The organism is Paenibacillus swuensis, from assembly GCF_001644605.1.
Lineage (GTDB): Bacteria > Bacillota > Bacilli > Paenibacillales > DY6 > Paenibacillus_N > Paenibacillus_N swuensis.
Window position 1 is genome coordinate 4,002,843 of sequence record NZ_CP011388.1, and the last position, 57,671, is coordinate 4,060,513.

A 57,671-nucleotide genomic window follows, 5' to 3' on the forward strand; every position below is an offset into this window, starting at 1 on the left:
TTGTAATATATTTCGGTAGCCTTGTAACGGATCTTTTCCTTTATACGTCCCGAAATGGACAATAATACCTACGGAGCCGCAAGCATCGGCAATCTCTAAATCGTTCAGGAGCGAATTTACATTCGCTTGAAACAGTTCGGCTGTATCCGCCGTGGTGCTAGTTGGGTAGGGTGTGTGGGCAATCGATAATATATCATGTTCCAGGCAGTACGACGCGCAGGCTTCCGCGTCAGGACGGTTGAAGGCTTTAACCTTGAGGCTGCGCGGATTTTTCGGGAAATATTGAAACGCCTTCCCCCCCATTGCCAAAGCCGTTTTCGCTGCTCCTGAATAGCCCTTTCTTGTACTGATATGACTGCCGGCATAGATTCGCGGTTTAGGCAATAGCTTCTCTCCTTAGCGTTGGCAATTGGAACAGTAAAACATTTTGCGCGAATTCAGCATTTCTTTCACGATCGGCTGTCCGCAACGGTAACAAGGCTGATTTTCCCGGTCATATACTTTACAACGGTCATTATAACCTCCGGTCAGCGTATCTCCCACATACAGGGGATTTTCCATATAACCGCCATACTGAATTGCTTCTTCGAATACGGCATGCATAGAACGGTACAACGCAGCGTAATCCGCTTGAGACAACCCCCCAATAGAGCGGTCCGGGCGGATTCCGGCATGATGACACAATTCATCGGAGTAACAGTTCCCGATGCCGGCTATGATTGATTGGTCCAGCAGCTTCGTCTTTAAAGCCCCTCGTTTGGAGGATAACAAAGCCGCAAAGGCCTCTACCGTAAACGAAGGAGCCGTGGGTTCAGGACCAAGCTCGGCAAAAACTTGGTTGGCTTCATCTTGCGTATATAAGTGTAAATGACCTAAGCGAAGGCCCATGAAATAGAGTTGGTTTTCACCAAAAGATAATATAACCTGAGAAGTCCGATCCGGCTTGTCCTCTTCTCTTCCATAAAACATCCAGCCGCCTAACATCAGATGCAACGCCATTAAGCGACCGTCATCCAACAGAAAGAGCAGTTGCTTCGCACGTCGGTCGTATCCGGTAATGGTTCTCCCGGATACTTGTTCTATAAACTGTTGCGCCGTCATATTAACCGATTTTGGCCTCTCCACGGATACCGCAGTAATCGTTCGGCCGGCCGTTTTCTTACTTAGCAGAGCCTTGTAGGTTTCCATCTCAGGTAATTCAGGCATAAGGATTCCTCCGTAAAGGTAAGTTCTTCCTTTACTTATAACCGATTCTTAAGGCTTATATACGCTGAGAGCTCCTCTATGTCCTTACAGACATGATCAGGCTCGAAACCGGCGAGTTGGACTTGCTCGTCATAATTTGCGGAAGTGGTTACACCTGTCAACACCAGAACAGTATGACAACCCGCTGCCCTCCCTGCGCCAATGTCAGTAAACATATTATCTCCGATGACGATGGCTTGCTCCGGTAAACAACCAAGCTTAGCTAAAGCATACTCCATGATGATCGGAGAAGGTTTACCTATAACAACGGGCTTGACACGGCTCCCGGCTTGTATGGATGCGCCAAGTGTACCCGCTCCCGGAATAAGCCCATGATCCGAGGGCAGCAGAAGATCCGGGTTTGTCTGGATAAACGAAGCTCCCTTTAATAAAGCGGTCACAGCTTTTTCCAATTTCAAATAATTGAATTCACGGTCAATCCCTTGTACAACAACATCCACAGAATCGTCCATGCAGTCGGATAATGATAGCCCCTTTTCTTGAAGGGCTACCCTTAAACCGATTTCACCTATACAGAAGATGTCCTTGCCAAGCTGTTGTTCGTTTACGTACTGTGCCGCGGCTTGAGCCGAAGTATACACTTCATCCGGTAAGGCTTCAATGCCCATCCCAATTAAATGCTGTGCTACTGCGACCGGCGTACGTGATGAATTATTCGTGACGAACAAGAACGGAATTCCTTCGCTTCGCACATTTCGAATCCACTGATCCGCATAAGGAATCATTCGCGCCCCGTGATAAACGGTACCGTCTAGATCAATAAACAAACCGATCTTCTTCCCGAAATTTTTGATCATGGATATGTCCTCCGAATGTTCAAGTACAACATATTCAAGTTATTTTTTGGCATGGTCCTTCAACACTTGATCAATCCAATATTCCGCGATAAGGCAATCCTGTACCTGAGGCGCCAAGCCGTTAAATCGTCGATCTCCGCTCAACCGATGAAGGAAGTGGTTCAATCCGCCCAGATGACAATCCAGGCTCATGCCCATTGTTGTTTTGTCATCTGGAACCAATGACAGTTCCTGCGGCTTGACTGCTGCGGGTGAAGAACCGTCCAACATACGAATGTTTGGGAAATATTCTTTCTCGAGATCACAGGTTATGCTGCCCTTCGTTCCGTATATGTTGATTTCGAAAGCTTCCGAACCCCAGGCAATTCGGGACACTTCCGCAGATGCCTCTAAGCCTGAAGCCAACTTAACATTCATCATCGCGTAATCATCCACTTTCATATCTACCCAGTTCGCAAGAGTGGCATCCGTTGGCCGTCGTTTAACGAACGTGTTCAACGAACCTTTGACGGAATCAATCTCACCCAATAAATGGCGAATCACATCCAGCACATGCACGCCAAGATCGGTTATGGCCCCTCCTCCGGACACGTCAGAGGATAATCTCCAGCTTACCGGCCGCTCTGCGTTAAGATACCCTGACCTACGGTAAGATACTTGGCATTGAAGAGCTTCCCCTATCAGTCCTAAACGGAGAGCTTCACGTATGCGTATGACCCCGGGATGAAAGCGATAGACCAGAGCTACTTGATTCGTTATTTTCTCTGAAATACGAGAAGTCAACTGCTGTGATGATTCATAACGCTCCGTCAAAGGCTTCTCGAGATAAATCGCTTTACCTGCGTTAGCCGCTTTCATCGCGTCTTCGAAATGCATTGCATTGGGTGTGCAAATATCAACTACGTCAATATCTCTGCTTTCCAGCGCCTCATCCAACGAAGACACAACATGTTTGAAGCCCATTGCCTCAGCTTGTGCGCGCTTTTCATCAGGATTACGGGTAACCAAGGTATCGAGCACAGGTACGTATGGCAAATTCATAATAACAGGCAGTGCTCTTAAAGCAACAATATGGGTTTTGGCTATCGCGCCTAGCCCTACAAATGCGAATCGTATAGGTTTCATAAAGAATCTCCTCCTCATGGGTTAATCGTTAAACTCAGTAGTTATCAAAAACTATCCTTGACGATCGTAATAATCCTCTTCCGTCACAGCGTCTTTCCATCCCGATGAAACCGCCTGTTTATATTGCTTACGACGGATCCGTTCCGCTCTCTTCTGCAACTCTTTCATGCCGGCGCGTTGTTTCGGGTCTGCCCGGGTCAGCGCCAATCTCCGAGTCATAAGCTCGAGAGCTTCTTCCGCATACAACAAAGCTGAGTTAAAATCTTTGCGCTTATGCTCATAATACATGGACAATTCAATATAAGGCTCCAGCGACTGCAAAGCTCCCTTGGTGTTCAGTTGAATGTAACGTTGCCATAACTGCAGCGCCTTTTCTTCTTGCCCCAGTTTCTTGTAGCTTTCGGCCAGCGGAACATAATAAGGCAAACATTGATTAACGGGCAAACTCATTAATTTGGACACAGCTTCGGCAGCTAACGATTCCAGTCCATACTTCACGTACCACAGCCCAAGTCTGTATAATTCTTCCGCTTCCATCCGTTCCCAGGACACCTCGCCTTTAAGCAATCCGCCGAAGTGTGCAGACAAACAAGCCAGAGTGACAATATCCCGCTCGTTATGCCTGAACACCCCCTCCAATACCGAAGCGTTATTCGTTGCCAGATATTCAAAGTACAGCGCGGGTGCCATGGAACCCGGAACATCATGCCCCCGTTCAATCCCTAACCTTTCTTCTTCGACAATTCCTAAGCGACAAGAAGGAAGTGTGTTTCGCCACAAGCTTCGGGACGGGTACAACAAATCCAGATGTAATAAATGGTCCAGTTGAAAAGTGAGTCTGTTCATCACGAAACGGTTTCGGACAATCGGCCAGTCAAAGGTGCGTCCATTATAAGATACCAGGTGAGTAAAGTTCTGAAGCTTATCTTGCAAATACACAAGCATAGCCGTTTCTTCTCCGGGGTTGCGTATAAATAATTGTTCCACGATAAACGTACTTTCGGTGTAATAACCAATTCCGATCATGAATGGAACATTACCCGCTCCTACACCAAGGCCCGTAGTCTCCGTGTCGAAGAAGAGCATCTGTTCATGATGCAGGGTCTCTTCGCGATCCTGGAGGGTCAGCGCATCCGCCCGCTCTGTCAAATGACCTAAAGTATACATTCCATGTTGATAGTTGAGTTCGTATCGAATTTCACGTACAAGGAAGGTCCCCCATGCGTTCGCTTCCCAACGTTCTTCACCGCCCATCCAGGCGTGCTGCGGTTCCCTTGCCTCCGCAACATGCTCTGAAATCTCTTCCTCAGGCTTCATATTACCCTGCAAAGTGGCGGGAGACATGCTGCTCTTGAGACGATTCAGCCGATCCTTCAGCCCGCTCATCGACCTGCCCTCGCGTCCGCCAGGAGCTTTAATGCTTGTTGCTTGCCCAGCAGTCCGACTTCCTCAATCGGACCCACGCAAGCAGGACACCCGCTGAGACAGGCACAGCCTTGAATTAAACCTTGCGCCTGCTCCAACAGCTGGTCATGCACTTCGTAAAGACGCTCGCTCAGACCGATTCCTCCGGGATAACGGTCATAGAAGAAAACGGTCGGAAGCTTCGTATGGATGGCTTTCACTTGCGGAACCACACATATATCCATAGGATCGCACATTAAATACAACGGAGCGATATGGATCAACACATTCGCAATGCCGAGCAGTGCAAACTGCATCTCATTCGTTGACTTGTTGGCCGCTACTTCTTCGCTGAACGAAAACCAGTAAGAACTTGTATGCAGTTCTTCTTCTGGCAGATGGATTGGACCGGAACCGATATTCTCATGGGTTCTCAGTCGAATCTTCTTGAAGATCGTAGGCTTGGCGTTCACCGTCACTTCCCCGTATTGCCTAACCAACATTCCGCCTTGTTTCTCCTTGTCGACATGCAATACCTTAAGCTGTACGGCAAGCGAAGCGTCTGTATAATAATCTACTCTCACTTCGCGTACATACGCTTTCTTCTCATCGTAATCCAACTTCTCCACTTGATATTGTACGCCTTCGTGAATATATATCGCTTCTTCGTGAATCAGCGTCGGAGCGCTGAAACGGTCTGTCTCCCCGATTACTTTCGGTCCGGCGGTCATATCAATGATGATGAAATTCTCCTGCGCGGCGGAACGTAACGAAATGTTGTGGGCTGGAAAAGACTGTTCCATCCAATACCATCGTTGGTTCACATGGTGAAGAATTTTCTCCTCTGTCAGAAATTCAAGCACATCCTCCAGAGGCTCATCCCCGAAAAATTCGCCTTGCTCGAATGGTAATTCATATGCGGCGCACTTGATATGGTCGATGAGTATAATTAGATTATCCGGATGGATCAATGCCCGCTCCGGCGGCTTTTCAAAGAAATAATCCGGGTTCTGGATAATGTACTGATCCAGCGGATTACTGCTTGCCACCATGAACGTGACCGAGCTGTCCTTCCGGCGACCGGCGCGGCCGGATTGCTGCCAGGTACTCGCGATCGTACCCGGGTATCCGTTCAGCACACAAGCCTGCAGCTGTCCGATGTCGATCCCGAGCTCCAGGGCATTCGTGCTCACAACGCCGCGAATTTCCCCGCTTCGGAGTCCGCGCTCAATCTCACGCCGCAGCTTGGGCAAATATCCGCCGCGGTATCCGCGAATGGACTTCGCGCCCAGCTCATGCTTGACCGTATCTTGCAGATAGGTCAATAAGAGCTCTACCCGCACACGGCTTCGAGCGAATACAATCGTCTGAATGCCTTGTTTCAACAAGGAGCCGGCCAGTCGACGTGTTTCCAGCACACTGCTCTTGCGAATGCCTAGCTGCTGGTTTACTACAGGCGGATTGTAGAACACAAAGTGCTTCTCCCCGGCCGGAGCTCCGTTCGTATTGACCAGAGAAACCTTTTCACCAATTAACTTCTCAGCGTGTTCTTTCGGGTTCTCAATTGTTGCGGAGGCGCAAATAAATTGCGGCGCCGACCCGTAAAATCGGCATATACGCTTCAGTCGGCGTATGACATTCGCAACGTGGCTGCCGAACACCCCGCGATAGGAATGCACTTCGTCAATAACGATGTACTTTATATTCTCAAACAGTTTAACCCATTTGGTATGATGAGGCAAAATCGCAGAGTGTAACATATCCGGATTGGTCACAACGATATGTCCCGCGTTACGAATCGCTTGGCGAACCGTCGGCGGCGTATCGCCGTCATAGGTATGCGTCTTGATATCCGCACCCATCTCGTTGACCAGTTCATGCAGCTCAGCGACCTGATCCTGAGCCAGCGCTTTGGTCGGAAACAAATACAGCGCTCTTGCGCTTTCATCTTCCATAATCCGTTGCACGACGGGAAGATTGTAACACAGGGTCTTGCCGGAAGCCGTGGGTGTAACCGTCACAACATGCCTGCCTCCCCGAACTTCCCTGTAGGATGCTTCCTGATGCGTATATAATTTAACGACACCGCGATCCGTTAATGCCGAAGCTAAATCCGGATGCAGATCCAATGGAAATGATGCGTATTTCGCGTCGCGCGGGGGGATCGTGTGCCAGTGTGTCACGTTAGTCATTATTTTAGGTGTGTTGCGGATAACTTCAATCCATTCTTCCATGGAAGCGACCTTACCTGTTAACCGATTCATAGTCCAACCTCCTGCCGGAATCTCTCCTCTTCATTGTACAGAATGCATGTTCGCCTGACAACCGGGTTTCATCGCTTTCCTTTCTCTGACCGCAGTTTTACTGAAAATAACAAAAACCGGCTCCGAAGGAACCGGCTGTTCGCCTTAATATAACATTATTGTTTATTCTTCTTGATCTGTTCTTTGACATAGCGGCGAATGACATGGGCTCCCAATAGGAAACCGACAAGCAAACCGGAGAAGGTAATAAATAAAGCGATATATTCAAAGACGGAATATCCTCCCATTTTGCCCCAATCGATATCGCCCTTTAAATCTTCGATGACCTGATTCATACCATAGATTCCGCCAACTACAGTGTATAAAGTTAAGATCATTAGCAGGTAATTCTGATTTCGCGAGGCAAACCGCTCCTGATATTTAAATAAATCCATTAATGTCTGTTTAACATCTTGATACAGTTCGTTATTGTTGAAGATTCTGCGCATCATGATAAATATTTCTCGCCCTTGCGATTGTGACACTAATTCCAGGAAAAAATATTTGGACGAGAATTTAGTAATATTCCTGATCAGATCCTCGATTGCGTCGTTGTCTCTTGCCATACGAACATGGGAATAGCAATTGGACAGCTTAAGCAGCACGATTTTGTGAAACATATTTAGGAGCAACCCATAGTAATACTCCCCGAACATCTGATTGGCCAAATGACGCATGCGTCCTTCGGTTTGATTTGTAATGCATGCGAAAGTATGCTCATTTACGATATAATTCGTGTCCGGAGCCCAACGGTTATAACTGTGGATCTCACAATATCTTTGAATGTAATCGGGATTGCTTGAGGAAATGAAAGGCTTGCCGTCCATATCATAGCCATCGAGTCGCGCCACCCTGTACAGATCGTTCTGAATATACTGCTCCCCTTCCTCTAGCCCATAAAAGAAGATGCAATACATACGCTCATCCATAAAATAAGGCAACGTTTCAAAATAAGCGCCCTCCATACCCGATTTGTCCAAAAAAGGAAGGATTCCAGACGCCAATTTCTGGAAAATAAACTTTTCAACTTCTTCGTAGTCGACCCCATCATGTTGAATGGACGTTTGGCAATCCTGATCCGTCACATCCTGCAGTACACGCAAGCGGCTGGCAAATTCCAAGGCGGTGCTAAGCACTATGGATTCACCCGCAAGCTCTGTACGAATCGTTATGAATCCAAGGTCAAACGGACACAACATGACATCTATAGATAAAATGCGAAAAGGAATGGCATGGAACGGCGTATTCAGCTCGCATTCCAAATCAAGTTTTTTGGAGAATCGTTGCATGGCATCCGGATCATCCTCGTGCGGAAACAGAACATTCGAGGTGAACGGCAGGAAATATCGCTCCATTCGCTGGTGGGAGACATTGAATTCCGAACCGTAATATTTCTTTTCCAGCTCCATCTTATTTAAATAAAAGGGTTCATAACCATCTGATACGAGCTGAGAGATCATAGATTCGCGTTTATTCGGCTCGATCGAAAAGGGGAAAATAAATTGACCTAATCCGGTGCGCAGCTTCTTTTCAGTAACTTCTTGTTTCATTTGCATCCCCTTCAGTCTTATCCATTACGAGTCATTACCCATATTCGGCCGCGTCTTAACAAGTCCGTATTAAATGATCTTGAGAAATTCCGTAATCTAACCTTCATGATGTTGAAAAGCCGAATCCCTTAAGGAATCGGCTCAACAATTGTCGTATTCTGCGCTTTCCCGGGAAAGTTTTCTGTTCCCTGATGCTTATGCATTCGCCTTAGATTAAACCGCTGCTGTCATCATAATCATATCGGAATCCGTCTTCTTGAGCGGCGGTCTCCGAATGAGACTGAATCATAGGCATGCTTTGCAGCTTGGTCAACACCTGTCTGTATTGAATCTGGGCATGATAGGAGCCGCTATGATTCATAGCTTCATTCAGAGCTTGTTCAATTAAGGATCTTTCATTCTCTGATAGTTGCATAGTGCCCTCCGTCAATTGATCTCATTCCCTCTTAGCATATCCATTCTTTTGAAAATTATAGTCGCTTGTTAAACATACGGAGCTTCCCAGCTTTTTTTGTTCCACCCCAACGTATCGCTGATGACATTTAAATTCCGGTCCAGTTCCACTTCGGCACCGAACGGCAGTTTATGATTATGCCAGAAGCGCATGTCGCTCCACACTACTTTGTATCCGTCGCGATGTTCCAGACACATCACATGCACCCGCTGGGCAAAATGCAGAAAAGCGCGCACACCGTCTGTGTGTATGGAAGCCTGGATCATCGGATTCTCTTCACCTTTGGTATATGTATCTTTATGAATGATTCGTCCGTAGCGGACATAACCGGTTTTGAACTGTTGTTCAGTCTCCACCATAAATTGAAAGTAGAACCAATGCAGACTCGGGATGACATGACAATTTCCGGTATTTCCAAAATGTTCACGGACTTTATAAACAATCCATCTCTGATGGATAAAACGGAGAAGAATGTAAACGAATGTTACCCCAAACAATGATTTGAACATTTCACCGGCATTTACATCCGACAGGATCCAGACCAGCAGCCCACCCGCATGCATCGTAAACAAGAACGGATCAAAAATAGAGAGAGTGTCGAGATGAAACCATTTTGCCGTAAAAGGTCTGAAGCACTGCACCCCGTAAGCGTTAAATAAATCCAGAAATACGTGAAAGCAGACCGCTGTAAATATCCATCCATACAAATGCGACCATGAAGACAGCACACCGAATATCGCTGCGAGCGGCAAGGAAAGCAAGAGCGGCCATAGAAACAGTGCCGGTACGGAATGTGTAATCCCGCGATGGTGTCTGATGTAGGCTTTGGGACCTTTAAACCTTACAATCGAATCGAAATCCGGGGCATGCGAACCGATTAACGTACCTATAAGTACAGCATGAAACATGGAATCCGACCCGCCAACCGACGGATCCAAACAAGCGAGCCCTGCCAACGAAGCGCCAAATACCAGATGACTACCCGTATCCATTCGTTACGACTCCCCCTGCAATCATAATGGCAACTCGCAAGCCTGCTGAGGCTTATGATCGGAGCATACCATTGAACTGTTCGGGGCGTGTTTGTGCTGTTTTAAATTATTGTTGAGACGTTTGTTTTTTGATTTAAGCTTTCCCAAAGATAGAACGTTACATAACTGCACCAAGGCGACCACGAGGCTCCCATTTCACGGACAAAAGGCTCTCCGGGTTGCACATCCAACCCATAATTTTTGCGGATGGCATTCCGTAAACCGATGTCGGCAGCGGGCAACAGATTAGGTCTCCCCATTCCGAATAAAAGAAAGCACTCTACGGTCCATCTCCCGATGCCTCGAATCTTGACAAGCTGATTGATTATATCCTCATCCTCCTTAAGCCGAAGGGTTTCAAGATCAAGTGTACCTTCCGCTACCGATCTGGCGAAATCAATGACATATTCCGCTTTACGCTGGCTGAACTGTTGTTCACGCAGTTGTTCGTATGTAAGTGCCGCCACTTCCTGAGCGGAAGGAAATACAGGGTACAACGTTCCGTTTATTTCTAATGGTTTGGATGCGGCTTCTACAAGACGTCGATTCAGGGTGGAAGCAAACGTTAGATTAACTTGTTGTCCGATAATCGTTTTAGTCATGCATTCAAATAAATCCGCCTCCAGGATGAAACGTAACCCGTAATGGTCAGCCGTCACTTTAGATAGTACCGGGTCCCCTTCCAAATGTGCATAAAACGACTTTAGATCGACATCTGCCGTAAGCATGGTTCTCAGACGTGCTTCAACTTCTTCGAGATCGCTTGGCTTGATTTCATGTTCCGCGTTTACTTGAATATCCAGACTTGGCTCCTCTGCATTCCCGGTGGAACGCATACCGACAAGGTATACCTTGTCGGCTATTCGTAAAGTGCGGACTAGGGCGCCGTCCTCGTAACGGAACATCTCATGGGAAACCCCCTGCAATCGCTTCGTCATCCGTTCAAAATCAAATGGTGCTGACGGGATCATCTCAAACCTGTGCGCGCTCATCATTTCTCCTCCTTAGCTCTTAACGGAATCGGGTAGGAGCTATGATCGGAAGCCACCTGTGTATTGGGAAAAATACGCCGGGCTTCCTCAAGCAGCAGATCCGTGCCCTCATCGGCGTATCTGCCGCTGATATGCGTCAATACCAGTTGATTTGCACCCGCTGCAGCCGCGGCATGTGCCGCTTCAGACGTTGTGGAATGATAGAATTCCCTAGCGAGGGCAGCCAATTCTTGAGCAAAGGTCGCTTCATGAACAAGCAGATCCGCGCCTTGCGCAAGCCTGAGAACATTGGCGCATGGCCGGGTATCCCCCAGAACAACGATAATACGTCCGGGTTGCGGCGGTCCGACGACATCGGAAGAACGAATAACGGTACCTTCGGGCAACGTTACATCCGTTCCGTTCTTGAGTAACCCGTACTGAGGACCGGGTAACAGTCCATATGATTTAACTTTTGCTATATCCAATGATCCCGGCTTCGGTTTCTCCTGGATTCGGTAACCATAACTGTCGATACGATGGTCCAACAATGCGGTTTCCACAGTACATTGTTCATCCTCATATACGAGACCTTCCGAAATCTCGACTATATTCATGTCGTAATTCAATCTGGATTGACTGATTTGCATGGAGGTTCTTATATACGCTTCAATCCCCTTTGGTCCGAAAATCGTAAGAGGCGAGGTCCCGCCTTGATTCGAGCGGGAAGAAAGCAGACCCGGCAGCCCGAATATATGGTCACCGTGCAAATGCGTAATCCAGATAAACTCAAGCTTGCTCAGCTTAAGTGGTGAACGCAGCACTTGATGCTGTGTGGCTTCTCCGCAATCGAAAAGCCAGAAGCTTCCCCGCTCCTCATATTGCGTCAAGGCGATCGAGGTTACATTGCGTTCTTTGGTCGGCATTCCGGCACCTGTGCCGAGAAAATAGATGTCCATGGGATCGTTCTCCCTTCGGTATAGTGAAAAGAAAGCCCTCATCTCAAGATGAAGGCTGTCCTAATTAATGGTGTTAAATATAAATGAAGTTAATCATGGGGAGACGTTATGCTTTATCCACATTAAAGTATTGCGCTTGCGGATGGGCGAAAACCATCGCGGATACTGACGATTCTGGTTCCATCATAAACCCTTCAGTTAACTCTACACCGATATCCTCAGGGTGCAATAAATCGAACAGAAGCTCCTGATCCTCCAAATTCGGGCAAGCCGGATAACCGAACGAGACCCGGATGCCTTGATATCTGGCGCCCAAACGCTGCTTCATTGTCATATTAACCGGATCCGGGTACCCGCATACATCGCGCATCATCTGGTGCATACGTTCCGCCAAAGCTTCAGCCAGCTCCAGAGCCACCGCTTGAAGCGCGTGCATGCGCAGGTAGTCCCCTTTGGCTTTCATTTCTTCAGCCAGTTCACGGACACCTGAGCCCGCCGTTACGACCAGAAAACCGACATAATCCATAACGCCGCTACTCACGGGTTTCAGGAAGTCAGCCAGACATAGGTAAGGATCTACCTGTTGGCGCGGGAACGTGAAGGTCTTCAGAACCTTTGTATGATCTTCTGGATCGTATACGATGACGTCATTACCTGAGGATTGTGCCGGGAAGAATCGGTACATGCCGCTTGCGCGATATACGCCGTTCGTAGTGGCTTCGTGCAGCAATCCATCCACCACATCTTTAAGTTGTGTCGCTTTAGGATCACGGTCCGCAAGCAGTTGTTCTACAGAACCCTTCAATCCCAGATGATGGCCCAGTAACATCTGCATATTCACATAGGGAAGTATGTGTGAAATGGGATAATCTCTAAGCACATGGCGGTCCAGATCCGGTGGAGTAAACACCGGTGCATCCTGTGAAATTTCAGAACGGACAGCGCGGGTTAAAGGCGGCAAATCTTTTCGACCGGATTCCATGACATCCGATTCTTTAAATTCACGCATCTCCGCCACAAGCTTAGCCCGTTGATCAGGATTGCTTAACTGGTTCGCGATATCCAGACCGTCCATGGCATCCTTGGCATACAAGACTAGACCATCGTATTCCGGCGAAATTCGGTTTTTAGTAAATTTACGTGTTAAGGCCGCGCCGCCGACAAGAATGGGGACATCAATTCCCGCATTCTTCAGATCCTGTGCTGTTATAATCATCTGTTGCGCCGATTTGACCAATAATCCCGACAAACCGATCGCATCGGGCTTCTCTTTGCGATAAGCTTCAATCAATTGCTCGGGCGGCACTTTGATCCCTAAATTAACGATTTGATAGCCGTTGTTGGAGAGTATGATCTCCACGAGGTTTTTGCCGATATCATGTACATCGCCTTTGACGGTAGCCAGCAAAATTTTGCCTTTCACGGCTGTTTCATTCTTCTCCATAAATTGTTCCAGATGCGTTACAGATGATTTCATCACTTCCGCGCTTTGGAGTACCTCGGCGACGATTAGCTCATTGTTGTTAAACAAACGTCCTACTTCACTCATACCGGCCATTAAAGGTCCGTTGATGACTTCTAAGGGCGCGTACTTCTGTAAAGCAAGATCCAGATCGGGAATTAAACCTTCTTTCGTTCCTTCCACGACATAAGACGCCAATCTCTCTTCCAGCGAAAGATTCGAAATTTTCTCTTTCTTCTCTACTTTCTTGTTTCGGAAAGCGGCCACGAATTCGGCTAAAGTCTCGTCATTCGTATCAAATATCAGCCGTTCGGCCAATTGGCGTTCTTCTTCCGGAATGGATGCGTATCGCTCCAGCTTCTCGGTATTAACGATAGCGTAATCCAAGCCGGCCTTGGTGCAATGATACAAATAAACGGAGTTCAGCACTTCCCTGCCCGCATCCGGTAAACCGAACGAAATGTTGCTTAATCCAAGAATGGTGTGCACTTTAGGATACTTTTCCTTGATTAGACGGATCCCTTCAATGGTTTCCACAGCAGAACCAAGGTATTGAGGATCGCCGGAACCAATCGGGAACATATTCGGATCAAAAATAATATCTTCCGGATTCAGACCGTATTTATTTACAAGTAAATCGTAGGAACGGTCGGCAACCTCCAGCTTCGCTTCCCTGGAAACCGCTTGTCCCCGTTCGTCAATCAAGATCACAACAACCGCGGCCCCGTATTTATGGATAAGAGGAACGATACTTTCGAATTTCACTTCGCCGTCTTCTAAATTGATGGAATTGATGATTGCTTTACCCTGGGAATATTTCAGTCCGAGCTCAATGATGTGATCATAAGTGGAATCAATCATTAACGGAACCTTTACCTTCTTCACAACTTGTTGAATAAAGGTTTCCATAGCTGCGTATTCATCGATATCCGTATCCTGAAGATTGATATCTACAATGTAAGCTCCGCCTTTGACTTGCGCGCGGGCAATCTCGGAAGCCTCTTCGAATTTCTGTTCTTTAATTAAGCGTTTAAACTTGCGGGAGCCGGAAACATTCGTTCTTTCGCCTACCATATAGGGACGATTTTCAGCTTCCACATACACGGTTTCGATCCCGGATACAGCGGGCGGATGCTGACCGTTCTGCTCGCGCGGCGGGTATTGGCTTAACGTTTCAGCCATGGCCCGGATATGCTCGGGGGTTGTGCCGCAACATCCGCCGGCAATGTTTAGCCAGCCTTGGGAAGCGAAGCCCCCAATCTTCTTCGCCAAGGATTCCGGGGATTCATGATAGCTCCCGTTTTCATCCGGAAGTCCCGCATTGGGGTAACAGCTCACCGCGCTGCTGGCAATGCCTGAGAGTGTGCGAATATGGTCCCGCATGAATTCGGGGCCGGTAGCACAGTTTAACCCGATCGAAATCGGTTTCAGATGCTCCAGAGAAATATAGAACGACTCTATATTTTGACCGGCCAATGTTGTGCCCATCGGTTCAATCGTTCCGGAAATCATGAGCGGGAGCTCTATACCGGTTAATTCAAAAGCGCGGCGTATGCCGATCGTGCCCGCCTTTACATTTAACGTATCTTGAGAGGTTTCCAGAAGCAACGCATCCACGCCGGATTCAATCAAGGCTTGAGCCTGCTCGAAGTAACTGTCCACCAACTCATCGAACGTTACGCCACCGGTTACCGATAATGTTTTCGTTGTGGGACCCATGGCGCCTGCGACATACCGCGGCCATTCAGGTGTAGAAAACTTCTTAGCGGCATCCACAGCCAACTTCGCGGCAGCCTTGTTCAATTCGACAGCACGATCTTGCAAATCGTATTCAGCCAACACCACGCTGGTGGAACCGAACGTGTTGGTTTCAAGAATATCGGCCCCTGCTTCAAGATAAGCCTCATGTATAGAAGAGATTACATCGGGCCTGGTAAGCACAAGCATTTCATTACAGCCATCCAGGTCGTCCGATCCGAAATCCTCAGCTGTTAAATCCGCTTGCTGAATCATCGTTCCCATGGCGCCGTCGAGTATTAAGATCTTCTTCAGTAATTGCTCCTGCAGTAGTGGTTTGTTCATCTGAGCCCTCTTCCCCTCCGAAAAAATCGTTAAAATATAGTCTATCAGATTACTAGACATTAGAAAAGAATAAACTAACCGGCTGGGCCGCCGGAGACATCGACAGAACTATAAAATTGGTTTATAATCGAATCAATTCATACCATAATGATAGGAATTAGGAGGAATCAAACATGGCTGAAATTCGTTTGCGCAACACCAATGAACGCATTACGGGAGAAGAGAATGTAAAAGCCTTTTTGGAAAGTCAAGAAGTGTTATATGAGCATTGGAACCCCGATGTAATGCCTGCGCATTTAAAGGAACAATTCATCCTTACCGATGAGAATAAACAAGAAATCCTGACTGCTTATGAACATGAGATCAAGGATCTTGCCTCTCGCCGAGGTTACCAGACCTGGGATATTGTCGCTTTGTCTGAAGCAACACCCAATCTGGATGCCATTCTCAAAAAATTTGAGGACGTACATACGCATACGGAAGACGAAGTGCGTGCAATCGTGGCCGGCCGGGGTATATTTATCATCAAGGGGACACCTGAAGTGGGTTACTTTGATGTAGAATTAGAAGCAGGTGATGTAATCTCTGTACCGGAGCATAAGCCGCATTTCTTTACATTGATGGACAATCGTCAAATCGTGGCGGTTCGTTTATTTATTGAAACCGAAGGCTGGATTGCCCACTCATTCGCGGATCCTGAATTTATTAAAACATAATAACCTTACACATGAGAAAGCCCCTAAACTTCCATATGGAAGCTTAGGGGTTTTCGGGTTAAAAACGTTATTCAGCAAATGAATGGATAATGTCGTGTAATTCTTCTAAATGTTTGATTTGAAACGTAGGTCGAATGTCGGAATCATTGGCTAGTCCGCGGCGGTTAATCCATACATTCTTCATACCTACGCGATTAGAGCCCAGAATATCAGTCGTTAATTTATCTCCGACCATCAAACCTTCATCAGCGTTAATGTTCAACAACTCCATAGCATGATGAAATATCGCTTCAGCCGGTTTTCCCTGTCCGAATTGGCCCGAGATCATGATATGGTCGAAGTAAGGAGCCATGAGCGGAACCATAGCCAATTTTTCTTTCTGTAAATCAGGCGATCCGTTGGTTAACAAAAGCAGCTTAACCTTGCCTTTAAGCTCGTCCAAAACACGGTAGGTTTCTTCATATACATAAGGCAGTTTCCGGCGGGTTTGATGGAACAGCTCACCCAATTCGGCCCCCGCTTGTTCATCGTCAACACCCAAAACATGAAGGGCACGTGTCCACGCTTCTTTACGATATCCAGGCGCAAGTTCGTTTAATTTACGAAACTGTTCGTGCTCGCCTTCGGTAAAGTTGCCCCAGAGCGCCTCATACGGATTAATTCCGATCATTTGTGTGAAAGGAAACGTCTCATAAGACTCATACAGAGCGCGTGCTTCCTTCCGAACCGCAGCCTCCAATTCCCGGGCATCCACCCCTAATCGATCTGCCGCAGACTCACAAACCATCTCGAAAGCTTCCAATACACTTCGATCATCCCAAAGCAATGTATCATCCAAATCAAACAAAACCGCCTGAATTGACATTAATCCTTCGCTCCTCCGACTATTTAGCTTTTACTTCAAAAGGCACATCGTTCTGTTGCGCAAATTTTTGTAGTGCCGGTTCGATTGTAACCGTGTCATACCTATTCCAAGTACGTGATAGTACCCAGCTGTTCTTACTGTGTTTAAAAGTAATCACGATCGATCCCGGTTGAGATGTGATCTTATCGACGGAGCCAGCATACATCTTCTTGTCCGCCCCATATTTGCGAGTGGAAACGTAGTCCTTTCCGATGGCCAGATAGGGCTTCCTCAAAAAGAATATCACCGCCAATAGGAGATAACTTAACACGGTGAACCAATACATTGTGCCTCTTTCCTCACCTGCGAACGTGAAACCGAAGAAAACCGCCACGGCCGCGCAGGCTAAGGGCAGTATGAAGCTTCGTCCCGTATAACGATCTGGTCCTGCGACAGAGGTCTGGGAGATGGTCCCTTTACCTTGTTTCACGCGTAACTTGTTGCTGACCTTGGAGTTTTTTTGTACCATGCGCTCCCATTTTCGGGACATACGTTATCCACCTGTCTTTAATGTTTTATTTGATCCTCGCCATCGACCAATGTGATATTTTCCAGCTGGTTCCGGAGTGATCTCTTAAATCCGTTAATATATTGATCGCGAAGTTGTTTCTGTTCCGCGGTTTCTTCCGGTGTAAGTCCTTCTTTTTTCTGTTTACGAGATAATTCATTAATTCTGGCTACAATTTCATCCATTGTTATATGACCTCCTTGTCTGTATCCTTTTTACTTTGCCATGTTGATATTTGAATGTCAAGAACCGAGCAAATATTTATAAGAATCATCATATACACTATGTTTTCTACTACAGAAAACAAAAAGGGCACCGAAAAGCGCCCGGGATGAAGCATATATAGAAGAGACAGTTCATCTCGAATCTAATTCATGAATGAATGGTTATGGAAGAACAAGAATTTGACCTTCTTGCAGTAAGCTGCCTACTAAATGATTCATCTTACGCAAATCGGAAATATATGAACGTATGTTCTTATCCTTGGGCGCATGTGCTTCTGCTATACTCCATAATGTGTCCCCGGAATCCACGAGCACTCTCCGAGGGTTAACATTCGAAGAGACTTGATTAAAACTTAATTCTAAGTTGTTGTTGTTCGCTTTCTTGTTCGTCTCCGTGGTTGATTCACCGTAGGCCTGTATGACGGCTCCGAAAGAGAAACAGATTAGAAACAATGTAAAAAAGAAAGTAAATTTCTTGAGTTTAACATAGCCAAGTGTTCCTTTAGGTGTGGATTTAACTTTATGAGTTCCCGTCGAATTCGTATTAGAATATGTATAATAGGCTTGCATGATGTCACCCTCCCAAACGTTTGTTCTTATTTGTATAAACATAAGATAACACGAACAAATGTTTGAGTCAACATAAATATCGAAACATTTGTTCTCATATAATGGATAAATATTCGAACTTATGTTTGTACGAACTCCGGTTCTGTGTTATACTTTCTCTAACTAATATTGTTAAATTGGAGTGATGATCGTGTCGAAGATTTCCAGTCGTCAGTTGGCGATTTTAGACTTCATCAAGAATGAAGTGCGCGATAAAGGCTATCCACCTTCTGTTCGAGAAATCGGTGAAGCTGTCGGACTTGCCTCTTCTTCCACTGTCCATGGACATTTGGACAGACTTGAGAAGAAAGGCCTGATTCGCCGGGACCCTACGAAACCTAGAGCTATTGAGATTCTCGGTAACGATGAAAGTGCCAACATTTATCCTTTCTCCGTGTCCCGAGTGCCGCTCGTGGGTAAAGTAACGGCCGGTGTTCCCATTACCGCGACGGAGAATATTGAAGATTACTTTCCTCTACCGAATCACATTGTCGGGGATCAGACGGTCTTTATGTTAAGCGTTGAAGGCGACAGCATGATTGACGCAGGCATACATAACGGCGATTATGTCATCGTGCGTCAACAACAAACCGCAAACAATGGAGATATTGTGGTGGCCATGACGGATGAAGACGAAGCCACAGTGAAACGCTTTTACAAGGAACGTGACCATATCCGGTTGCAGCCTGAGAATTCCGCACTTTCTCCTATCTTACTTAATCATGTTACGATTCTTGGTCGTGTCATTGGCTTATTTAGAGACATACACTAATATACTAAACATCCATAACTAAACATTGCCAAACAAGAAGAAGCTCCCCGGCTAAGCCGGGGAGCTTCTTCTTATTTGATCTTTAGTATTAATATGAAGTGATGTATTGATCGCGTTCCCACTGGTGAATCTGCGTTCTGTACATATCCCATTCGATTTCCTTAAGCTCATAGAAATGGGCCAAAGCATGATCGCCCAACGCGTCGCAGATGACATCATCACGCAACAACTCGCCTAATGCTTCTTTAAGGGAATATGGAAGTGTAGGAATGCCTTCATCGATCCGCTCTTCTTCGGTCATTACATAAATGTTGCGGTCCGTTGGCGCAGGCAACGACATCTTGTTCTTAATGCCGTCCAAGCCGGATTTCAGCATAACTGCCAAAGCTAAGTAAGGGTTAGCTGTCGGATCCGGGTTACGAACTTCGATGCGAGTGCTAAGACCGCGAGAAGCTGGAATACGAATCATTGGGCTACGGTTAGAAGCTGACCATGCCACGTAGCAAGGCGCCTCATAGCCTGGAACCAATCGTTTGTATGAGTTTACGGTAGGGTTGGTAATGGCTGCGAAAGCACGTGCATGCTTCAATACTCCTGCCATGTATTGGCGGGCCACCACACTCAGTCCAAGCTTGTCCTTCTCGTCATAGAAGGCGTTCTCGTTTCCACGGAACAGCGATTGGTGACAATGCATACCGGAACCGTTCATACCGAATAGCGGCTTAGGCATGAATGTCGCGTGCAATCCATGTTGTCTTGCAATGGTCTTAACAACCAGTTTAAACGTCTGGATCTGATCGGCTGCGCGAATCGCATCCGCATACTTAAAGTCGATTTCATGTTGACCCGGAGCAACTTCATGGTGAGAAGCTTCAATTTCAAATCCCATTTCTTCCAGTACAAGAACGATTTCTCGGCGGCAGTTCTCTCCAAGGTCCGTCGGCGCCAAGTCGAAGTATCCGCCTTGGTCATTCAGCTCCATCGTAGGATTGCCCTTCTCATCCGTCTTAAATAAGAAAAATTCCGGTTCAGGACCTACGTTCATTGCGGAATAGCCCATGGCTTCGGCTTCTTCAAGGGAACGCTTCAGAATGCCGCGAGGATCGCCGGCAAACGGCGTGCCGTCAGGCATATAAATGTCACAAATTAAACGGGCCACTCTGTTCTGTGTAACCCACGGGAAAATAACCCAAGTGTCCAAATCCGGATAAAGGTACATATCCGATTCTTCGATTCGAACGTATCCTTCGATGGAAGAACCGTCGAACATCATCTTGTTATCAAGCGCTTTCTCTAATTGACTAACCGGGATTTCCACATTCTTAATTGTTCCCAACAGATCCGTGAACTGTAAACGGATGAAACGAACGTTCTGTTCTTTGGCAATCTTCAGAATATCCTCTTTGGTGAAACTCATATGCAGTCATCTCCTCTTCATCGTTTAATGTTATAAAATTCTAGCGCTGAAAGAAACGGGAAAGCTCGCCTTGAATAAGGGAAACCTGACCCGGCCTCTTTCCTTGCATCAGCTGCTGTTTAAGCATACGATGGAGTTGGGAATCGGTCAATTCCTTACGTTTCACTTCGGTATGCTCGTTCAATACCGTGGCATCATCCGATTCTCTGGATACCGGAAGCATTACTTGCTTAATTCCTGCAATGTTAACGCCCTTCTCAATCAAAGCCTTAATTTCCAACAACCGTTCTACGTCATTGAAGGAGAACAGACGTTGATTACCGGACGTACGCGCAGGGACGATTAACTCATGCTGCTCATAATAGCGGATTTGTCTAGCGGTTAAATCCGTTAACTTCATGACAATCCCGATCGGGAAAAGCGCCATATTCCTCCGTATATCGTCGTTCATCATTCATCAACCTTCCAGTGAAAAATAAAATATAACACTATTGTAACTGGCTCACAAGAAGGTGTCAATGGATGTTAGGTTTAAACAACATAAACTTACATGGAAGCTACACTAACCCTTGATCTCGCATATTTTGAATCGCTGTCATGACACCGAGTTTAACATGTGAGTAGGTTAAGCCTCCTTGCATGTAAGCAATATACGGCTCGCGAATCGGCGCATCAGCTGACAATTCCAAAGATCCTCCTTGAATGAAAGTGCCCGCTGCCATAATGACAGGATGTTCATATCCGGGCATATCCCATGGTTCCGGCACTACATGTGCGTCAACGGCCGAAGCCATCTGTATTCCTTGTACAAAGGTAATTAAATGCGATGAGGAAGAGAAACGAATAGCCTGTATGAGGTCCGTACGTTTCTCTGTCCATGCCGGTTTGGTCTCAAAACCGAGCTTTTCGAACATGGCCGCGGCAAATATGCTACCCTTTACAGCTTGTCCGACTATAAGGGGCGCCATAAACAAACCTTGAAATATAGAACGGGTAGTACCTAACATCGCACCCACCTCAGCGCCGATTCCCGGTGCCGTCAGGCGATACGCAGCCAGTTCAACATACTTCTGCTTCCCTGCGATATAACCTCCGGTTGCGGCTAAACCACCTCCAGGATTCTTGATGAGGGAACCTGCCATCAAATCCACGCCTATTTCTGTCGGTTCCATGACTTCCGTAAATTCACCGTAGCAGTTATCCACGAATACAATGACCTCGGGATTCAACTTTTTCACACGCTGCACCATTTCACCAATCTCTTCGACAGTAAATGAGGCACGCCAATCGTATCCGCGGGAGCGTTGAATTCCGATAACTTTCGTATGTCGATTCATATGTCGCTCCACAGATTCCCAATCCACGCCATTATCGTTGGCTAATAACGGGATTTCATTGTACCCGATGCCATAATCCTGTAACGAACCTTTCCCGTCTCCCGGTTGCCCTATCACTTTGTGCAACGTATCATAGGGACGCCCTGTAATATAGAGCAATTCATCCCCTGGACGCAGAATGCCGAACAAGGCCGTGCTAATCGTATGCGTTCCGGAGACAAAATGCGGACGCACTAAGGCGCTTTCTGCGCCAAAAGCCTCCGCGTACACCTCATCGAGCAGTTCCCGGCCCCGATCATTGTAACCGTATCCCGTGGATCCCGCGAAATGAAAATCACTTATCTTATGATGGCGAAAAGCTTGAATGACTTTCCATTGATTTACATCAACGATACGGTCCACTTCTTTAAACCGTCCTTGTATAAGATCTTCCACTTCGTCCATAAGCTCATTTATTTGATTTGTAAACAACATATTATTCGTCTCCTCTTATCCCCTGATCCTATAGCGTTAAATCTCTAATCATATCTTTGCCTAAACAGAGAAAAAACCGAACACCGAAGCCTTAGGCTTCAGTATAAGGTTCCAGAACATAACCTAATTTCTCATAGTCCAAACGGTTAATTCTTACATTATAAAGAATATCGGATTCATCAAATGACTGTTCTAATACCTCTCCAATCCTGTAAACATGAGCCGCTAAATCACCGCGATCCGATGGGATGCGAAACGTAAGCGTATCTCCCGTCATGCGTTCCTGTACCGCTTCTTTGAGCTTGTCCAGATCAGAAGGGGAGTAAGCGTTGATTTTAATATACTCGCCTTCCGTGGTCAACATCTCCCGCTCTTCGGGTGAGCATAAATCAATCTTGTTAAATACCGTCATTTGCTCTTTTCCCGAAGCCCCCAGTTCCTCAAGCACCTTCTGTACCACCTTCATCTGATCCGATCGATTATCACTTGAACTGTCCACGATATGAAGAATTAAATCCGCCTCATTCGCTTCTTCCAGTGTGGCCCGGAAAGCGGCAACGAGGTCATGAGGCAGGTTTTGGATAAAACCGACCGTATCCGTAAGCACAATCTCCTTACCCGCGGGAAGCATCAAATTACGGCTCGTCGGATCCAGGGTTGCGAACAACTGATTCTCCACGAGTACGTCAGCTTGCGTCAACTGTTTCAACAAAGTAGATTTACCTGCGTTGGTATACCCGACTAAAGCCACTTGAAAAATACCGGTCTTTTTCCGGCGTTCCCGGTGTAAAGTCCGGTGTCGAACCATCTCATGCAGATGGCCTTTCAACTCGTTGATCCGGTCCCGAATATGTCTTCGGTCCGTTTCAAGTTTGGTCTCCCCCGGCCCCCGGGTACCGATACCGCCGCCGAGTCTGGATAAGTTCTTGCCCTGTCCGGACAATCTCGGCAGCAAATAACTAAGTTGAGCCAATTCGACCTGCACAATTCCCTCGCGTGTCTTGGCGCGTCCCGCGAATATATCCAAAATCAACTGGGTTCTGTCAATAATTTTCACATCTAGAGCGGCTTCTAAATTTCGAACCTGCGCCCCAGAAAGTTCTTGGTCAAATATGGCGGTTGTGGCACCAAGTTCATCGATCCGCAGCTTAAGTTCTTCCACTTTCCCCTTACCGATAAACCATTTGGGATCCTTCGTGTCTTTATTCTGAGTGATGGTGTCCAGCACCTCCACCCCGGCGGTTTCAGCCAATCCGACTAATTCCGCTAAAGAATATTCCAAATTCACTTCCTTTAACTTTAAATCATTGGTGTATAAGCTGACAAGAACGGCACGGTCCGCCAGCGTCGCGTTTGTATCATGTGTTTGGTTACGCATAGATTGCTCCTTGTTCTCTGATAGTTAGGTACCTTATTCATATGAGTATGCCCTAGTTCATCTATATTTTGTCAAAACGTAAATCCTCGGGTTTAAGCTGCATCAATTCTTGTTTAGTGGGAGACGCGCCTGAATCCAGTAAACGAACGGCCTGATAGCGGATGGCCTTCTCAATGACATTCCTGACGTACCGCGCATTACTGAATGAATGCAATGTCAGCTGCTTCTCCTGTAACAAGTGTTGCCGTAATTTAAAAAGAGAGGTCGGCGAAATCTGATAATCTCGTTCCAAGAGCATCATATCACAAATCTGCAGTAACTGATCCACCGTGTAGTCCGGAAAGTCAATTTGGATGGGGAAACGGGATGGCAAACCTGGATTCAGCATTAGAAAATCATTCATTTCACCCGAATAGCCCGCCAAGATAAGAATAAATTGATTTTTGTGATCCTCCATGGCTTTCACCAATGTATCAATGGCTTCCTTGCCGAAATCCTTTTCCCCGCCCCTTGCAAGACTGTAAGCTTCATCGATAAACAAGATCCCGCCCAGCGCTTTCTTCACCAGATCCCGTGTACGTTGTGCTGTATGACCTATATATTCGCCGACTAAATCCGCGCGCTCCACCTCAATCAAGTGCCCTTTGCTTAGGACTCCCATGGATTGAAACAAGCGAGCTACCATTCGTGCGACCGTTGTCTTACCGGTACCCGGATTTCCCCTGAAAATCATATGGTAAACCTGGGAGCCGCTTTGCAAGCCCGCCTCGGTTCTCATTTGGGTAATTTGTAACAGAGCGTAAATCTCGTAAACCAATTCTTTAACGTTCTCCATCCCCACCATCTGATCCAGTTGTTTCTGAATCGGTGTAAACTGGCTGTCTTGAGCCGTTGATTTTCCGGTTACTAAGGCTTCGGACTCCGCTGTGTTAGCCGACATAACCGGTGACTGCGCATCGGCTGTGTTCCGCAACACAATATTAATTTGACGCGAAGGCCGGGGTTTGGCGGCGGATGTAACTACACGCCCATTCATTATGGCGTCACCTCGTTTGGATGGGTTGGCGGTTCATACCATACCTATTCAACAATAGAGGTTCATATTAGCAGTTTTGGCGAAGCTTGACTGATAGAGAAGGCGTAATCAGATTCTCTTGCCAAAATGTTTCTCGATCATCCGTGTCAATGCATCCAGTTTAACCGGTTTGGAAATATAGTCGTCCATGCCTCCCGCAAGATACTTTTCTTTGTCCCCCATTAAAGCATTAGCCGTAACCGCGATAATTACCGGGCAACGATCACCTAATCGCTCTCGGAGTTGTGATGCCGCTTCCATCCCGTCCATGACCGGCATTTGGATATCCATTAGTATGAGATCGTATTCCTTTGACTGCACCGCTTCAACGGTCTGAAGACCATCTTCGGCCACATCGACTGTATAACCTAATTTGCGTAACATCATAAACAGTACTTTACGGTTAATATCATGATCTTCTGCAATGAGAATCTTGAGCGGAACATTCTCTTCACTTAACTGAGACAAATTGGATTCGCCGGTGTCCTCTGCAGGCAATTCAGTCGGCTCACGCAATGGAATGGTTAGAATAAATTCACTGCCTAATCCGGATTCAGAATGAATTGAAAGTGTTCCTCCCATGAGATGCAGAAGATGATTGCTGATCGTCAGCCCGAGGCCGGTTCCGCTAAACCTGCGACTTGGCGAAGAGTCTACTTGTGTGAATGGCTGCAGAATTTGCTCTATACGATCCTGAGGAATCCCAATTCCCGAATCTTTCACTCGCATTCGCAACACCTTGTCGCCTGATATTAAAGCGCACTCTGCTTCAAAGCAAATGGAACCCGTCTCGGTAAATTTGACCGCGTTATCCATCAGGTTAATCAGCACTTGACGAAATCTGGTTTCGTCACCAACGATCCATTGAGGCAAAGATGAATCACATGACCAATCGAGGCTTAGATTTTTGTCACGAATCGGCTTTTGAAACAAATTAATGACATCCGTGATTACCGATTCAATACGAAAAGGTTCTTCGGTTAATTCAAAATGACCGGATTCCATCTTCGAAAAGTCTAATATCCCGTTGATAATGGACAGCAGGGCATTCCCGCTCCTTTGAATGGAAACGACAGATTCCCGCTGTAATTCATCTAATTTGGATTCTCGAAGTAACTCCGTCAGACCTAAAATACCGTTCAACGGTGTGCGGACTTCATGACTCATCATGGCAAGAAAATCACTTTTGGTTTTCGCCACGGATTCAGCAACTTCTAGCTGCTTTTGGCTTTTTATTTCTTTATCAATGTTACGGGTAACACCTAACACGTACTTCTTGCGGCCATGTTCATCTCTCAACGTATTATAATTGCTTTCCAGCCAGACGTAATGTCCGTCTTTATGCAACAGTCGATATGTAATCACATCTGAATCGGCGAAAACTTCGTTTTTGTAAGCTACCAAATCATCCGGGTGCGTTAAATGTAAAGTATCTTTTCCTATGATTTCCTCAGGATGATAGCCTAACACTTTGTATATAGAGGGTGTGACATATCTGCAGATCCCGTCAGGCGTGCTGTAACCGATAATATCCATGACATTTTCTGAGATTAAATTGTACAGCCATTCTGTTTCTTTTAATTTGTGTTCTGTCGATTTGCGTTCCGTTATATCCGTAATATGTGTTATATAGTAAAGTGGCTTTTCTTTCTTATCACGAACTACATAAGATTTCAAAGAAGCCCATACCATGGTTCCTTGTTTAGTAATATATCTCTTTTCCGTGACGTAAGTATCCAATTCTCCTGCCCAGAGTAATCTGGCTTGTTCTGAATTTTCACTTAAATCATCCGGATGTGTAATTGTTTGATAATCAAGACAGAGAAGCTCCTCCTTGGTGTATCCGAACATTTCACACAAGAAAGGATTCACGGCAATCCATTTCCCTGTTGCGTCTAACAACGCGATACCAATCGGCGCATATTTATACATTTGTTCAAAAAAACGCAGATAATCCCCTTGTGCCGATTTCACCTTACAAACCCTCCTGGTAAACTACAAATATAGTTCAATTATATACCAGTGTGTACTAAAATCCTATGGAAATCCATGACCTTGTGCCTATGCACCCGTTTTCTTTGAACGAGATTTAGCGCCGGCGCGGGGAGATTTGGATGGCTTAGCTGCAGAGGTCTTTTTGGTTTTATTCGTCTTGGCTCGGGTACTGGTTTTTTTGACGGGTTGTTCCGAAGGTTGAGCCTGTGCCAAACTAGCTTTTAACGCATCCATTAAATCAATAACGTTTCGTTGCTTTTCTTCAGGCGCGAATTTCACTTCTTTTCCGTGAATTTTATCTTCAATCGCGTCCATTAAACGTTCCTTGTAATCATCCTCATATTGCGCCGGATTGAATTCAGCAGTTAGTTGTTCGATTAAAGACTTGGCCATTTCTAATTCCTTTTCGTTCGTGTCTTTGAGCTCCGGCAGATTCGGAACCTGCTTTAGCGGGCGTATCTCTTCGGCGTAATGCATGGTTGCCATGGCTAAATAACCGTCAATGACCCGAATTGCGGCTAAACTGCTTTTGCTTCGGATCGTGACATTGGCAATTCCGATTTTTTGAGTCTCCTCCAGGGCTTTAGCTAACAATTGATAAGCATGTACCCCAGATTCGTTCGGTGCCAGATAATAGGTCTTCTGAAAATAAACGGGGTCAATCTCATCCAAATTCGCAAAACTCAATATCTTGATTTCACGTGAGTCTTCGGAAGCAAGCTTGTCCAACTCATCCTTGTCAAACGTTACAAAATGACCCGGTTCGTATTCATAGCCCCGGACGATATCACTCCACTCGACATCTTCCTCACACTTTGGGCATGTTCTAACGTAATTTATCGGTACAGAGAGCTTTTTGTGAAGGAGTTTCATGGGTACATCGTTATTTTGCGTAGAAGAGAACATCTTTACAGGTACGTTCACCAAGCCAAAATTAATCGCGCCTTTCCATACCGTTTGCATCAGGATCGCCTCCATTATTGTGTTACATTATATATAAACGGAATGGATTACCTTATAACGGCGCATGAAATGAGAAAAACTCCCTTGTTATGTGGCGCGCAAGAGAGTTTGTTATTTGTGAGCCTATCCGGTTGTGAATATACGCTTTATCCAAAGTGACCCCTTCTCCATCATCCACTTCGTGTAAGCGAGTGTTTCTCTGCTTTTATGCCACGTCATATTCAGTACACTAGAGTTCGTAGTGGACACTACCGGTTCGGAATATTCCAGAAACGAGGCAATATCTGCGGAGCGCGCACCATGATAATCATGAGTGATAATTACAGCTCTACGAAAACCCTGTTCTTCCATAATTACCTTGCTGAATAATAAATTCTGATAAGTGCTGCGGGCTTTATTCTCTTCCAAAATATGCTGAGATGGAATCCCGGTTCCCACCAAATAATTTTTCATCCCCTGAGCCTCTGTCAATTCCGAATCCAAGCGGTCATACCCGCCCGAAACGATAATTTTGGTAAATACACCGGCTTTGTATAGCTTGTATGCGTGGTCCAGCCTCTCCTGCAACCCCGGACTGGGCACATTCCCCCATAAGGAAGCCCCCAATACGATGCCTACATCCGCGTGCTCGGGGACCCTTTGACGTTCAGCGGAATGGATTAAATATTGAGTCCAAGCGATCCAACCTATTCCAGCCATGAAGATGACAAGTGCGGATAACCATAACTTTGTGTACTTACGATTGTTGAAGTTCATGTATGCAACCTCATTCCGTTGTTGAGAATTCATGATACAGAAAGCGCGTTACTCTCCTGAATACCTGTTCGTAGTCGGCATCCAAACAAATGAGATGCTTCGAATTCGCATAATATTGAACTTCGTAATAACAGTTTAGTTTAGATGTGATGAAGCGGGCGCTCGAAGGATGTACAATCTCATCCCGTTCTCCCTGCAGAACTAAAGTGGGCGATTGTATTCTTGAGAATTCAGGTTTAAGCGCCCTGACAAGTCTCATGAATTGCCAAACGGAACCGATGGGTGTTCTTTTCACTGTTTTCAGCTTACGCGTCTCCCCAGTACGTATGAGATCCGCTATAGCATGCGCAAAACGAACAGGGCTCACATAAATGACGGCAGCGCTTAACAGGACCACACGCCGAACCGCATAGCGATTGGCTATATATGCCGCTAACAGACCGCCCATCGAGAAACCTATAACATCGAAAGAACCGTATAACCGTTGCATTTCGGCTGCTTCCCGCTCCACGTGTTCAACCCATGACTGCCATGTAATGTTGCGCAGGCCGTTACCCCTGTCACCATGACCGGGTAACAGAGGTACGTTGCAGATGTAACCCATGTTCGTAAGCTCAATCGCAAGCGGGCGGACCTCATGAGGCCCGCCCGTAAAACCGTGTATCAACAAACATGCTCGCTCGTTCAATGTCTACACCTTCTTACTAACCAAGTCGCCGAACAAACGTTGCAGATGGTCTACAGCCAGCTCACGGTAGACAAAACTCCCGTTCTTGATGGAGTCCAACAGCTTGTTTGCCTCCACCTTGGCTGTGTCAAAGTCGGACTTTGTAATCTCGCCATGATCATAAGCTTCTTCCAGCTCATCTTCGTCCACAAGCAGAACTTCGCCGCTTGGTAATATAATAACGTCCAGGAACAGATCATCAAACCAAGGCACCCCTTGATCGGTTAATCCTTGATCCTTGCAAATATCAATGTACCATTGAACTACTTGTAAGGAGGAATTGAACATCGTCGTTACAACGTACCGTTCGTTCTCAGGAAAGTGTTGAAGCCATATGTATCCTTCATCGGCCAGACAAAGTCGGGATTGCAGGTATTCTTTCCATAATGGTTCACGCAGCTGATGAATTTTATAAAAGGTGACATAACCCTTAAACTCCGCATCATTCAAGTGTACCGATGCATAACTTTTGTTAACAATTCTGCGCCAATTGGCTCGATCAGAAAATTTTCTTTTCATGAAAAATTTCCTTTCTGCGTCATCCCTGCATTCGTCCCCCGGACGTAACTAACGGAGTATCGCCCTGATGGGACCTGCAATTTCAATTTATTGTTCGGTAATAGATATTGAATTAATCGTTACAACTTCAGTAGGCTTGCTTGGTGTGGCTTCGCTACCTTGTTCAACCGGTGTCGCCGCGATCAGATTAATGGTTTCCATGCCCTCGACGACTTTACCGAAAATTGGGTAGTTGGGTTGTGAATTCAAAGACGCGGCATCCTCTCCGCTGCAGATGAAGAACTGGCTTCCGCCTGTATTCGGACCCGCATTAGCCATGGCTATCGTTCCGGGTTCGTATGTATGCTTACTGCCCAACTCGTCTTTAATCGCATAGCCTGGACCCCCGCCGCCGGTTCCGGTCGGATCACCGCCTTGAATCATAAAGGATTGAATAATTCGGTGAAAGGTAACTCCTTCATAGAACTTTTCTTTCGCGAGAAAAATAAAATTGTTCACCGTTACCGGAGCATCCTTCGCAAAAAGCTCGATTGTGAAGTTGCCTTTGGAGGTATGAAACTCCGCTTTGTATTGCTTATCTTGATCGATTGTCATTGCCGGAGGCGAAGCCCACTGCTTGGGCGTCTGCTCCGTGGCGGAACCGTCAGTCGCGCTTCCGGATGATGCATTGTTTGTGCCATTAGCCGCATTCCCTGTGTTAGTAGATCCACTGTTAGGTTTCTCGCCGCAACCCGTCAGTAACGCTGCTGCGGTTAATAATACAATCGATGATGTATAAATACGGCGTTTCATATGAAATACACTCCCAGCACTTAATCTCAATTTACAAAATTATAGCATAAGGTCACGTTGGATACAAAATTTAACTTACCTCCGCACCGTTGCCTGCACAAAAATGGCCGCCTTCAGCAGGCGGCCCATGTCCCATATTTAATTGTTGTCTTTATCTTTATCTTTTCCTTTTCCGCGATCCTTGGACGGGTCAGCCGCGAGTCCATTCCCGTTCTGAAGTTGTTGTTGACCGCTGTCACCCGTTGGTTCTGAATCGCCTTCCTGATTTCCGTCAGTATTTCCAGGAACTACAGGCTCTCCGTCTTCACCATCGGGATTTGGATTTTCTTGTCCGTCCCCGGGATTCTCACCCGGAGGCTCGGTCCCGTTATCGGGATTACCCGTTCCGTCTCCCGCATCAGGAACAGTCCCTTCATCCGGATTTTGAGGCTCTTCGGGGTTCTCGCCCCCATCGTCGCCATCCGGAATTTCGATCTCCGGTCCTTCACCGGGATCAATAACATTCCCATCCCCGGGCTCCGTCGGAACAACTTCCGGCGGCGTTACAACCCCGGTTACGGCAACCTGAACCCAGTTTGATTGTTTACTCAGAAGATTACCATTTTGCTTGCTTACAATGACGTAATACTGATAATTACTGCCAGGTGTAATACCGACATCAACCGCACCCGCATCATTTACCGTTTGAATCAAGTTAAAACCTGCGTCATTCGCTTCTTTACGGTACACCTGATAGGCGACTTCCCCTTCTTTCGGGGACCATGTCAAAGTAACTGAATTTTCTTCAGGTGAATAAGAAGCCGCAAGATCTTTAACCGAGCTAGGCGGTTGCGCAATATCAACCACACCTTCAGGTCTGACAAAATCTTTCACAGGCCTTCCGGATAGGGCCTTCTCCATAACCTCGGAGAACATTCTGGCCGTCGCGCCGCTGGATACATCAAGATAGTTATCTTTGGTCGTCCGGTCAAAGCCCATGTATACAGCAGCTGTCCATTCCGGTGTATAACCGGCAAACCATATATCCTGATTGCCCTTCGTCCCCTTGTAGCCCGCAGTTCCCGTTTTGCCCGCTACAGGACGGTTCATCTGAGCTCTCTTCCCGGAACCGTTCTGAACGACATTCTCCATTAATTGCGTCATGGTATACGCTGTTTGCGGAGACATCACTTGCTTTTGTTCCAATTTACCCATGGAATAAATATCGCGTCCCGCCGAATCTTTAATAGAACGAATCGCGTGGGCTTTATTCAACCGGCCCTGGTTGGCAAATGCCGTGTAAGCCTGGGCCATATCCAGTGTGGAAACCCCATTGGTCAGACCGCCCAAAGCTATGGATAAATTACGGTCCGTATCCGCCAAAGGCAATCCCAGTTTCTTAGCGAAATTGTAACCGGACTTTGCACCCATTTCATTGAGCAACCACACCGCGGGGATATTAATGGAATCTTCCACGGCATCAATTAAAGGCACACTATCACTGTAACCCCCGAGGTTGCGAGGACAATAATCGCCAAAACATTGCTTTTGGTTATTTAATGAAGAATACGGTGTCCAATCCCCTGAATCCAATGCCGGCCCGTACACGGTAACGGGTTTGAAGGATGAACCCGGTTGACGCTTCACCGTTGCCCGGTTCAAATCGCCTGCATTCACATCACGTCCGCCTACCATGGCCACAATGCCGCCATTGAGGTTATTGACGATCGTCATACCGCCTTGCACCTGATACGGCTTTCCTTCCGCGGTTTTACCGTCTTCCGGAAACAAGTCGTCGTTGCTGAATGCGGATTCCGCAGCTTTTTGAGCTTGCGTGTTCAGATTGGTAAAAATTCGAAGACCTTTAGTATAAATTTCTTCTTCCGTTAATCCGGTAACCTGAGCCGCTTCTTTAATCACATAGTCCATGTATGAAGTATAGACATCGCCGGATTGTTTAGGAATAGGCTTGTATTCATAGGCGAATGCCTCTTCCTTCTCCGCGGCTGTAATATAGCCTTGCTCATACATAAGTTGTAGAACAACTTTACGGCGTTCCAGTGAACGCTCCGGATTGTCAATCGGATTGTAGTTGCTAGGCGCTTTCGGAATAGCGGCCAAGATGGCCATTTCAGCTACTTCAATATCTTCCAGGTTTTTCCCGAAATATCTCTTCGCCGCAGCTTTCACTCCATAGGCGCTCTTACCGAAATAAATCCGGTTTAAATACTTTTCCAAAATTTGATCCTTGGTTAAATTGTTCTCCAAAGCCAAAGCAATGGAAACCTCTGTAGCTTTACGCAAATAAGTTTTATCCGCGTTCAGGAACAAGTTTTTAGCCAATTGTTGCGTAATAGTGGAACCGCCCTCTTTGGCGCTGCGGCTGATTACATCCCGCACCACCGCGCGTCCCAGCGCCCACAAGTCAACACCTTGATGCTGCTCGAAGCGCTTATCCTCCGTTGCGATAAAGGCGTATCTCAACTTCTCCGGAATCTGATTCAGACTCACCAGCTCACGATCAATCTGATCCGCGACAAGTTTCTTTACGGCCTTATCCGAAGAATCATAAATGATAGAAGACTCGGATAGTGTTAACTTATCAATGTTTTCTTTATAGATCTTCTCACCGGACAGAATGATGAACAAGTATCCGGCTAATGCGCAAAAAATAGCGATTGCGGCCGTAATGAAAAACCACATTAATATGGTTTTCCCTTTCTTCTTCTTGTTCTTATTCTTTCCTTTGGGTTTCCCGGCCACTTGGCGGTTCCCTGGTTTATGTTCTGCCATTCCTACCTACTCCCTTTTCTCTGTATCTCATACTCGAACTGTCACGAAGATGCGGTTAATAAAAGAACAACCCGATTATGACCGGGTTGCTCTTCAGCCTAACCTATTCAATTAACGCCGTCCACCCTCTAAAAGTTTCATCCAAAAATACCCAATTTAGCTTGGGTCGTTCGAGTGATCTTGCATTAGGGAGACGTTGCGCTGAGGGGTGAATGTTGAAATTGCGTGTTTATAGACCATTTGTTGCCGGCCTTCACTGTCGATAATGATTGTGAAATTGTCAAAGGCCTTAATGTGTCCGCGAATCTGAAATCCATTTGTTAAATATACGGTGACCGGAATGGAATCTTTGCGAAGCTGGTTCAGAAAAGTGTCTTGAATATTAATGGATTTGTTCATGAATTGGACCCCCGATATCGATAATTTTAAATTGAATGTTGGTTGTCATCGATCTTTAACGTTCTTGCTATTATATCACTTACTTGGGTCAAATGCTCATAAAAATTAGAGGTCTCTGTTACGTCGATCCATTGGATATCCTTCATATGCCGGAACCAGGAAAGCTGTCGTTTAGCAAATCTTCTAGTATTGCGCTTTAATAGGTACTCTGCGCGTTCCATCGTATATTCGCCGTCAAGGTAACCAAGCATTTCTTTATAACCCAATGCTTTAATTGAGATGGCATCCCTTGGACAACCCGCTTCGATCACTCGCTGAACTTCCTCAACCAAACCCAGCGCAAGCATCTCATCAATTCGTTCCTCTATACGTTTATATAGCAAATCCCGTTCCATTGTCAAACCAACGATACATAGTTCGTAGGGGGTTTCCTTTTTTTGACCTAACAACTGATCTGAAAGTTTCATTCCTGTAAGGTGCACAATTTCTAAAGCACGCACGACGCGGCGAAGGTCATTAGGATGTAAACGTTCGGCGGTAACCGGGTCGGAGGCTTGAAGTTGCAGATGCAGGGCTTCGGCTCCGTGAATTTCAGCGTACCGATACTTCTCTTCACGGAATGCTTCGTCAGAACCGGATTCACTGAACTCAAACGAATAACAGAGCGATTCAATATATAATCCCGTTCCCCCTACAATAAATGGCAGTTTGTCTCTATCACTGATTTCTTGGATGAGTCTTCTCGATTCATCTTGAAATTCAGCTACGGAGAAAGGATAATCCGGTTCATGAATATCAATCATATGATGCGGTACGCCTTCCATTTCCTCTGGCCTGATTTTGGCAGTGCCGATATCCATACCCCGATACACTTGCATCGAGTCTCCGGAAATAATCTCGCATCCGAATCGTTTGGCAAGTTCAATGCTTAATCTGGTTTTGCCGATCGCCGTCGGACCGAGCAGCACGAGTAATTTAGGTTTGGCTGGTGAATCCGTCGATGTACGTTCTTTCAAAGGTTTATCACTCCGTACGCAATTTTGGAATAGGTCCGATGCACATGCGAAAAACCGAGACGATCAAATTCTTCGCTGTCCCGATGTTCTTTCATAACAAGTCTATGTCGAGCTACACGCGCAGCTTCACGGATAGCATCTGTTGTCAAAGGAGCGTCATTCGCGGTTCCCCGAAGCGGTGAAATAGAGTTCGACTCAGCGATCGCATTTCGGAACATCGGGTCGAAGTAAATGATATCGACACTGTCATCCGATAACGAACGTAAGTAATCCAAATGATTCATCCGACGAACCTGTATTCGCCGCATCGCCTCATTCAGCTCGGGTACTTCCGACACATACGTTTGCAGGCCCTCATCAATGATTGTACTGATGTTCAAGTCACTTTCAATGGCCGTAACTTTCCCCGTTTCACCGCTAGCATAAGACATCACAATGGAATCAGACGCCAATCCCGCGGTGCAGTCGATGACGGAGGTTCCGGGAACAATACCGGCCAGGCGCACCAGCGTATCCTCTTCGCCTTTAAGCATTCGCTTTACGCGAAGAATCCCCGTGCTTGGATGAAAGAAGAGCACGGCGTCGTGAACATTCATATATTTAAGCTCACGTTCGGATACGATCCACAATGCCTCGGCACCATGTTGAGAACGTAATCGGGGCACGGAGCTCTCGCGTCTCGGAACATAATTCACCCCAAGACGCAAAGATAACTGACGCGCTTTAACTTCCACGGCGGCTGTAGGATGGTAAACTGTCGTAACAATCGTGGAATGAACCGTGTTCGTTATATGATCTAATATTATAATACACCTGCATTTCTATTACGAATCAATGGCCATCCGGGCTCCCTGATCCTTGGATAATTACATCACTCGCTTAAACATTTTCTCTAGTTCATAAGTGGAAAAACTGACTACGATTGGCCGTCCGTGTGGACAAGTATATGGATTAGAGCAAACCGACAACCGCTCCAGCAGCTTTTCGATTTCTACATGGGTCAAGCTTTGATTCGCTTTAATGGACGCTTTGCAAGAACAAAGAATAGCTGACTTTTCACGAATTTTGCCGATATCCACCGCCTTCTTTTCACTCAGAATCCAGTCGGCCATCTCCTGAATGATGCTCCGTTCCTCTCCTTCAGGAAACCAGTACGGATAAGACCTTACGAGAAAAGCATTCCCGCCGAAGGGCTCCATATATACACCCGCCTGTTCAAAGAGAGGTAAGCGCTGCTGAAGCGTATCCGCTTCACTCGGGGTGAATTCGAGCGTAATCGGAATTAACAGCTCTTGACTCGCTGGCTGCGGCTTCCCGAATTGTTCATAATAATATTCATAATGAATACGTTCATGCGCCGCATGTTGATCAATGAGGTACAGCCCTTTGGGATTCTGCGCGACGATATACGTTCCGTGCATCTGCCCGATCGGGTGCAGCTCCGGGAACGCCGGCAACGGCGCCGCCGCGGGAGCCGCCGGCGCAAGCGCGGGCAGCAGCCCCGCCGCCGGCACAGGCTCGCGCCCGCCATAGGCCGGGCGCCCCTCCCGAGCCGCGCCTCCATCCGGCGCGGCAGCCCCGCGCCCCGGCGAAGACATCGCCGGGGCTTGTGCGCGAGCCGGCGGCGTGGCGAAGCCGCCGCCGAACGGCGCCGCCGGGGCCAAGCGGACTTCGTCCCAGCTTGGCAGCGTCCCGGCTGCGCCGGCTCCAGCTGTACCCGCCGCCCCGTCCGGGCGGTACAGCTGGAGCTGCTCTTGCACGACCGCGGCCGGCTTTGCGGCCTGGGTCGCGGGGTAGGCGCCGGCAGGGATCAGCACCTGCCGGTTCAACGCCTGCGCAAGCGTCGCTTCGAGGAACTGCGAAAGCTCCGCTTCTTTGCTGAAGCGGACTTCCAGCTTCGAAGGATGCACGTTGACATCCACCAACGTGGGATGCATCCGCAGCTCCAGGACCGCCAGCGGAAAGCGGTTGATCGGCAAGAGTGTATGATAAGCACGGAGCATGGCGTTTACAAGCGCGTAATTGCGAACATATCGCCCGTTTACTACCGTGGTGATGCCATTGCGGTTCGAACGCGTCAGTTCCGGAGCGGAAATATAGCCCGAGAGTGTGTAATCCAAGCTTTCGGCATTCACCCGAATCATGGTCTTGGCCGAGCTCTTTCCGTATACAGCCGCAATGACTTGCAGCAACTCTCCGTTGCCCAGCGTTTGAATTAACGAGTTTCCGTTATGCTTCAACGTAAAAGCAATACCCGGATGAGACAATGCCAATCGGTAAATGAAATCGGAAATATGGCCTAATTCAGTTTGGATTGTCTTCATATATTTCAGTCTGGCCGGCGTGTTAAAGAATAACTCCTTCACGGAAAACACAGTCCCGCGCATGGCAGCTGCGTCTTCCACGACTTTAACGGTTCCGCCTTCGATAACAATTCGGCGACCCAAACCGTCTCCGCCCGAACTGCTTATGCATTCAACCTTGGAAACGGCCGCGATACTCGGCAAGGCTTCCCCTCGAAAACCCAGGGAAGAGATTTGAAACAAGTCTTTCCCTGTCGCGATTTTGCTAGTGGCATGACGGAAGAAAGCCGTCTCCAGATCCTCGGCATCCATGCCTGTGCCGTTGTCGGTGACGCGAATGAGAGATAACCCGCCTTCTTCAATCACGACATCGACCGCCGTCGCACCGGCATCAATGGCGTTTTCCACCAGCTCCTTAACCACGGAAGAAGGTCGCTCCACCACTTCCCCAGCTGCAATCTGGTTGGCTATATGCTCGTCGAGAATCTGAATAATCGCCATCTTATTTCCCTCCCGTTAGTTGAATCCGGATCCCCTTCGGATGTAAGGACCATTTCACTTGACGAAATGATTGTACAAACTTGTTTAATTCTATGTAACTAATCCCTTCCTTGACGATTAAAGCTGGGTTGCCTGACCGAAAGGAAACAGAGCGTCCTCCGCCTTGGATGACAAGCGAACGCCCCGCCTTGTTCCAAGAAGACTTGCCGCCGATTACCGAGGATAACACGTTCGCCGGGACATATACGTTCCCTTTGGCGCGAATAACATCCACACCCCCGAGAAATTCGGAACCGTTCAAGGTCACCGTGTCGGTGCCAAGGATCACATCAAGGTTACCCCCGCCGGCGAGTCTATACGCAGTCAGAAGTTGTGAAGCATAACCTTCTACCGAAACGTCAGGTCTAATCCCATATTCATGAACCTTGTGTTGATCAGGGGTGAAATATTCTTCGAAGGTAGCCTTCAGGTAGCCGCCTTGTTCCAAAGTCCACACATTTTGCACAACACCTTTACCGAATGTACGGGTTCCCACCACTTGAGCCACGTCGTAATCCTGTAAAGCCCCTGCCAAAATCTCTGAAGCGCTTGCTGAAAGTTCATTGACGAGCAAAATTACTTTGAAATTCGCCTTAACGCCTTCCGTAATCAACATGGGATCGTCTTTTCCGTTCACATCCCTGGTGTGCATGAGCACGCCTTCGGCTATAAAGTTTTTGGCGACTTCCACGGCAGCATCCACATACCCGCCGGAATTATCGCGAAGATCAAAAATTAAAGATTTCATCCCTTGTGCCTTTAGAGCATTTAATTTTCGGGTAAATAACGGTCCTGCATCATCGGAGAATGTCGTGAGGGCAATGTATCCGATGCCACCTCCCATGTATCGGCTCTCAGCGACCGGCAACTGGACCGTATCCCGTTGGATCGTCAACAGTCGAGTGTTTGCGGAACCATTGCTTTGTACCCGCATCACGACAGACGTGCCTTTGGTGCCTTGCAGAGCATCCCTGACTTCGTCGGTGGATAACTTCGTGGCCGGTTTGCCGTTAACGGACTTGATATGATCGCCGGCCTTGAGGCCTTTACGCTCCGCCGGGGAAGACGGAATGACTTCAACGATATATACGCCTTCGCTGTCCTGACTTAACCGAATGCCGATTCCCGCATATTCATTATCAATCGCGTTCAAAAAGGAGCTGTAGTCCGACTCGGAGTAGTACTGCGTGTAAGGATCATCCAGAGATCGAATCATGCCTTCTATGGCGGCTTCACTTAGTTCCTCTTCCGAGACTCCTTTCAAGTGGTTGTTTTCCAATATGGTTAAAACCTCGTTCAAGCGGTCCGTGCCGGTACCCGCGTAAACGGGCGCGGCCGAGCTAACCGTAATCATGGTTAAGCACATGGCGGCTATAGCGGCCGGCTTCATCTTACGTACAGTGGCTCCCAATGTATTCTCTTTATTTATCATTTCTCTCTCTCCACTCCCTGGCTCCTACATCTGTTGCAGCTTGGACTTTAGTTCATTGACATACTGAATCGCCTGCAGCGGTGTCATATTTAACACGTCCGCTTTCCGGAGCCCATCCAACAATTCCATTTGTTGAACACTGATTGCAGCTGCGTGCATCTCTGCTTTGGAAAGCTTGACGGCACCCTTGGAAAGGGCCGGATCGCCAAACAAGGACAGCTGGACAGCTTCGTTTTCCGCCACAAGGGACGGTGCACCCGCAGCCGATTCATTATAGCTGAGTTGAATTTCTTTGATTCCAGAACTTTTTTGATCAAAATTCTGGAGCAATGCATAAGAGCGGTCGATAATGGATTCCGGAAGCCCCGCCAGCTTTGCGCAATAGATACCGTAGCTCGTGCTGGCAGCGCCCGGAATCAGCTTCCGCAAGAAAGTCACGGTTTCACCGCTTTCCTGCACGGCCATACATGCATTGCTCAAAAACTCAAGACTTTCTTCGAGATGTGCAAGCTCATGAAAATGTGTGGATACGAGTGTTTTGCAACCTGTATAGTTATGCAGATGCTCAATCACAGCTTGCGCGATCGCCATTCCTTCTCCGGTCGAGGTCCCGCGACCCAATTCGTCTATAATGACCAGAGAACGATTCGTCGCTTTGGCCGTCATCACTTGTATATCCATCATCTCAACCATAAAGGTGCTCTGGCCGCTTAGTAAATCGTCAGCGGCCCCGATGCGTGTAAAGATCCTGTCGATCAGCGGAATTCGCGCCGATTGCGCCGGCACGAAGCATCCGATTTGCGCAATGATACAAATGAGCGCCGCTTGGCGCATGTAGGTGCTCTTACCGGCCATGTTCGGGCCGGTGATCAGCAGCATGCGCGTCTCCTCCTTGGTCAGCCTCGTGTCATTGGCTACGAAACGGCCCCCGTCCATCATCGATTCGATGATCGGATGGCGCCCGCCCTCAATGGCGAGCTCATAATGCTCGCCGATTTCGGGTTTGCGGTACTGGTTCGCCGCGCTCACCGTACCTAAGGATTGATAGACGTCGACGGTAGCGATTGTCGACGCCAGGCTCTGCAGCCTCGCCGTTTGGGCGGCGACGCGCTCGCGAAGCTCCACGAAGAGGTCGTACTCAATGTCGACCATCTTCTCTTCCGCTTCCAGAATGAGCGCCTCTTTCTCCTTCAGCTCCGGCGTAATATAACGCTCGGCGTTGGCGAGCGTCTGCTTCCGCTCATAGCGGCCGTCTTGAAGCGCGGCCGATTGCGCTCTGGACACTTCAATATAATAGCCGAACACTTTGTTAAACCCGATTTTCAGTGTTCGTATGCCTGTCAATTCCCGTTCCCGCTTCTCCAGCTCCGCCAGCCATTGCTTCCCGTTGCTGCTGGCTTCGCGCAACTGATCCAAGCGCTCGTGATAGCCGGCTTTAATCATACCGCCTTCGCGAACCGACACCGGCGGTTCATTGGTAATTGATGCTTCAATCCAGTTCAGAACATCCCTGCAAGCATCTGTCTTCGCGACTGTTTCCTGTAAGGTTTGAGAGGATGAGGAGCTGCATAATTCAATCAAGGCGGGAATTCTGGCCAGCGAGAGCTTCAATGCCAATAAATCACGGGCGTTGGCGTTCCCGAAGGAGATTCGGCCGACCAGACGCTCCAAATCATAGATTTGTTTCAGCTCTTCGCGCAAATCTTCCCGCAAAATGTATTGATTATAGAGCACATCTACAGCTTCCAGCCGTTGATCGATGCTCCGTTTCGATAGTAAAGGCTTGTCCACCCAACGTCGCAGCAACCTGGCCCCCATGGCCGTGACGGACTTATCCAACAGCCACAACAAGGAGCCTTTCTTGGCCCGCTCCCGTACGGTTTCCGTCAATTCCAGATTTCGACGGGTAAACGGATCCAACGTCATAAACTGTGCCGTATCATATTGCGCGAGCCGGGAAATATGTGTGATGGAGCGTTTCTGTGTCTTATGCAGGTAATCCAGCAGGAAACCTACCGCGCGCTGACGAGATGGATCCATATCCGCATATGTATTCTCCGGCCATTGTTTCTCAGCCAATTGGGAGCCCGAATCAGTCCATGCCGTATACAACACAGGTTTAGTGCCGTAAAGCGACTCCCCCCGCACCTTCTCCAGCAAAGAGCCGTCGCCGATCATTTCGGCGGGTTGATAGACGTTGAGCTCGTCCAACAGCAAGGAGTATGAATCTTGGGTTGAGGTGACATGCATCTCCCCTGTTGACAAGTCACAGGCGGCAATCCCATAACTTCCTTCGTGCATCGCCAAACTCACGATAAAATTATTGGAGGCATCGCCCAGTGCCTTCCCTTCCATGACGGTGCCCGGCGTTATGGTGCGGACAATTTCCCGTCGCACCACGCCTTTGGCTACGGCCGGGTCCTCCACTTGTTCGCAAATCGCGACTTTGTATCCTTTCTCGATAAGCCTGGAAATATATCCTTCCGCAGCATGATATGGAACCCCGCACATCGGAATCTTCCCTTGCGCGCCACCCTCTCGGCCCGTCAGGGTGATTTCCAGTTCCCTGGATGCATTCACCGCATCTTCAAAAAAGAGTTCATAAAAATCACCTAATCTAAAAAACAAAAAAGCGTCCTGTGCTTCCGCTTTAATGGATAAATATTGTTGCATCATTGGTGTATACTGTGCCATGAACGAACCTCCGAACCTATTATTCCCCTCTATTATATCAGAAACCGATAGCCTTCACCGCATAGAATCGGCCGCGACGTCAAAGGGTGGAATTTTCCAGGCTTTACGAACATCTGTCTGTTCCTTCCAAGGTTTCATCATAAGAATCTGTTCCCAGAATGGCAATAAGTAGGATTCATATAACAAGAAACTGGAAGTGGCTTTCAAATCCGCATAGATCAGCTCCGCTTGGTTTAACAAGTCCGCCTTAGTTCCCATGTAGTAAGCGTTCACCCATTGGAACTGATTCAACGGTCGCCGATTCAATTCTTGGTAGTGAGCGGCAATGACAGCAGCGGTCGACAATACCCCCTTGGTAATTTTCGGCGTAACGAGCCAACTGGGGAGTGTTCGATATTCAAACCCTCCGTGGGGTTGCATTCTGAAATCCCCAAGAAATCCGTACCTAGGTCTGCGGTCAGCCGTAGTTTCGTCTTCAGCCAATACAAGAGGCAGGGCTAAATAATTGTCCAATGCGCGTAATATATCAGAATTCAGGATCAACCCGCTGAAATGAACGTGACCTCCCAGCGCATAACCGTTTACCGGCATCCCTCCCGCCAACCATTCTAGATGAGGATTACGTATGGCCCTGGACGCGGTGCGCATCGTTCGCATAATATTCAGTATTAACGTCTTAGGATCTGAGGCAGGTTCCGGACGCAATTCGGCTAACCTATAGGTAATTTCTCCGTTTATGCTGATGGCGTCGCTGCCTGCCGAACCCTTTCTGCTCAGATACTTGGAAGCATCCTCAATTTCACCGGTGATACGATTCCGCAGAATAAACTCGGGATCCGAGCCTAACAACGCTTTAGACATAGGAGTTATGTGGTGTTCTTCCCGCACTTTCTCTTCAACATACTGTTTCAAAGCCTCCGCATAAAGCCCGGTTAGTCCGGGGTAGCTTTCCAAAGCAGGATCAGCCGATAAGGAAATGATGACAAGTCTCCCGTTTTCATCCGCGCGCATTGTAACGAGACCGTAATCCGCTCCGACGGCATATAGCGCACGAACCGCTTCCCGGCCTAAGCGTCGGTGATGCCGCTTGGATTCTTCAAGCTCTGTTAATTTCATGGATGAACCGAAAGAACTGGTGACGGTTTCATAGATAGCTAACGCCCGCAGATGAAAGACGGGAATTGTGTAACATTTAGCAAAACCCGCCAATTCGGGTTCATCCTGTTGGTGAACACGCATACCATGGATTCGCAGCAGATTCCTCCATCGCCTTGGTTCATGTAAACACTGCAACGACTCCGGATGATTAAGAATATGTCTCCATGAGCGCGGCGGGATCGAGGCGGCTGCATTTCCCCAAATGACCAATGTCTCTCCGTTCCCGCTGTTTGTCGCCTCCCCGACCCGGTATTCCGCCAAACCAGACTTGCCTCCCGCTGCACGGGATACTTTAATACTCCTTTGCAGCACTGACACTAAGGGCTGCAGCTCCCGTTCCAAACCATACAAGAACACACTCATCCCCACACCCCCGTCATGCAGTCTCTACCTATCCTTATTGAAATGGGCCAATTGAATAACAAAAAAGAGGGCGATTGCCCTCTGCGGTGATCTGGATTACTGCATATAATGAGACTAAAGAGCAAGCTCGCCATCCGCGGAAACTTGCTCCCGCTCCCTACAATTCGTCGTCCAGAAGATCCGGGTCAAGATCTTCGAAGTCGCCGTCATCATCGCCGCCGTCAAAATCAATATCCTTGTCGCCATCATCATCGCAGCCGTGCGGGCAAACTACTACGCATACTTTGGTTTCCGCGATCATTTCCACCGCATATTCCCTTTCTACACGCACCAGAACACTGGTACCGCTGGACGAAACGCTGGCTTCCACACAGTTCGGTTCCTGCGTTGCGTCCGCAGAAACTTCAGCCGTTGAGGATTTAGCATTCGGATCCAGGTACGACAAGTGAACCAGCTCCACATAAGACACGGTCTCTTTAGCTACGTCGGTTTGGGAGTTCTTGTCGTAGGAATACCAGATGTTAATATCGTAAGTACCAATGACCTCAATGCCGCTACCGGACTTAACCGCCTCATATTGATGGTTAATAATCCACGCCCCCAGGATGCTGGTAGGGTGATGGGGCGGAGTAACGGTATGTGTGACTTGAGAGAACTTACGACCTTTGCCTGTAACAGCTTTGGTAATAATTTGTCTGCACTCTAAATCTTTATCTCTAAATGACATCCTTTCAAACCTCCTCCATACAATCATTCACTTAAAGTGTATGCAGGACATTCGTCTAGAGTGACAAAAAGTTTCGTGATTTACAAAAAAATCGAACAACCCTTGAATTTGTACAACTGACAACCTATGCGTTCTCGGGACTAAGAGAAATTCTTGGTTTTTTTTGCTTGGCGATGACCAGATAATGTCTTAATTCCAAACAAAGTTGTAGTAAAGCGGAACGCACTTCGAACTCGTCCCTTGTGGCCGGCAGTTCCATCAGTTTAAATTCTGCTTCCAACGCGGCCAAGTGCTTCTCCACATTTCCCGTATAAAACTTCGACTTCAGATCCACGCTTAACTCTTCGAATAGTTCGGCCGCCAACATGCCGTGCGGAAGCGTCTGATACACTTGGGCAACCAGATCCAGCATGCGCTGGATGCAATCCAGCTGTTGCCGTCTCATCATGAAATAGATAACCGGAGACCCCTCGGCGCGCCATAAGCGATTTTCTTCCATACGTTTAGCCGTCTGCAAACCCTCTTCAAGAGCGCTCTCCGCCTGCAAAACTTCCTCGCCGCTCCATACATAGGTATTGTCGCGCAGATGTCTGGCAATCTGCAGAAAGATCGCGGAGAACAATTCCTCGGTCGTATTTCGGATTTGCATAATGCGCCGGTCTTCTCTGGGCATGTATGCGACATTGTATATAGTTGCCGTGCCTAGTCCAATCACCAGCAAAACCACTTCGTTCCATATAATAAGGCCGGACACCTCGCCTTGCGCAAACACATGAAATACCATGACGGAGCATGTAACGATTCCCTCGCTAAGCCCCGCCCGGGCAAGTATAGGAAATGTAATTAATATATACAAAGATAAGGTCCATATATGAAATCCTAATAAACTGAAGATGGCCGTTGCCAAAATAAGACCCGTGACGGAAGCCGCAATACGTACGAATGAACTGCGCAAGCCCTTAAGTCGGGTGGTTTCAACGCCAAGAATAGCAAGAAGTCCCGCAGAGAGAGAGGATGGCAACCCCATCAGTTGTGCGATATAAATGGCGGTTAAGGCTGCCAGCGCCGTCTTAATTACCCGGATTCCCATATAACCACCCGCATTTCTTCTAATGTCTCCGGTTTCTACGGATGATATAAAAAAGTAATCCTGCAGAAGCTAACACAGTGGCCGCTCCTATGCCAATGATGGCGTTTCCCCAGCCGTTGCCTTTGCTAAAGTTGACGGGGGTTGTCGGTTCGGAACCTTGTCCCAGAATGACCATATCGTCACTGGCTCTGGCCAACGGTTTCGTTAAATTGCAGTAGCTGGTGTATAAATACTTTTCGTTCTCATGTGCATAAACCAAATATGTTTCGCCTGTTGTGAAGTCCATGCCGCAAGATTCCTCAGCACCGTTATCATATACAACAAATTGTGTTTGTTTCGCGCCTTTCCATACCCGCTCCACTTGAAACACATTCCGGTCTCGCTGAGATATGCCTATCGGTTTTATTTCGGCTGTGTTCACCTGCTCTTGGGAAATTAATTTCCCGCTAAACACCGCCGCACTTTGGTCAAAAGATTCCTGGGGTGTTAACTGTACACAAGAGCAAGCGAAGGTAACTGTTGTGATACTTAATCCTATGATGACTAACAGCATTGTTTGGAAAGAGATTTTACACCATGACGCATACCTTTTCTTACACATTAGCATTTCCCCGTATCTTAGAAGTAAAAGCCCCGCATGCGCGAGGCTCCCCTAAACCTATAAACCGTAAATGTCCGAATACTTTTCCGTCAGGTATTCAACCAAATAAACCGGATTCAGCTCTTCACCGCTTACGTTCATGATAATTTCCGCCGGTGTTAAAGCTTTGCCGTGCCGGTACACTTTATCCACAAACCAGTCCTTAACCGGTATCAGATTGCCTTCCTCTACCTTCTTCTCAAAGTCGGGCATCTCTTTCTTCAACGTATTCATCATTTGGGCGGCGTACATATTGCCTAGGGCATAGGAAGGGAAATATCCAAATGCGCCTCCGGACCAATGCACATCCTGCAGAATGCCTTCCGCCATGCTTTGCGGCTCAATGCCAAGGTATTCTTTGTACTTATCGTTCCAAAGCTGCGGCAAATCCGCTGCGCTCACGCCATCATTGAAAATGGCTTTCTCCATTTCATAACGAATCATGATATGCAGATTATAGGTAAGCTCATCCGCTTCAATTCTGATCAGGGATGGCTTGGCGACATTAGTGGCGCGGTAGAAATCTTCAACCTTTACTTCATTGAAGTACTCCGGATACAGCTTCTGCAGATCGCCGTAGTACCGGTTCCAGAATTCACGGCTTCGTCCCACCATGTTTTCCCAGAACCGGGATTGGGATTCATGAATACCCATGGATGTACCGTCACATAATGGTGTGCCGATGAGCTCTTTTGAAATATTTTGCTCATATAAGGCATGACCGCATTCATGGATCGTCCCAAACAACGCGCTGGTCACATCATGTTCCAGATATCGCGTCGTAATTCGCACGTCTCCGGGGTTTAGACCCGTGGCGAAAGGATGAACGCTCTCATCCAGACGGCCGGCTTGGAAATCATAGCCCAGTTGCTCCAGAATAAAATTAGAGAATTTCTTCTGGCGTTCTTTATCGAAGGTTTGGCGAAGGAATGAAGTTTCCGGTTGGTTTGCGGACTCACCTACTGCGGCGACAAGAGGTACGAGCTTCTCCCGAAGCTCTCCGAACACTTGATCCAGCTTTGCTACGGTCATCCCGGGCTCATACATGTCCAGCAACGTATCGTAAGGAGTCTCTTTTACACCCCATAACTGAATGAACTGCTTGTTGTAATCGATAATTTTCTCCAAAGAGGGATAGAACATCGTCCAATCGGACTTTTCTTTGGCTTCTTCCCATAAAGTCTCTGTCTGTGACGTCAGTACGACATACTCCTGATACAGGTTAGCCGGGACTTTCTTATTGCGGTCATATTCTTTCTTCACTTCATCCACAATTTTACGGTCAATTTCACTCAGCTGTTCATATGCGGCAGGTGCTGTCAACGCTTCTATGTAAGAACCGAGCTCTTCGGAAGTTTGCATCTTAAAGAGGTCGCCTGATAATTCGCCGATCACTTCGGAACGGGTATCCACGCCTTTGCGGGGAGCTCCTGTGCGCAAGTCCCAATACATGAGACCCAATGCTTCTCCATAAGATTTCATCTTTCGGGTTAAAGCTCGGAATGAATGCAATTGACTCATTAATGTTTCGGTCATGGAAACGCCTGCCTCTCGGTTTAATGTATACGAATTCGCTTCCTATTGATCATACTTTTTACACCTAGTATAATCAACTAGTATTAAGACTTCATCTTCATTTCTTTGTTAAAGGAGCTATGTCATGCAGATTACATACACCGAAGCGGCGCAGACCGAAATCAGCAAAGTGATCGGCGAACATCAAGCTGAGCTCAAACTGGTTTTTGATGCGGAAGGTTGCGGATGCTCAGTCAGCGGTGTCCCCACGTTATGGGTGGTGAATGAGCGTCATCCGGAAGATCTGACAGCGGACAGCGAACCCCGCGACACCTTATATGAGAAGAAACATGAAGTGTTCTTCGATGACCTCATGAATATTGACTGGAACCCGGCTAAGCGGGCATTCAGTCTGACGAGCAGCGGTCAGATTTTCAACAACATGATGTCCCTCATCGATAAACGTACTTAACTCAACTATCAAGCAAGGAGCGATGACTTATTTCTAACGTGGATCAAATACTGACGCACAATCAGGCTTTTGTAGAAAACAAGGAATATGAAAGTTATCTTACCGACAAGTATCCGGACAAGAAGATGGTTATTCTCACCTGCATGGATACGCGTCTCGTTGAGTTATTGCCCAAGGCGATGAATCTTCGGAACGGTGATGCGAAGATCATCAAGAACGCCGGCGCGATCATTACGCATCCGTTCGGCAATATTATGCGAAGTATCCTGGTAGCTATCCATGCTTTGGAGGCGGAAGAAGTATTTGTCGTAGGCCATTATGAATGCGGAATGGTCGGCATTAATGCCCAGAAGATTGTCGAGAAAATTAAACTGTCCGGCGTTCAGCCCCATACCATGTCTACCTTAGCCAACGCCGGTATTGATGTTCTACGGTGGTTGGAAGGTTTTAACAGTGTTCGCGAGGGCGTGGATACATCCGTAGATATCATTCGCAAACATCCGCTGATGCCCCCTGCTACACTAGTGCACGGGATGATTATTCATCCGAGAACCGGGAAACTTGAACTGGTGAATGATGGATACGCTTATAACCAATCATTATAGAATTAACTCAGAGAGCGCCGGTGCGCTCTCTTTTCAATTTCTGCCTGGCGGCTCCTGATAACCTCGCTCCGATCCCGAACAAGGTGCTTCTGAACGATTGACTCGTCGTTCATCGGGCTGGAAGTCTGCCATACCCAACCCTTCTTTTTCGCTTGCGTCTCACATCTTTCAAGCAACCCCGGGTCTGCAATCGGTAGATTAAGGTCTTCATACCCAGTGGAACCCTCTTCTAAGTGGACTAAACGACTTTGCAAGGACGAAATGAAGGTGTCAGCGTCTATGCCCCATTGGTTCAAGGCAAATGTAGTCAGTTTATGTAACGAACTCGCCAACATTTTACGCGCTCCGCCCAAATTCCCTCTTCGTTGATGATATAAACCGACAGCCAATTGAATTAAACCTACCCAGACATCGCCGTTTCCGTCATCCGGATTTTCCTTCCAATATTCTTCAAGAATTTCATGGCATTCAAAGAAATCGCGATCGGTATGAAAATGAATTAAATATTGTATATAGGCCTCGGGATAAACAAATAATGGATTGGATGACATAACAAGCTCCCTTTTTTGAAAAAGCATAAAGTGTGTATATATATTATATTGTATAAATTTCGGATAATAAATGAAACCATGGAAGACTCTATCCGTATGTATACTTACGCACAAGCAACAAAACTATATTATGTTCCAGAAGGAGAAGATTTATTGTGAAGAAATTTATGCTGCTCGCCATGGCGTTCACTTTCATGTTTACTGTGGTTGGGGCTAATTACGTTGACGCGAAGCCAAGATTTAAATCCCCGCGGAAAAGCTTCACTCAGACGCCTAAGAAGGACAGCTCGGTTCGCAGCGACTCCGGGACGAAAGCACCGAATACCGGTACAACGGCTCCGAAACGCGGATTTTTCAGCGGCGGCGGTTTGGCTAAGGGCTTAATGATCGGCGGCTTGGCAGGTTTGCTCTTCGGCGGACTTTTCGGCGGTTTGGGTATTCTCGGCAACTTGCTTGGACTAATGATTAATCTGTTAGCGATTTACGTCTTGTTCATCGCCGTGCGCGGCATCTACCGCATGATTAAGAACAAGAACCGTTACAATACTGCAAATCCGTATGATCGTGACCGTGACCGTGATCGCGATGACCGGAGACGATTCTAAACATGCGCCTGACTATGGACGAAATCATTAACGCGGTTTGCATTTCCATTGCGGACCGTAAGCAAATGAAGCCTAATGATGTGGAAGTAGAGCTTAGTTATGACGACGAACTTGGCTATACGGCCGAAGTATTCGTTCAAGGCCGCAGTCAGTACTTGGTTGAAGCCAACCTGCTTGAAGCCATCGAACAATATGTATACAAAGAGTATAATCGTCGCATATTCCGAAGTGACATCCGATTAGGATTGGATGATGAAATTTTCGCTTACATTCAATAAATACTACCCTTCTCTTTACGGAGAAGGGCTTTTTTATTTCCAATTCATACCTTACACGCAACCTTTTTCCTCTCATGGCGTCTAATTCTATTAGACTATCATAGAAAGGCGTGAGGGCGTTTTGAAACCATGGAAGAAACTTGCTCTGTCCGCTATCGCAATGACGCTGTTCGCACAGCCCTTTGCATTCGCAGCCACGCAAGACAGTACGACCAAATACCGAGTATATCAGAAACAGAATGTGCTTAAGGAGTTTGCGGATCTGAAACAAGCCAAAACCTACGCTTCAAGCTTTAGGTATAGCCGTGTGGAGAACATCGGGAGCCGCGGTTGGGTTTGGCATAATTTGCCCAATTACAAAGTATATCAGCAAGGGATTTCAAAACCGGAATTAGAATTTATAGGGTTGAGCGAAGCGATAGCCGCCGCCAAGAAACTGCCGGACAGTGCGGTGCGTCAACTCGACAAACCAGGCTGGGTGTGGAGCAACTACACGCAATATAAGCTTTATCAAGGCGAAAAAACATTACCCCAATGGGGTTTTAACGACCTTGCAACAGCCAAAAAAGCGGCTGCAGGTTACGTGAATATGCACATCATAGACGAGAAAACAAATACTTGGGTTTGGGACAACATCACACCTGAGCTCGAGAAGAAACTACGAACCTATGGACAGAACTATGAGGTAACCATTGGGGACACACCCGGAACGGATAAATTCTATTTATTAGAAGAAGCCGTTAAGAAAGCATCCACCCAGCCGGACGCGATTGTTATGAATGTTGTTCGAGGACAAACGGTATATTCCAGTCTTCCGGCATATGAGGTGTATCAGGGTGAATTCGTTAAACGCTTTAAGGATTTGAAACAGGCCTTATATTTCGCCAAATCAATTACGGGTTCCAAAATCATGAAGAACGGTAACACCATATGGACTACGGAACATTATTATCATATTATGCAAGACGGCAAAAGCAAGCTAACCCGTCCTACAGCAACGGACGCCATCACCTATGCTAAGTGGTACAGCAACTCAACCGTAGTTACAGCGGACGGAATTACCCTATGGGACAACTATCGCAAGCTCGTGTATATGGGCTGGAACGGTACGAATGATCCTGATCGCATTACCGAGCATGTAGCGAATACCCAGGGTTTGGATGTGGATTCCCCCTCTTGGTTTGCCCTTATGGACGGCACTGGTGCTCTGGAAGACAAATCTTCCGAGGAGACGGTAGTACAACTAAAGCAACAAGGCATAGCTGTGCATCCGTTAGTACATAATCAATTTAACGCAGAGCTTACTACGTCCTTCCTTGCGAATGCTGAAGCCCAGAAGACTTTCACAAGGACTGTAGTGGACAAAATAGCTTCAATCGGCGGCACCGGTGTCAACCTGGACTTTGAGGCCATGAAAGCTTCCGATCGAGATCGTTATACGAAGTTCGTAACAGACTTTGTGTATTACGCGCATACCCGCAAACTAAAGGTATCCATTGACCTCCCGCGCGGCAGCTTGGCATGGAATGCCAAGACCGCGTATGACCATGCCGCACTCGCCGCACAAGTGGATCAAGTGATCATTATGGCCTACGACCAGTACTGGAAAGGCAGCACCGAAGCGGGATCGGTGTCCGGTCTGCAGTGGATGGAAGAAGGAATTAAGGAGTTTCTGTCGTACGGCATGGAACGGGAAAAGTTGATGCTTGGCATTCCGTTCTATGTCCGTCAATGGCAGATTGACGGAACAGGCAAGCTACTGACCAGCAAAGCCATTTTCATGTCGGATCTACCGGCATTAATCCAAGAAAAGAATGCGGTATCCACATGGGATCCTGAATTTAAACAGTATAAGGTCGAATACAGCGAGAACGGAAGCCGTTACATCTTCTGGATGGAAGATCATACGACCGTAAAAGCGCGTATCCAGCTTGCCAAGACCTATGATTTAGGCGGCATCGCCGTATGGCGGTTAGGTTATGAGCCCTCCGCCCTATGGTCCGAAATATTACGTATGAAATGAAGAAAAGCTTCGCCGCGAATGAATGCGGCGAAGCTTTTCTGTTGTATTTTAGACAGATGGAGTGATCTCAGGTTCTTGCTGTGCATTCTTCTTCTCATTCTTACGGTCTGTCAACTTGATATGACCGAGGAACGGTGTAATCAGAACGCCAAGGATGACAAAGATCAAACCGTAAATAAACACATCCTGCAAAGCCGTCACCAAAGAGGATTTCACAATCGGCACAACTTGTTCCGTGAAGACGGGAGGCAAAGTTTTCAATACATTAGGGTCTAACAGAGATGAGTATAGCGCTTGTGGATTGGTTTCAACCATTTCCTTAAACGGTGCGACGGCTTGAGCATTATCAGCAGGCATTGTATCCAGTACAGGGACCAAACGGTCATGCAACAAGTGGGTCGACTTCGAATTCATAATCGCGCCGAGAATCGTCATTCCGAACGTCCCGCCGATCTGACGGAAAAATTGGGATGAGGATGTTACTACGCCTAATTGTGATTTAGGGAAGCTTTCCTGCAATGCCAGGGTGAGAATGGGCATAACCAATCCCATACCTAAACCCAATACGACCATGAAGGAAGAAGCGGTTAATTTCGTAGTGTTCACATCAAGTGTAGTCAACAGCCCAAATCCACATGCCATGATAATCATACCGATCGCGATTTGACGGCGTACGCCAAGCTTCTGAACCAGTTGCCCTCCCAAGATGCTGGCTACAATCATGGTAATCATCAGCGGCGTCATGACCGTGCCTGACTCGGTGGCGCTGACGCCTACAATCCACTGCATGAACAGAGGAACGAACATAATCGCGCCGAACATCCCTACTGCCATCAGGAAGCCGACACTGTTGAGTAACGTAAACGTCTTGTTCTTGAATAATTTAACCGGAAGAATCGGCTCATCCACTTTGGATTCAATTCGGATAAAGGCAAACAGACTGACGAACGCCAAGGCAAACATGCCGATGATCTGCCAAGAACCCCAAGCATAATCAACACCGCCAAGCGAGAGAGCCATCAACAAGCTGACTACCCCGACAATCATCGTGAACATACCCGCATAGTCAAACTTAACAGGACCCGTTGCTTTGAACGATTTAAGTCCTCCCGCGATAAAGAACATGGCAAGTACGCCTACTGGGAGATTAATATAGAACACCCATCGCCAATTCAGCGAATCCACGATCCAACCGCCTACTTGGGGTCCGATTACGGATGAAAGACCGTAGATGGCTCCGAATATACCTTGCCATTTGGCACGCTCTTTACCTGTGAACATATCACCAATGATAATCATAGCCATCGGCATCATTACACCGCCGCCGATACCTTGAATGGCGCGGAACCAAATTAACTGCGTCATATCCTGAGCGAGACCGCATAAAGCCGACGCGACAATAAAGATCGTCAAGCCTGTAAGATATACGGTTTTCCTGCCTATTAAATCCGCAAGCTTCCCCGCAATGGGCACTACCGCCGTCGAAGAAAGCATGTATGCCGTCGTTAGCCATGTCATCATGTTCAGGCCGCCGAACTCCCTCACAATAACCGGCATAGCCGTACCTACAATCGTACCGTCTAAAGCTGCAAATAACATGGCAATAATTAAGCCAGCCATCAGCATCCCTCTGCGTTCGATCATCGGATTGTCATTCATTAAAGCTTCTGTACCTTTCATTGTGTGAATTCTCCTTTATTATCTTTGATATGTTGTTTCTTATCCGTGACGATACACGAACCGTTACCGTCAGCCTGTTGTGAAGTGGCTGCCTGAACTAATTTCTCAAAGGTTTGAATAAAAGCTTCCTTTTCCCCTTCTTGCAGAACGGATAATAATTTCTCGATCGCGTCTGTGCGAATTTCATCCAATTTCGCTAATGCGAAATGCCCTTTATACGTTAATTCCACAAGGATGGCTCTTCGATCGGTTGGATCCTGCATCCGCTTCACAAATCCGTGATTTTCGAGTCGGTCAACCACAACGGTGATGGCGCTGGGCTTGACCTCCATCCATTCGGCCAGCTTGGTCAACCGACAGGTGCCTCTGTGCATTAAAAATTTCAGAATATAGAATTGATTGCTGGTAATACCAAGTTCCGATTGTTTCACAAGGTCTGGCCCGATTCTGCGTACAGTTGTGAAAAGTGCCATCTGAAATCGATCTGTATCTGATTTATGTTCCCCTTCATGAGATTTATCCTTATGCACAACGGTTATACCCCCTCACTACTAACACCATTGAAATATCCATCCATGTAATAGTTAAACTGATTAAGTAAAATCATATTAAAATATTTACATAATGTCAACCACATTTTTATGTAATTGTTTTCATATGGTTAACACAAATAGAACATAAGAAAGACCCGCGAGTTATCGCGGGCCACAAGTAATTATTGGAGATGATTAGGCCGATTCTTCATTAAGAGCTTCAGGTAACAGCGTTCGGCTTTGGCGTCCGTCCACACTAACCGGCACATCACCCGCAACGGTAACTCTTCGTACTACACGGTGTTGATCGCCATAGTCATTAATAGCGTAGTGCTGCGTTGCCCGGTTATCCCAGATTACAACATCGCCAGGGGTCCAGCGCCATCGAACCGTGTTTTCCAGTCTTGTGACATGGCTCTGCAACACTTGAAACAGATGCGCAGAGTCACTGGATGACAAACCCGTAATGCGTTTGACGAAGTGGCCGAGTAACAATGATTTCTCGCCTGTTTCGGGATGTATCCGCACGACAGGATGCTCCGTTTCATAGATCGTTGACGTAAATACTTTCTTGTATTGCTTATATTCATCGTGTGATTTGCCCCGGTAAGCTGAAGCATAATCATAGTCATTCGAATGGACCGCCCACAGCTTATCGGCCAATTCCTTAAGCTCCGGTGACAGATCCTCGTAGGCAGCGGCGGTGTTTGCCCATACCGTATCTCCTCCCGCTTCTGGAATCGTAACACCTCTTAAAATAGAGGCCTGCGGGTACGCATCAACAAATGTTACATCCGTGTGCCAGGAATTGGCACGCCCGCCATGAGCCGAGTCCAGCTCCAACACATAGTTCGTACCCTCTTTAATAGGAACTGTCGGATGTGCCACCGGTCCGCCGAGCAGCTTAGCCAATTCTTCTTGTCCGGCATCATCCAAATGTTCCTGACCTCTGAAGAATATAACTTTGTGTTTAAATAACAGCTGACGGATTTCCTCAACTATATTCTGTTCCAAGTTACCGGATAAGGTAATTCCCTGAATGATTGCCCCAATCCGTCCTGCCACCGGTATAACCTCTAAACCCTGTGTTGTTGCTTGACTGGTTATGCTCATCTTCCTGTTACCTCCTTGGATAATCCGCACACAGGCGGGAATGGTACCAGTGTCCAATTATTTTAAAAATAAAAGGCCGACGCACCTGTATTTACGGTGCGGCGGCCTCCACTGGTATGGTGGGCAAAGCAAAGCTCTATTAGTGTATCACTCAATTATACCCTACTAATCACGTAGGAATAATTATATATTAGTTTACATGTTATTTATTGTCAAGATGTTCTTAAGTTCCGCAATAGGTACGGTAACGCCCTATTGATGTTTGCGGTAATGAGCAGTATTTATCCTGATTCACCGAATAATCAAATGGGCTAGCCAAAACCTCGATCAGCTGCTTCATCACACTATAATCTTCCTCTTCCACTGCGGCTTCCAATGCTTCCTCGACTAGATGGTTACGTGGAATGACAGCAGGATTGCTAACCCTCATTAACTCCCGAGACGATGTAATCGGCTCCTGTTGCCTGCCTAATCTTGCTTGCCATTGTTCATGCCACTCTTTAAATTCCGAAGTACCGAACATGACCGTCTCCTCCGGATTATCCAGCGATAATGCGCGAAATGTATTCGTGTAATCAGCACGATGCTTCTCCATGAGCTCCAGCAACTTGTCAATTAACGATTCATCCTGCGGCTCCTCGTTATGTATGCCCAGTTTGGCGCGCATGCCCGCCAGCCAATGTGCTTGATATCGTGTACCGAAACCGGCAATCGCATTCTCCGCTAACTTAACAGCTTCATCTTCATCGTCATGCAACAAAGGCAGAAGGGATTCAGCTAGTCTGGCGAGATTCCAAGCGGCAATCCGCGGCTGATTGCCGTAAGCGTAACGGCCTTGGCTGTCAATTGAACTAAAAACCGTTGCAGGGTTATATTCATCCATAAAGGCACAGGGACCATAATCAATCGTCTCACCGCTTATCGTCATGTTATCGGTGTTCATGACACCATGGATAAAACCAACAAGCTGCCATTTCGCAATGAGCTCTGCCTGACGCTTTATGACTTCTTGTAGCAGTGAAAGATAGCGGTTTCCCTCCTCATAAACGTTGGGATCATGTCTTTGCACAGTATAATCCGCCAGAGCACGAAGCTCATCCACTGTACCCCAGTTTGCAATGTACTGAAAAGTGCCTACGCGGATATGACTGGCGGCAACCCGGGTCAGAACGGCGCCCGGCAGGTCTTTTTCGCGAATAACCGTTTGACCCGTCGCCATTACAGCCAAACTCCGGGTTGTAGGAATACCGAGCCCATGCATCGCTTCGCTGATAATGAACTCCCGCAACATCGGACCGACTGCCGCACGACCGTCTCCGCCCCGTGAATAAGGTGTTCTCCCCGGGCCCTTCAGCTGAATGTCAACCCGAGATCCCTGCGGGGTAAGTTGTTCGCCAAGCAGGATAGCCCGTCCATCCCCTAAACGGTTGAAGTGTCCAAACTGGTGACCCGCGTATGCTTGAGCAAGCGGCAGAGCGCCATCCGGTATTTGATTTCCGACAAGTGATGCCTCGCCATCAGGCGAACGAAGCGATTGAACTTGCAAGCCCAGGGCAGCCGCCAACGATTCATTCAATATTATCAGTTTAGGTGAACGTACTGATGTCGGGTTGCACAGGGTGAATAGAGATTGTGGTAACCGCGCATAACTGTTGTCAAAGTTCCATCCTGTCTCCGAAATTCCTTTGGTTTCTGTCATGGTCTCTGAGTCTCTCCCCTTTTTGTATCGTAGAATGGTAGCTGTATTACCTATTATAACCTAAGTTGTTTCAAGTAACTGCTTTACTGCCATTGCAATAAATGATGTGAGTAACGTCTTCCTCCTCTGGTAACAATAGGCACATTAAACACATCAGATCACAGAGTCAGAGGAAGGGACTTCCCCATGGATACTTTACTCGAAACCACGCTGAAAACACTGCTTGGATTTGCGGTATTGCTGTTATTAACCCGTATTTTAGGCAAAAAACAATTAAGTCAAATGACCTTCTTCACCTATATCACGGGGATTGCTCTTGGGGGTATTGCCGGGGATGTCGTCGTTCACCATGATATTAAATTGTTAGACGGGTTGCTTGCCCTGACCCTCTGGTCCTTCTTATCCTTAGTCGTTGAATGGATCAGCATGAAGTCCTCCAAAGCCCGGATCCTATTAGACGGTGAACCTACCATTGTGATTAAACGAGGTCGTATCGTACAGCAGGCTATGAAGGACAACAAGCTGAATATGGATGATTTAAGTATGTTACTCCGGCTGAACGGCGTGTTTTCAGTGAGTGAAGTGCACTATGCCATTTTGGAACCTAACGGCCAATTAAGTGTTTTGCAAAAGCCTCCATACCGAACTCCGACAAGACAGGACCTTGATGTTCCGGCGGGTTCAACACGATATATGCCTACCGAACTGATCGTGGACGGGGCCATTGTAGAACGTAATTTACGTGAATTGGGATTAGACAAGACATGGTTACTCTATGAACTGCAAAAGCAAGGCATTACAGATGAACGTCAGGTCTTTTTTGCTGAATTGCAAGAGGACGGCGGTATTTTTATCGATAAATAAAAAGGGTTGTAGCTTGTATTGACTGACAA

52 protein-coding genes (1 of these 52 only partly in view) are annotated in these 57,671 nt (G+C 47.2%); 8 read left to right on the forward strand and 44 right to left on the reverse strand.

Annotated elements, in window-relative coordinates; genetic code table 11:
• The 12 genes from SY83_RS17885 to metH form a co-directional block, all read right to left on the reverse strand.
• Positions 1 to 369, reverse strand: the beginning of a protein-coding gene (locus tag SY83_RS17885; protein ID WP_068611179.1) for a deoxyribonuclease IV. 477 nt of this gene lie to the left of the window's left edge; only the first 369 of its 846 coding nucleotides appear in the window; it begins with the start codon at positions 367 to 369; its stop codon lies beyond the left edge, outside the window.
• Between the two features lie 27 nt (positions 370 to 396).
• A complete protein-coding gene (mutM, locus tag SY83_RS17890; protein ID WP_068609004.1) occupies positions 397 to 1,206 on the reverse strand; it encodes a DNA-formamidopyrimidine glycosylase in 810 nt (269 codons plus the stop codon).
• A gap of 35 nt (positions 1,207 to 1,241) precedes the next feature.
• Entirely contained in the window at positions 1,242 to 2,063 is an 822-nt protein-coding gene (locus tag SY83_RS17895) for a TIGR01457 family HAD-type hydrolase (protein ID WP_068609005.1), read from the reverse strand.
• Between the two features lie 39 nt (positions 2,064 to 2,102).
• Entirely contained in the window at positions 2,103 to 3,188 is a 1,086-nt protein-coding gene (locus SY83_RS17900; RefSeq protein WP_068609007.1) for a Gfo/Idh/MocA family protein, read from the reverse strand.
• Between the two features lie 51 nt (positions 3,189 to 3,239).
• Positions 3,240 to 4,574, reverse strand: coding sequence for a ribonuclease H-like domain-containing protein (locus SY83_RS17905; RefSeq protein ID WP_068609009.1), 1,335 nt, complete (start codon positions 4,572 to 4,574; stop codon positions 3,240 to 3,242).
• Positions 4,571 to 6,856: a DEAD/DEAH box helicase gene (locus SY83_RS17910; protein WP_068609011.1), complete on the reverse strand. Its 2,286-nt coding sequence runs from the start codon at positions 6,854 to 6,856 to the stop codon at positions 4,571 to 4,573. The genes SY83_RS17905 and SY83_RS17910 overlap by 4 nt, the downstream gene beginning before the upstream one ends.
• A 155-nt stretch (positions 6,857 to 7,011) precedes the next feature.
• Positions 7,012 to 8,445: a magnesium transporter CorA family protein gene (locus SY83_RS17915; RefSeq protein ID WP_068609012.1), complete on the reverse strand. Its 1,434-nt coding sequence runs from the start codon at positions 8,443 to 8,445 to the stop codon at positions 7,012 to 7,014.
• Between the two features lie 208 nt (positions 8,446 to 8,653).
• On the reverse strand, positions 8,654 to 8,860 hold the full coding sequence (locus tag SY83_RS17920) for a hypothetical protein (protein ID WP_068609015.1): 207 nt from the start codon (positions 8,858 to 8,860) through the stop codon (positions 8,654 to 8,656).
• Positions 8,861 to 8,928: 68 nt separating this feature from the next.
• A complete protein-coding gene (locus SY83_RS17925) occupies positions 8,929 to 9,891 on the reverse strand; it encodes a metal-dependent hydrolase (protein ID WP_068609017.1) in 963 nt (320 codons plus the stop codon).
• 101 nt (positions 9,892 to 9,992) lie between these two features.
• Positions 9,993 to 10,922: a DNA-3-methyladenine glycosylase family protein gene (locus SY83_RS17930; RefSeq protein WP_068609019.1), complete on the reverse strand. Its 930-nt coding sequence runs from the start codon at positions 10,920 to 10,922 to the stop codon at positions 9,993 to 9,995.
• Positions 10,922 to 11,860 carry a ribonuclease Z gene (gene rnz / locus SY83_RS17935; protein WP_068609021.1) on the reverse strand — a complete coding sequence of 313 codons (939 nt, stop codon included), beginning with the start codon at positions 11,858 to 11,860 and terminating at the stop codon, positions 10,922 to 10,924. Before rnz ends, SY83_RS17930 begins: the two co-directional genes overlap by 1 nt.
• Before the next feature lie 106 nt (positions 11,861 to 11,966).
• Entirely contained in the window at positions 11,967 to 15,404 is a 3,438-nt protein-coding gene (gene metH, locus SY83_RS17940) for a methionine synthase (protein WP_068609023.1), read from the reverse strand.
• A 173-nt stretch (positions 15,405 to 15,577) separates the two neighbouring features.
• On the opposite strand from metH, the gene SY83_RS17945 reads away from it, so the two are divergent.
• Entirely contained in the window at positions 15,578 to 16,120 is a 543-nt protein-coding gene (locus tag SY83_RS17945) for a 1,2-dihydroxy-3-keto-5-methylthiopentene dioxygenase (protein WP_068609025.1), read from the forward strand.
• Between the two features lie 67 nt (positions 16,121 to 16,187).
• Here SY83_RS17945 and SY83_RS17950 read toward each other — a convergent pair whose 3' ends face one another.
• The 4 genes from SY83_RS17950 to SY83_RS17965 all read right to left on the reverse strand — a co-directional run bounded on the left by SY83_RS17950 (position 16,188) and on the right by SY83_RS17965 (position 18,326).
• A complete protein-coding gene (locus SY83_RS17950; protein ID WP_068609027.1) occupies positions 16,188 to 16,985 on the reverse strand; it encodes an HAD family hydrolase in 798 nt (265 codons plus the stop codon).
• Between the two features lie 19 nt (positions 16,986 to 17,004).
• Positions 17,005 to 17,514 (reverse strand): hypothetical protein, encoded by a 510-nt coding sequence (locus SY83_RS17955; protein ID WP_068609028.1) that lies wholly within the window; start codon positions 17,512 to 17,514, stop codon positions 17,005 to 17,007.
• 17 nt (positions 17,515 to 17,531) lie between these two features.
• Complete coding sequence (locus SY83_RS17960; RefSeq protein WP_068609030.1) at positions 17,532 to 17,717, reverse strand: DUF896 domain-containing protein; 186 nt, start codon at positions 17,715 to 17,717, stop codon at positions 17,532 to 17,534.
• Between the two features lie 201 nt (positions 17,718 to 17,918).
• Positions 17,919 to 18,326: a LysM peptidoglycan-binding domain-containing protein gene (locus SY83_RS17965; protein WP_068609033.1), complete on the reverse strand. Its 408-nt coding sequence runs from the start codon at positions 18,324 to 18,326 to the stop codon at positions 17,919 to 17,921.
• Positions 18,327 to 18,516: 190 nt separating this feature from the next.
• Here SY83_RS17965 and lexA point away from each other — a divergent pair, with 190 nt between their 5' ends.
• Complete coding sequence (gene lexA, locus SY83_RS17970; RefSeq protein ID WP_068609034.1) at positions 18,517 to 19,137, forward strand: transcriptional repressor LexA; 621 nt, start codon at positions 18,517 to 18,519, stop codon at positions 19,135 to 19,137.
• Between the two features lie 88 nt (positions 19,138 to 19,225).
• Here lexA and glnA read toward each other — a convergent pair whose 3' ends face one another.
• From glnA to SY83_RS18085, 23 genes are all read right to left on the reverse strand, one after another.
• Positions 19,226 to 20,554 (reverse strand): type I glutamate--ammonia ligase, encoded by a 1,329-nt coding sequence (gene glnA, locus SY83_RS17975; RefSeq protein WP_068609036.1) that lies wholly within the window; start codon positions 20,552 to 20,554, stop codon positions 19,226 to 19,228.
• A 40-nt stretch (positions 20,555 to 20,594) separates the two neighbouring features.
• The gene (locus SY83_RS17980; protein ID WP_068611180.1) at positions 20,595 to 21,005 is read right to left on the reverse strand and encodes a MerR family transcriptional regulator; all 411 of its coding nucleotides are present in this window, start codon (positions 21,003 to 21,005) and stop codon (positions 20,595 to 20,597) included.
• Positions 21,006 to 21,111: 106 nt separating this feature from the next.
• Positions 21,112 to 22,365: a methionine gamma-lyase family protein gene (locus SY83_RS17985; protein ID WP_068609038.1), complete on the reverse strand. Its 1,254-nt coding sequence runs from the start codon at positions 22,363 to 22,365 to the stop codon at positions 21,112 to 21,114.
• A gap of 91 nt (positions 22,366 to 22,456) precedes the next feature.
• Positions 22,457 to 23,743, reverse strand: a complete 1,287-nt coding sequence (gene hflX, locus SY83_RS17990; protein ID WP_068609040.1) for a GTPase HflX — start codon at positions 23,741 to 23,743, stop codon at positions 22,457 to 22,459.
• A 61-nt stretch (positions 23,744 to 23,804) separates the two neighbouring features.
• Entirely contained in the window at positions 23,805 to 24,779 is a 975-nt protein-coding gene (spoVK, locus tag SY83_RS17995; protein WP_068609041.1) for a stage V sporulation protein K, read from the reverse strand.
• Between the two features lie 108 nt (positions 24,780 to 24,887).
• The gene (locus SY83_RS18000) at positions 24,888 to 26,792 is read right to left on the reverse strand and encodes a PAS domain-containing hybrid sensor histidine kinase/response regulator (RefSeq protein ID WP_068609043.1); all 1,905 of its coding nucleotides are present in this window, start codon (positions 26,790 to 26,792) and stop codon (positions 24,888 to 24,890) included.
• A gap of 87 nt (positions 26,793 to 26,879) precedes the next feature.
• Entirely contained in the window at positions 26,880 to 27,776 is an 897-nt protein-coding gene (gene ku, locus SY83_RS18005; RefSeq protein WP_068609045.1) for a non-homologous end joining protein Ku, read from the reverse strand.
• A 123-nt stretch (positions 27,777 to 27,899) separates the two neighbouring features.
• Positions 27,900 to 28,532, reverse strand: a complete 633-nt coding sequence (locus SY83_RS18010; protein WP_068609047.1) for a YdcF family protein — start codon at positions 28,530 to 28,532, stop codon at positions 27,900 to 27,902.
• A 10-nt stretch (positions 28,533 to 28,542) separates the two neighbouring features.
• Positions 28,543 to 29,220: an alpha/beta hydrolase gene (locus SY83_RS18015; protein WP_068609049.1), complete on the reverse strand. Its 678-nt coding sequence runs from the start codon at positions 29,218 to 29,220 to the stop codon at positions 28,543 to 28,545.
• 3 nt (positions 29,221 to 29,223) lie between these two features.
• Positions 29,224 to 29,778, reverse strand: coding sequence for a ribonuclease FAU-1 family protein (locus SY83_RS18020; RefSeq protein WP_068609051.1), 555 nt, complete (start codon positions 29,776 to 29,778; stop codon positions 29,224 to 29,226).
• An 87-nt stretch (positions 29,779 to 29,865) separates the two neighbouring features.
• Positions 29,866 to 30,570: a peptidylprolyl isomerase gene (locus tag SY83_RS18025; RefSeq protein WP_068609053.1), complete on the reverse strand. Its 705-nt coding sequence runs from the start codon at positions 30,568 to 30,570 to the stop codon at positions 29,866 to 29,868.
• A 138-nt stretch (positions 30,571 to 30,708) separates the two neighbouring features.
• Entirely contained in the window at positions 30,709 to 33,342 is a 2,634-nt protein-coding gene (locus SY83_RS18030; RefSeq protein ID WP_068609055.1) for a PBP1A family penicillin-binding protein, read from the reverse strand.
• 156 nt (positions 33,343 to 33,498) lie between these two features.
• Positions 33,499 to 33,741: an RNA chaperone Hfq gene (hfq, locus tag SY83_RS18035; protein ID WP_068609057.1), complete on the reverse strand. Its 243-nt coding sequence runs from the start codon at positions 33,739 to 33,741 to the stop codon at positions 33,499 to 33,501.
• Between the two features lie 26 nt (positions 33,742 to 33,767).
• Positions 33,768 to 34,757 carry a tRNA (adenosine(37)-N6)-dimethylallyltransferase MiaA gene (gene miaA / locus SY83_RS18040; RefSeq protein ID WP_068609060.1) on the reverse strand — a complete coding sequence of 330 codons (990 nt, stop codon included), beginning with the start codon at positions 34,755 to 34,757 and terminating at the stop codon, positions 33,768 to 33,770.
• Complete coding sequence (locus SY83_RS18045; protein ID WP_231891293.1) at positions 34,754 to 35,491, reverse strand: class I SAM-dependent methyltransferase; 738 nt, start codon at positions 35,489 to 35,491, stop codon at positions 34,754 to 34,756. Before SY83_RS18045 ends, miaA begins: the two co-directional genes overlap by 4 nt.
• Positions 35,492 to 35,623: 132 nt before the next feature.
• A complete protein-coding gene (gene mutL, locus SY83_RS18050) occupies positions 35,624 to 37,561 on the reverse strand; it encodes a DNA mismatch repair endonuclease MutL (RefSeq protein ID WP_068609064.1) in 1,938 nt (645 codons plus the stop codon).
• 1 nt (position 37,562) lies between these two features.
• On the reverse strand, positions 37,563 to 39,032 hold the full coding sequence (locus SY83_RS18055) for a S41 family peptidase (RefSeq protein ID WP_068609066.1): 1,470 nt from the start codon (positions 39,030 to 39,032) through the stop codon (positions 37,563 to 37,565).
• A gap of 24 nt (positions 39,033 to 39,056) precedes the next feature.
• Entirely contained in the window at positions 39,057 to 41,726 is a 2,670-nt protein-coding gene (mutS, locus tag SY83_RS18060; RefSeq protein ID WP_068609067.1) for a DNA mismatch repair protein MutS, read from the reverse strand.
• A gap of 54 nt (positions 41,727 to 41,780) precedes the next feature.
• Positions 41,781 to 43,247 (reverse strand): putative amidoligase domain-containing protein, encoded by a 1,467-nt coding sequence (locus SY83_RS18065; RefSeq protein ID WP_082882605.1) that lies wholly within the window; start codon positions 43,245 to 43,247, stop codon positions 41,781 to 41,783.
• A 157-nt stretch (positions 43,248 to 43,404) separates the two neighbouring features.
• Complete coding sequence (locus tag SY83_RS18070) at positions 43,405 to 43,974, reverse strand: outer spore coat protein CotE (protein WP_068609069.1); 570 nt, start codon at positions 43,972 to 43,974, stop codon at positions 43,405 to 43,407.
• A gap of 124 nt (positions 43,975 to 44,098) precedes the next feature.
• Positions 44,099 to 45,064 (reverse strand): aromatic acid exporter family protein, encoded by a 966-nt coding sequence (locus tag SY83_RS18075; RefSeq protein ID WP_068609071.1) that lies wholly within the window; start codon positions 45,062 to 45,064, stop codon positions 44,099 to 44,101.
• A gap of 19 nt (positions 45,065 to 45,083) precedes the next feature.
• Positions 45,084 to 45,617, reverse strand: a complete 534-nt coding sequence (locus tag SY83_RS18080) for a hypothetical protein (RefSeq protein WP_197479888.1) — start codon at positions 45,615 to 45,617, stop codon at positions 45,084 to 45,086.
• 105 nt (positions 45,618 to 45,722) lie between these two features.
• Positions 45,723 to 47,240 (reverse strand): carboxypeptidase M32, encoded by a 1,518-nt coding sequence (locus SY83_RS18085; RefSeq protein ID WP_068609075.1) that lies wholly within the window; start codon positions 47,238 to 47,240, stop codon positions 45,723 to 45,725.
• A 124-nt stretch (positions 47,241 to 47,364) separates the two neighbouring features.
• Between SY83_RS18085 and SY83_RS18090 the strand changes: the two genes are divergently transcribed.
• Together SY83_RS18090 and SY83_RS18095 are read left to right on the forward strand one after the other, a co-directional pair.
• On the forward strand, positions 47,365 to 47,691 hold the full coding sequence (locus SY83_RS18090) for an iron-sulfur cluster biosynthesis family protein (protein WP_068609077.1): 327 nt from the start codon (positions 47,365 to 47,367) through the stop codon (positions 47,689 to 47,691).
• A 29-nt stretch (positions 47,692 to 47,720) separates the two neighbouring features.
• A complete protein-coding gene (locus SY83_RS18095; RefSeq protein ID WP_068609079.1) occupies positions 47,721 to 48,296 on the forward strand; it encodes a beta-class carbonic anhydrase in 576 nt (191 codons plus the stop codon).
• A gap of 2 nt (positions 48,297 to 48,298) precedes the next feature.
• On the opposite strand, the gene SY83_RS18100 is transcribed toward SY83_RS18095, so the two are convergent.
• Positions 48,299 to 48,847 carry a DUF309 domain-containing protein gene (locus SY83_RS18100; RefSeq protein WP_068609081.1) on the reverse strand — a complete coding sequence of 183 codons (549 nt, stop codon included), beginning with the start codon at positions 48,845 to 48,847 and terminating at the stop codon, positions 48,299 to 48,301.
• A 152-nt stretch (positions 48,848 to 48,999) separates the two neighbouring features.
• Here SY83_RS18100 and SY83_RS18105 point away from each other — a divergent pair, with 152 nt between their 5' ends.
• The 3 genes from SY83_RS18105 to SY83_RS18115 all read left to right on the forward strand — a co-directional run bounded on the left by SY83_RS18105 (position 49,000) and on the right by SY83_RS18115 (position 51,753).
• Positions 49,000 to 49,452 (forward strand): hypothetical protein, encoded by a 453-nt coding sequence (locus SY83_RS18105; RefSeq protein WP_082882607.1) that lies wholly within the window; start codon positions 49,000 to 49,002, stop codon positions 49,450 to 49,452.
• 2 nt (positions 49,453 to 49,454) lie between these two features.
• A complete protein-coding gene (locus SY83_RS18110; RefSeq protein WP_068609084.1) occupies positions 49,455 to 49,730 on the forward strand; it encodes a YxcD family protein in 276 nt (91 codons plus the stop codon).
• A gap of 121 nt (positions 49,731 to 49,851) precedes the next feature.
• On the forward strand, positions 49,852 to 51,753 hold the full coding sequence (locus tag SY83_RS18115) for a glycosyl hydrolase family 18 protein (protein ID WP_157279886.1): 1,902 nt from the start codon (positions 49,852 to 49,854) through the stop codon (positions 51,751 to 51,753).
• 48 nt (positions 51,754 to 51,801) lie between these two features.
• Here SY83_RS18115 and SY83_RS18120 read toward each other — a convergent pair whose 3' ends face one another.
• The 4 genes from SY83_RS18120 to SY83_RS18135 all read right to left on the reverse strand — a co-directional run bounded on the left by SY83_RS18120 (position 51,802) and on the right by SY83_RS18135 (position 56,778).
• Entirely contained in the window at positions 51,802 to 53,397 is a 1,596-nt protein-coding gene (locus SY83_RS18120; RefSeq protein WP_407944637.1) for an MDR family MFS transporter, read from the reverse strand.
• Positions 53,398 to 53,429: 32 nt separating this feature from the next.
• A complete protein-coding gene (locus SY83_RS18125; RefSeq protein ID WP_068609086.1) occupies positions 53,430 to 53,963 on the reverse strand; it encodes a MarR family winged helix-turn-helix transcriptional regulator in 534 nt (177 codons plus the stop codon).
• Positions 53,964 to 54,161: 198 nt separating this feature from the next.
• On the reverse strand, positions 54,162 to 55,079 hold the full coding sequence (locus SY83_RS18130) for a TauD/TfdA dioxygenase family protein (protein WP_068609088.1): 918 nt from the start codon (positions 55,077 to 55,079) through the stop codon (positions 54,162 to 54,164).
• Between the two features lie 223 nt (positions 55,080 to 55,302).
• Positions 55,303 to 56,778 carry a protein adenylyltransferase SelO gene (locus SY83_RS18135; protein WP_068609090.1) on the reverse strand — a complete coding sequence of 492 codons (1,476 nt, stop codon included), beginning with the start codon at positions 56,776 to 56,778 and terminating at the stop codon, positions 55,303 to 55,305.
• A gap of 186 nt (positions 56,779 to 56,964) precedes the next feature.
• Between SY83_RS18135 and SY83_RS18140 the strand changes: the two genes are divergently transcribed.
• Positions 56,965 to 57,642 (forward strand): DUF421 domain-containing protein, encoded by a 678-nt coding sequence (locus tag SY83_RS18140; RefSeq protein WP_068609092.1) that lies wholly within the window; start codon positions 56,965 to 56,967, stop codon positions 57,640 to 57,642.
• Positions 57,643 to 57,671: the final 29 nt, after the last annotated feature.

What these genes read in the sequence shown, in the direction of transcription:
- mutM (WP_068609004.1), bottom strand. Translation starts at nt 1,206, where the DNA reads ATGCCTGAATTACCTGAGATGGAAACCTACAAGGCTCTGCTAAGTAAG.
- SY83_RS17895 (WP_068609005.1), bottom strand. Translation starts at nt 2,063, where the DNA reads ATGATCAAAAATTTCGGGAAGAAGATCGGTTTGTTTATTGATCTAGAC.
- SY83_RS17900 (WP_068609007.1), bottom strand. Translation starts at nt 3,188, where the DNA reads ATGAAACCTATACGATTCGCATTTGTAGGGCTAGGCGCGATAGCCAAA.
- SY83_RS17905 (WP_068609009.1), bottom strand. Translation starts at nt 4,574, where the DNA reads ATGAGCGGGCTGAAGGATCGGCTGAATCGTCTCAAGAGCAGCATGTCT.
- SY83_RS17910 (WP_068609011.1), bottom strand. Translation starts at nt 6,856, where the DNA reads ATGAATCGGTTAACAGGTAAGGTCGCTTCCATGGAAGAATGGATTGAA.
- SY83_RS17915 (WP_068609012.1), bottom strand. Translation starts at nt 8,445, where the DNA reads ATGAAACAAGAAGTTACTGAAAAGAAGCTGCGCACCGGATTAGGTCAA.
- SY83_RS17920 (WP_068609015.1), bottom strand. Translation starts at nt 8,860, where the DNA reads ATGCAACTATCAGAGAATGAAAGATCCTTAATTGAACAAGCTCTGAAT.
- SY83_RS17925 (WP_068609017.1), bottom strand. Translation starts at nt 9,891, where the DNA reads ATGGATACGGGTAGTCATCTGGTATTTGGCGCTTCGTTGGCAGGGCTC.
- SY83_RS17930 (WP_068609019.1), bottom strand. Translation starts at nt 10,922, where the DNA reads ATGAGCGCGCACAGGTTTGAGATGATCCCGTCAGCACCATTTGATTTT.
- rnz (WP_068609021.1), bottom strand. Translation starts at nt 11,860, where the DNA reads ATGGACATCTATTTTCTCGGCACAGGTGCCGGAATGCCGACCAAAGAA.
- metH (WP_068609023.1), bottom strand. Translation starts at nt 15,404, where the DNA reads ATGAACAAACCACTACTGCAGGAGCAATTACTGAAGAAGATCTTAATA.
- SY83_RS17945 (WP_068609025.1), top strand. Translation starts at nt 15,578, where the DNA reads ATGGCTGAAATTCGTTTGCGCAACACCAATGAACGCATTACGGGAGAA.
- SY83_RS17950 (WP_068609027.1), bottom strand. Translation starts at nt 16,985, where the DNA reads ATGTCAATTCAGGCGGTTTTGTTTGATTTGGATGATACATTGCTTTGG.
- SY83_RS17955 (WP_068609028.1), bottom strand. Translation starts at nt 17,514, where the DNA reads ATGTCCCGAAAATGGGAGCGCATGGTACAAAAAAACTCCAAGGTCAGC.
- SY83_RS17960 (WP_068609030.1), bottom strand. Translation starts at nt 17,717, where the DNA reads ATGGATGAAATTGTAGCCAGAATTAATGAATTATCTCGTAAACAGAAA.
- SY83_RS17965 (WP_068609033.1), bottom strand. Translation starts at nt 18,326, where the DNA reads ATGCAAGCCTATTATACATATTCTAATACGAATTCGACGGGAACTCAT.
- glnA (WP_068609036.1), bottom strand. Translation starts at nt 20,554, where the DNA reads ATGAGTTTCACCAAAGAGGATATTCTGAAGATTGCCAAAGAACAGAAC.
- SY83_RS17980 (WP_068611180.1), bottom strand. Translation starts at nt 21,005, where the DNA reads ATGAACGACGATATACGGAGGAATATGGCGCTTTTCCCGATCGGGATT.
- SY83_RS17985 (WP_068609038.1), bottom strand. Translation starts at nt 22,365, where the DNA reads ATGTTGTTTACAAATCAAATAAATGAGCTTATGGACGAAGTGGAAGAT.
- hflX (WP_068609040.1), bottom strand. Translation starts at nt 23,743, where the DNA reads ATGCGTAACCAAACACATGATACAAACGCGACGCTGGCGGACCGTGCC.
- spoVK (WP_068609041.1), bottom strand. Translation starts at nt 24,779, where the DNA reads ATGAATGGGCGTGTAGTTACATCCGCCGCCAAACCCCGGCCTTCGCGT.
- ku (WP_068609045.1), bottom strand. Translation starts at nt 27,776, where the DNA reads ATGCAAACGGTATGGAAAGGCGCGATTAATTTTGGCTTGGTGAACGTA.
- SY83_RS18010 (WP_068609047.1), bottom strand. Translation starts at nt 28,532, where the DNA reads ATGAACTTCAACAATCGTAAGTACACAAAGTTATGGTTATCCGCACTT.
- SY83_RS18020 (WP_068609051.1), bottom strand. Translation starts at nt 29,778, where the DNA reads ATGAAAAGAAAATTTTCTGATCGAGCCAATTGGCGCAGAATTGTTAAC.
- SY83_RS18025 (WP_068609053.1), bottom strand. Translation starts at nt 30,570, where the DNA reads ATGAAACGCCGTATTTATACATCATCGATTGTATTATTAACCGCAGCA.
- SY83_RS18030 (WP_068609055.1), bottom strand. Translation starts at nt 33,342, where the DNA reads ATGGCAGAACATAAACCAGGGAACCGCCAAGTGGCCGGGAAACCCAAA.
- hfq (WP_068609057.1), bottom strand. Translation starts at nt 33,741, where the DNA reads ATGAACAAATCCATTAATATTCAAGACACTTTTCTGAACCAGCTTCGC.
- mutL (WP_068609064.1), bottom strand. Translation starts at nt 37,561, where the DNA reads ATGGCGATTATTCAGATTCTCGACGAGCATATAGCCAACCAGATTGCA.
- SY83_RS18055 (WP_068609066.1), bottom strand. Translation starts at nt 39,032, where the DNA reads ATGATAAATAAAGAGAATACATTGGGAGCCACTGTACGTAAGATGAAG.
- mutS (WP_068609067.1), bottom strand. Translation starts at nt 41,726, where the DNA reads ATGGCACAGTATACACCAATGATGCAACAATATTTATCCATTAAAGCG.
- SY83_RS18065 (WP_082882605.1), bottom strand. Translation starts at nt 43,247, where the DNA reads ATGAGTGTGTTCTTGTATGGTTTGGAACGGGAGCTGCAGCCCTTAGTG.
- SY83_RS18070 (WP_068609069.1), bottom strand. Translation starts at nt 43,974, where the DNA reads ATGTCATTTAGAGATAAAGATTTAGAGTGCAGACAAATTATTACCAAA.
- SY83_RS18075 (WP_068609071.1), bottom strand. Translation starts at nt 45,064, where the DNA reads ATGGGAATCCGGGTAATTAAGACGGCGCTGGCAGCCTTAACCGCCATT.
- SY83_RS18080 (WP_197479888.1), bottom strand. Translation starts at nt 45,617, where the DNA reads ATGCTGTTAGTCATCATAGGATTAAGTATCACAACAGTTACCTTCGCT.
- SY83_RS18085 (WP_068609075.1), bottom strand. Translation starts at nt 47,240, where the DNA reads ATGACCGAAACATTAATGAGTCAATTGCATTCATTCCGAGCTTTAACC.
- SY83_RS18090 (WP_068609077.1), top strand. Translation starts at nt 47,365, where the DNA reads ATGCAGATTACATACACCGAAGCGGCGCAGACCGAAATCAGCAAAGTG.
- SY83_RS18100 (WP_068609081.1), bottom strand. Translation starts at nt 48,847, where the DNA reads ATGTCATCCAATCCATTATTTGTTTATCCCGAGGCCTATATACAATAT.
- SY83_RS18110 (WP_068609084.1), top strand. Translation starts at nt 49,455, where the DNA reads ATGCGCCTGACTATGGACGAAATCATTAACGCGGTTTGCATTTCCATT.
- SY83_RS18120 (WP_407944637.1), bottom strand. Translation starts at nt 53,397, where the DNA reads ATGATCGAACGCAGAGGGATGCTGATGGCTGGCTTAATTATTGCCATG.
- SY83_RS18130 (WP_068609088.1), bottom strand. Translation starts at nt 55,079, where the DNA reads ATGAGCATAACCAGTCAAGCAACAACACAGGGTTTAGAGGTTATACCG.
- SY83_RS18135 (WP_068609090.1), bottom strand. Translation starts at nt 56,778, where the DNA reads ATGACAGAAACCAAAGGAATTTCGGAGACAGGATGGAACTTTGACAAC.
- SY83_RS18140 (WP_068609092.1), top strand. Translation starts at nt 56,965, where the DNA reads ATGGATACTTTACTCGAAACCACGCTGAAAACACTGCTTGGATTTGCG.